Origin of the sequence: Halomonas saccharevitans, assembly GCF_900116405.1 — a bacterium.
In the GTDB taxonomy this organism is placed as follows: Bacteria; Pseudomonadota; Gammaproteobacteria; order Pseudomonadales; family Halomonadaceae; genus Halomonas; species Halomonas saccharevitans.
Genome location: NZ_FPAQ01000001.1, coordinates 188723 through 245339, shown reverse-complemented (window position 1 = coordinate 245339; position 56617 = coordinate 188723). Strand labels below are relative to the sequence as shown.

The 56617-nt window shown below is 69.3% G+C and carries 51 protein-coding genes (2 of these 51 cut by a window edge); 18 read left to right on the top strand and 33 right to left on the bottom strand.

From position 1 onward, the window contains the following. From BM388_RS01120 to BM388_RS18235, 7 genes are all read left to right on the top strand, one after another. Positions 1–13, top strand: the end of a protein-coding gene (locus tag BM388_RS01120) for an AAA family ATPase (RefSeq protein ID WP_089846344.1). 833 nt of this gene lie to the left of the window's left edge; 13 of the gene's 846 nt are visible here — the last part of the coding sequence; its start codon lies beyond the left edge, outside the window; it ends in the stop codon at positions 11–13. A gap of 3 nt (positions 14–16) precedes the next feature. Next, positions 17–1195 (top strand): vWA domain-containing protein, encoded by a 1179-nt coding sequence (locus BM388_RS01115; protein WP_089846311.1) that lies wholly within the window; start codon positions 17–19, stop codon positions 1193–1195. Between the two features lie 178 nt (positions 1196–1373). Then, the gene (locus tag BM388_RS01110; RefSeq protein WP_089846309.1) at positions 1374–2036 is read left to right on the top strand and encodes a hypothetical protein; all 663 of its coding nucleotides are present in this window, start codon (positions 1374–1376) and stop codon (positions 2034–2036) included. Then, complete coding sequence (locus tag BM388_RS01105; protein ID WP_089846307.1) at positions 2033–2788, top strand: DUF3307 domain-containing protein; 756 nt, start codon at positions 2033–2035, stop codon at positions 2786–2788. The genes BM388_RS01110 and BM388_RS01105 overlap by 4 nt, the downstream gene beginning before the upstream one ends. Positions 2789–2791: 3 nt before the next feature. Further along, a complete protein-coding gene (locus BM388_RS01100; protein ID WP_089846305.1) occupies positions 2792–3664 on the top strand; it encodes an N-acetylmuramoyl-L-alanine amidase in 873 nt (290 codons plus the stop codon). 163 nt (positions 3665–3827) lie between these two features. Then, positions 3828–5537: a proline--tRNA ligase gene (locus tag BM388_RS01095; RefSeq protein WP_089846303.1), complete on the top strand. Its 1710-nt coding sequence runs from the start codon at positions 3828–3830 to the stop codon at positions 5535–5537. Next, positions 5473–6207: a transglycosylase SLT domain-containing protein gene (locus BM388_RS18235; protein ID WP_425431898.1), complete on the top strand. Its 735-nt coding sequence runs from the start codon at positions 5473–5475 to the stop codon at positions 6205–6207. The genes BM388_RS01095 and BM388_RS18235 overlap by 65 nt, the downstream gene beginning before the upstream one ends. Before the next feature lie 133 nt (positions 6208–6340). Here the strand turns inward: BM388_RS18235 and ccoM are convergent, their stop codons facing one another. The 5 genes from ccoM to rfaH form a co-directional block, all read right to left on the bottom strand. Continuing rightward, positions 6341–6457: a cytochrome c oxidase subunit CcoM gene (ccoM, locus tag BM388_RS18140; protein ID WP_281245157.1), complete on the bottom strand. Its 117-nt coding sequence runs from the start codon at positions 6455–6457 to the stop codon at positions 6341–6343. Positions 6458–6624: 167 nt separating this feature from the next. Continuing rightward, entirely contained in the window at positions 6625–7983 is a 1359-nt protein-coding gene (locus BM388_RS01085) for a PqqD family protein (RefSeq protein WP_139233881.1), read from the bottom strand. Further along, positions 7980–8297: a hypothetical protein gene (locus tag BM388_RS01080; RefSeq protein ID WP_089846298.1), complete on the bottom strand. Its 318-nt coding sequence runs from the start codon at positions 8295–8297 to the stop codon at positions 7980–7982. The genes BM388_RS01085 and BM388_RS01080 overlap by 4 nt, the downstream gene beginning before the upstream one ends. A gap of 129 nt (positions 8298–8426) precedes the next feature. Next, positions 8427–8933, bottom strand: coding sequence for an FKBP-type peptidyl-prolyl cis-trans isomerase (locus BM388_RS01075; RefSeq protein WP_089846296.1), 507 nt, complete (start codon positions 8931–8933; stop codon positions 8427–8429). Positions 8934–8977: 44 nt separating this feature from the next. Further along, a complete protein-coding gene (gene rfaH / locus BM388_RS01070) occupies positions 8978–9520 on the bottom strand; it encodes a transcription/translation regulatory transformer protein RfaH (protein ID WP_089846293.1) in 543 nt (180 codons plus the stop codon). 209 nt (positions 9521–9729) lie between these two features. On the opposite strand from rfaH, the gene BM388_RS01065 reads away from it, so the two are divergent. Beyond that, the gene (locus BM388_RS01065) at positions 9730–11091 is read left to right on the top strand and encodes an AmpG family muropeptide MFS transporter (RefSeq protein WP_089846290.1); all 1362 of its coding nucleotides are present in this window, start codon (positions 9730–9732) and stop codon (positions 11089–11091) included. A 58-nt stretch (positions 11092–11149) separates the two neighbouring features. Here BM388_RS01065 and BM388_RS01060 read toward each other — a convergent pair whose 3' ends face one another. Next, positions 11150–12979 (bottom strand): SEC-C domain-containing protein, encoded by a 1830-nt coding sequence (locus BM388_RS01060; protein WP_089846288.1) that lies wholly within the window; start codon positions 12977–12979, stop codon positions 11150–11152. Between the two features lie 64 nt (positions 12980–13043). After that, on the bottom strand, positions 13044–14294 hold the full coding sequence (locus BM388_RS01055; protein ID WP_089846286.1) for an ABC1 kinase family protein: 1251 nt from the start codon (positions 14292–14294) through the stop codon (positions 13044–13046). A gap of 118 nt (positions 14295–14412) precedes the next feature. On the opposite strand from BM388_RS01055, the gene BM388_RS01050 reads away from it, so the two are divergent. From BM388_RS01050 to BM388_RS01040, 3 genes are all read left to right on the top strand, one after another. Further along, on the top strand, positions 14413–16350 hold the full coding sequence (locus tag BM388_RS01050; RefSeq protein ID WP_089846284.1) for a DNA topoisomerase III: 1938 nt from the start codon (positions 14413–14415) through the stop codon (positions 16348–16350). A gap of 104 nt (positions 16351–16454) precedes the next feature. Then, positions 16455–17390, top strand: a complete 936-nt coding sequence (locus BM388_RS01045) for a ketopantoate reductase family protein (protein WP_089846282.1) — start codon at positions 16455–16457, stop codon at positions 17388–17390. Between the two features lie 58 nt (positions 17391–17448). Next, positions 17449–18057, top strand: coding sequence for a hypothetical protein (locus BM388_RS01040; protein ID WP_089846281.1), 609 nt, complete (start codon positions 17449–17451; stop codon positions 18055–18057). A 109-nt stretch (positions 18058–18166) separates the two neighbouring features. Here BM388_RS01040 and ppc read toward each other — a convergent pair whose 3' ends face one another. From ppc to cysM, 5 genes are read right to left on the bottom strand one after another with little or no spacing between them, the layout of a single operon-like run. Beyond that, on the bottom strand, positions 18167–20815 hold the full coding sequence (gene ppc, locus BM388_RS01035) for a phosphoenolpyruvate carboxylase (protein WP_089846278.1): 2649 nt from the start codon (positions 20813–20815) through the stop codon (positions 18167–18169). Continuing rightward, entirely contained in the window at positions 20812–21684 is an 873-nt protein-coding gene (gene mazG, locus BM388_RS01030; RefSeq protein WP_089846276.1) for a nucleoside triphosphate pyrophosphohydrolase, read from the bottom strand. The genes ppc and mazG overlap by 4 nt, the downstream gene beginning before the upstream one ends. Next, positions 21681–23957 carry a GTP diphosphokinase gene (gene relA, locus BM388_RS01025; protein ID WP_089846274.1) on the bottom strand — a complete coding sequence of 759 codons (2277 nt, stop codon included), beginning with the start codon at positions 23955–23957 and terminating at the stop codon, positions 21681–21683. The genes mazG and relA overlap by 4 nt, the downstream gene beginning before the upstream one ends. After that, positions 23950–25386, bottom strand: coding sequence for a TRAM domain-containing protein (locus BM388_RS01020; RefSeq protein ID WP_089846272.1), 1437 nt, complete (start codon positions 25384–25386; stop codon positions 23950–23952). Before BM388_RS01020 ends, relA begins: the two co-directional genes overlap by 8 nt. Before the next feature lies 1 nt (position 25387). Further along, positions 25388–26284 carry a cysteine synthase CysM gene (gene cysM / locus BM388_RS01015; protein WP_089846269.1) on the bottom strand — a complete coding sequence of 299 codons (897 nt, stop codon included), beginning with the start codon at positions 26282–26284 and terminating at the stop codon, positions 25388–25390. Positions 26285–26401: 117 nt separating this feature from the next. Here cysM and BM388_RS01010 point away from each other — a divergent pair, with 117 nt between their 5' ends. After that, positions 26402–29131, top strand: coding sequence for an ATP-binding protein (locus tag BM388_RS01010; protein ID WP_089846267.1), 2730 nt, complete (start codon positions 26402–26404; stop codon positions 29129–29131). Here the strand turns inward: BM388_RS01010 and BM388_RS01005 are convergent. From BM388_RS01005 to rpoE, 11 genes are all read right to left on the bottom strand, one after another. Beyond that, positions 29071–29448: a holo-ACP synthase gene (locus tag BM388_RS01005; protein ID WP_089846265.1), complete on the bottom strand. Its 378-nt coding sequence runs from the start codon at positions 29446–29448 to the stop codon at positions 29071–29073. The genes BM388_RS01010 and BM388_RS01005 overlap by 61 nt on opposite strands. Further along, the gene (gene pdxJ, locus BM388_RS01000) at positions 29445–30263 is read right to left on the bottom strand and encodes a pyridoxine 5'-phosphate synthase (RefSeq protein WP_089846263.1); all 819 of its coding nucleotides are present in this window, start codon (positions 30261–30263) and stop codon (positions 29445–29447) included. The genes BM388_RS01005 and pdxJ overlap by 4 nt, the downstream gene beginning before the upstream one ends. 200 nt (positions 30264–30463) lie before the next feature. Next, positions 30464–31165, bottom strand: a complete 702-nt coding sequence (gene recO, locus BM388_RS00995; RefSeq protein ID WP_089846262.1) for a DNA repair protein RecO — start codon at positions 31163–31165, stop codon at positions 30464–30466. Positions 31166–31180: 15 nt separating this feature from the next. Then, positions 31181–32080, bottom strand: coding sequence for a GTPase Era (gene era / locus BM388_RS00990; RefSeq protein ID WP_089846260.1), 900 nt, complete (start codon positions 32078–32080; stop codon positions 31181–31183). Continuing rightward, positions 32077–32781, bottom strand: a complete 705-nt coding sequence (gene rnc / locus BM388_RS00985) for a ribonuclease III (protein ID WP_089846258.1) — start codon at positions 32779–32781, stop codon at positions 32077–32079. Before rnc ends, era begins: the two co-directional genes overlap by 4 nt. A 113-nt stretch (positions 32782–32894) precedes the next feature. Beyond that, entirely contained in the window at positions 32895–33698 is an 804-nt protein-coding gene (gene lepB / locus BM388_RS00980) for a signal peptidase I (protein WP_089846256.1), read from the bottom strand. Positions 33699–33712: 14 nt separating this feature from the next. Next, a complete protein-coding gene (gene lepA / locus BM388_RS00975; protein WP_089846254.1) occupies positions 33713–35530 on the bottom strand; it encodes a translation elongation factor 4 in 1818 nt (605 codons plus the stop codon). 242 nt (positions 35531–35772) lie between these two features. Beyond that, on the bottom strand, positions 35773–37203 hold the full coding sequence (locus BM388_RS00970) for a DegQ family serine endoprotease (RefSeq protein ID WP_089846252.1): 1431 nt from the start codon (positions 37201–37203) through the stop codon (positions 35773–35775). A 78-nt stretch (positions 37204–37281) separates the two neighbouring features. Further along, complete coding sequence (locus tag BM388_RS00965) at positions 37282–38304, bottom strand: MucB/RseB C-terminal domain-containing protein (protein ID WP_245781420.1); 1023 nt, start codon at positions 38302–38304, stop codon at positions 37282–37284. Between the two features lie 53 nt (positions 38305–38357). Further along, the gene (locus BM388_RS00960) at positions 38358–39074 is read right to left on the bottom strand and encodes a sigma-E factor negative regulatory protein (protein WP_089846248.1); all 717 of its coding nucleotides are present in this window, start codon (positions 39072–39074) and stop codon (positions 38358–38360) included. A gap of 200 nt (positions 39075–39274) precedes the next feature. Continuing rightward, positions 39275–39880 (bottom strand): RNA polymerase sigma factor RpoE, encoded by a 606-nt coding sequence (gene rpoE / locus BM388_RS00955; RefSeq protein WP_089846246.1) that lies wholly within the window; start codon positions 39878–39880, stop codon positions 39275–39277. A gap of 306 nt (positions 39881–40186) precedes the next feature. On the opposite strand from rpoE, the gene BM388_RS00950 reads away from it, so the two are divergent. Further along, positions 40187–41266 carry a 3-deoxy-7-phosphoheptulonate synthase gene (locus tag BM388_RS00950; RefSeq protein WP_089846245.1) on the top strand — a complete coding sequence of 360 codons (1080 nt, stop codon included), beginning with the start codon at positions 40187–40189 and terminating at the stop codon, positions 41264–41266. A gap of 131 nt (positions 41267–41397) precedes the next feature. Here BM388_RS00950 and BM388_RS00945 read toward each other — a convergent pair whose 3' ends face one another. Genes BM388_RS00945 through rhlB form a run of 3 tightly spaced genes read right to left on the bottom strand, consistent with a single transcriptional unit; the run spans position 41398 to position 45686 of the window. Beyond that, positions 41398–42261, bottom strand: a complete 864-nt coding sequence (locus tag BM388_RS00945; protein ID WP_089846244.1) for an Nmad3 family putative nucleotide modification protein — start codon at positions 42259–42261, stop codon at positions 41398–41400. Continuing rightward, complete coding sequence (dinG, locus tag BM388_RS00940) at positions 42258–44405, bottom strand: ATP-dependent DNA helicase DinG (protein WP_089846242.1); 2148 nt, start codon at positions 44403–44405, stop codon at positions 42258–42260. The genes BM388_RS00945 and dinG overlap by 4 nt, the downstream gene beginning before the upstream one ends. A gap of 6 nt (positions 44406–44411) precedes the next feature. Then, positions 44412–45686, bottom strand: coding sequence for an ATP-dependent RNA helicase RhlB (gene rhlB, locus BM388_RS00935; RefSeq protein WP_089846241.1), 1275 nt, complete (start codon positions 45684–45686; stop codon positions 44412–44414). A gap of 167 nt (positions 45687–45853) precedes the next feature. On the opposite strand from rhlB, the gene BM388_RS00930 reads away from it, so the two are divergent. Both BM388_RS00930 and xthA read left to right on the top strand, forming a co-directional pair. Continuing rightward, positions 45854–46090 (top strand): hypothetical protein, encoded by a 237-nt coding sequence (locus BM388_RS00930; protein WP_089846239.1) that lies wholly within the window; start codon positions 45854–45856, stop codon positions 46088–46090. A gap of 3 nt (positions 46091–46093) precedes the next feature. Continuing rightward, positions 46094–46921, top strand: coding sequence for an exodeoxyribonuclease III (gene xthA, locus BM388_RS00925; RefSeq protein WP_089846237.1), 828 nt, complete (start codon positions 46094–46096; stop codon positions 46919–46921). Here the strand turns inward: xthA and BM388_RS00920 are convergent. Genes BM388_RS00920 through BM388_RS00895 form a run of 6 tightly spaced genes read right to left on the bottom strand, consistent with a single transcriptional unit; the run spans position 46888 to position 51986 of the window. After that, a complete protein-coding gene (locus BM388_RS00920) occupies positions 46888–48042 on the bottom strand; it encodes a hypothetical protein (protein ID WP_089846235.1) in 1155 nt (384 codons plus the stop codon). The two genes, xthA and BM388_RS00920, sit on opposite strands and share 34 nt — an antisense overlap. 5 nt (positions 48043–48047) lie before the next feature. Further along, positions 48048–48851, bottom strand: coding sequence for an energy transducer TonB (locus BM388_RS00915; RefSeq protein WP_089846233.1), 804 nt, complete (start codon positions 48849–48851; stop codon positions 48048–48050). After that, positions 48848–49255, bottom strand: coding sequence for an ExbD/TolR family protein (locus BM388_RS00910; protein ID WP_089846231.1), 408 nt, complete (start codon positions 49253–49255; stop codon positions 48848–48850). The genes BM388_RS00915 and BM388_RS00910 overlap by 4 nt, the downstream gene beginning before the upstream one ends. Next, positions 49248–49805 carry a MotA/TolQ/ExbB proton channel family protein gene (locus BM388_RS00905; RefSeq protein ID WP_089846229.1) on the bottom strand — a complete coding sequence of 186 codons (558 nt, stop codon included), beginning with the start codon at positions 49803–49805 and terminating at the stop codon, positions 49248–49250. Before BM388_RS00905 ends, BM388_RS00910 begins: the two co-directional genes overlap by 8 nt. After that, positions 49786–51201 carry a MotA/TolQ/ExbB proton channel family protein gene (locus BM388_RS00900; protein WP_089846227.1) on the bottom strand — a complete coding sequence of 472 codons (1416 nt, stop codon included), beginning with the start codon at positions 51199–51201 and terminating at the stop codon, positions 49786–49788. The genes BM388_RS00905 and BM388_RS00900 overlap by 20 nt, the downstream gene beginning before the upstream one ends. Then, positions 51198–51986 carry a DUF3450 domain-containing protein gene (locus BM388_RS00895; protein ID WP_089846225.1) on the bottom strand — a complete coding sequence of 263 codons (789 nt, stop codon included), beginning with the start codon at positions 51984–51986 and terminating at the stop codon, positions 51198–51200. The genes BM388_RS00900 and BM388_RS00895 overlap by 4 nt, the downstream gene beginning before the upstream one ends. Positions 51987–52338: 352 nt before the next feature. On the opposite strand from BM388_RS00895, the gene fhuF reads away from it, so the two are divergent. From fhuF to BM388_RS00880, 3 genes are all read left to right on the top strand, one after another. After that, positions 52339–53106 (top strand): siderophore-iron reductase FhuF, encoded by a 768-nt coding sequence (gene fhuF, locus BM388_RS00890; protein ID WP_089846223.1) that lies wholly within the window; start codon positions 52339–52341, stop codon positions 53104–53106. Continuing rightward, positions 53103–54044 carry a helix-turn-helix transcriptional regulator gene (locus BM388_RS00885; protein ID WP_089846222.1) on the top strand — a complete coding sequence of 314 codons (942 nt, stop codon included), beginning with the start codon at positions 53103–53105 and terminating at the stop codon, positions 54042–54044. Before fhuF ends, BM388_RS00885 begins: the two co-directional genes overlap by 4 nt. 103 nt (positions 54045–54147) lie before the next feature. Then, entirely contained in the window at positions 54148–56235 is a 2088-nt protein-coding gene (locus BM388_RS00880) for a TonB-dependent siderophore receptor (RefSeq protein WP_089846220.1), read from the top strand. A gap of 230 nt (positions 56236–56465) precedes the next feature. On the opposite strand, the gene BM388_RS00875 is transcribed toward BM388_RS00880, so the two are convergent. Further along, positions 56466–56617 carry the 3' portion of a TonB-dependent siderophore receptor gene (locus BM388_RS00875; protein WP_089846218.1) on the bottom strand. Its footprint extends 2056 nt past the window's final position, so the window shows 152 of its 2208 coding nt (coding positions 2057–2208); its start codon lies beyond the right edge, outside the window; it ends in the stop codon at positions 56466–56468.

Genomic DNA, 56617 nt, shown 5'->3' with positions numbered 1-56617 from the left:
GAAAGGCCGCTAAGCCATGTTCATCGGCCTGTTCGAGACCCTCAAGCGCCACGAGGTGCCCGTCTCGCTGCGCGAGCTGCTCGACCTCCATGCGGTGGTCGAGCGCGGCGTGGTGTTCGCCGACATGGAGGCCTTCTACCAGGTGGCGCGCACCGTGATGGTCAAGGACGAGCGCCATTTCGACCGCTTCGATCGCGCCTTCGCCGCCTGGTTCGAGGGGCTCACGAGCCTCGATGCCGCCATCGAGGCGATGATTCCCGACGACTGGCTGCGCCGCGAGTTCGAGAAGCAGCTCTCCGATGAGGAGAAGGCCAGGATCGAGTCCCTGGGCGGACTCGAGACGCTGATCGAGACCTTCAAGCAGCGCCTCGAGGAGCAGCAGGCGCGCCACGCCGGCGGCAACAAATGGATCGGTACCGGCGGCACCAGCCCCTTCGGCGCCTACGGCTACAACCCCGAGGGCATCCGCATCGGCCAGGACGGCTCGCGGCATCGCCGCGCGGTGAAGGTGTGGGACGAGCGGCGCTTTCGCGACTACGACGACAGCCTCGAACTCGGCACGCGCAACATCAAGATGGCCCTGCGCCGGCTCAGGCGGTTCGCCCGCCAGGGGGCGGCACAGGAGTTCGACATCGATGCGACCATCCGCGAGACCGCCCGGGATGCCGGCCTGCTCAACGTGCGCATGCGCCCGGAGCGCCACAACGCGGTGAAGGTGCTGCTGCTGCTCGACGTGGGCGGCTCCATGGACGACCACGTACGGGCCTGCGAGGAGCTTTTCTCGGCGGCGCGCTCGGAGTTCAAGCACCTGGAGTCCTTCTACTTCCACAACTGCCCCTACGAGGGACTGTGGCGTGACAACCGGCGACGCGGCAGCGAGCGCATCCCGACGCTGGACGTGCTGCACACCTACGGCAGCGATTATCAGGTCGTGATCGTCGGCGACGCCGCCATGTCACCTTACGAGCTGACCCATCGCTACGGCAGCGTCGAGCACATGAATGACGAAGCAGGCGCCGTCTGGCTCCAGCGCCTGGTCGCTGCCTTCCCGCACCTGGTCTGGCTCAACCCGCTCCCGCCGCGCGCCTGGGAAGTGACCCACTCCACCCGGCTGATCCGCGAGCTGATCGAGGATCGCATGTACCCCATGACCCTGGCGGGGCTGGAGCGCGCCATGGGCGAGCTGGCTCGCTAGCCGTTCTGAAGTTCTCCTGGGAAGCCCTCCTGGGAAGCCCTTCTGGGAAGCTCTTCTAGACAAGCCCTGCCATAGCCCTTAATCGCTATAAAACCAATTTATAGCCTTTAAGGGCTATCACGTTGCACTATAGGCCTCCACGGCTATGCTGGCGGTAGAGCCCTGCGGAGAGTGCGCCATGCCAAGACGAATCGCCGTGCTCACCGGCGACGTGATCGAGTCCCGCAAGGTCGCCGACCGGCCGCGGCTCTACCGACGGCTGGAGGATACCCTGGCGACGCTCGCGGCCCGCCACGGCGGCCACGGCGAGCGCTTCCGCGGCGACGGCTTCCAGCTCGCCCTGCCCCGTGCAGCGACGGCCATGGAGGCCGCCGTGACCCTGCGGGCGGCGCTGATCGAGCACTCGGAACCCCACCAGCGCTGGGATGCGCGTATCGCCGTGGCGGTCGGACCGGCGGAGCCAGGGATGAACGAGGCCGACGGCGAGACCTTCATCGCCTCGGGGCGCGCCCTGGATGCGCTCTCGAGCACTCCCGGCCACCTGGCCCTGACCCTGCTCGACGAAGCCGAGGACGAGGGGCTCGGCCTGCTGCTGCGCTTCATCGACGACCTGCTCGATGGCTGGTCTCCCTATGCGGCCGAGGTCGTCGGACTGAGCCTGGGCCATGACACTCCCCAGCCGGTCTCCCAGCAGGCCCTCGCCGAACGCCTGGGCATCTCCCAGCCCAGCGTTCACAAGCGCCTGCGGGCCGCGCGCTGGGCGCTGCTCTCCGACAGCCTCGCCTACCTGCGCCGGCGGCTCGACGACCGGGAACCGTCGACATCAGGTCCGACGCCATGAGCCCCGAGGCCCTCTCGCTGCTCATGGCGCTGGTGCTGGCCCACCTGGTGGGCGACTTCCTGCTGCAGCCCAGGCGCTGGGTGGAGGAGCGCTACCGCCTGCACCAGCGCTCCCCACGCCTGCTGCTGCATGCCCTGCTGCACGGCCTGCTCGCAGGAGGCGTGCTGCTGGTGGCCGCCGGCGACGCGTCACGAGGGCCGGCCGCCGCGGTGCTCGGCGCGCTCGCGGTGGGCGCGAGCCACTGGCTGATCGACTTCGCCAAGTCCCGGCTGCCGGCCGGCGAGCTGCGCTGGTTCCTGCTCGACCAGGCCGGCCACCTGCTGGTGCTGGCGGGCCTCTGGCTGGCCTGGCTGGAGAGCCTTGCCCCGCTGCAGACGCTGGCCGCCTGGCTGGCCTCGCCGACGGTACTGGGGGTGGCCACCGCCTACCTGCTGGTGACGCGCCCGCTGTCGATCGCCATCGCGCTGATCATGCGACGCTGGAGCGCCGAGCTCGAGGACACCGGCACCCTGGCCAGCGCCGGCGCGCGCATCGGCGTGCTGGAACGGCTGCTGGTGCTGACCCTGGTGCTGCTGGACCAGCTCACCGCGGTGGGCTTCCTGCTGGCCGCCAAGTCGGTGCTGCGCTTCGGTGACCTGCGCGAGACCCGCGACCGCAAGCTCACCGAATACGTGCTGCTCGGCACCCTGCTCAGCGTCTCGACGACCCTGGTGCTGGGCATGCTGGTGCGCCTGCTGCCGCTGGGAGGCTGAGCCATGCGCTACCGTGTGATGCTGCCTCTGCTCATCCTGACGCTGATGCTGGGCGCCTGTGCCGGCCCCGGGACGCTGGAGCGCCGGGCGGGCTACGCGGTCGACCACAGCCAGGTCGCGCCCTCCCACAACAGCCGGGTCCGCCACCTGGTGCTGCACTACACCGACGGCGACGAGGCCGAGGCGCTGGCCACCCTGACGGGCCCCCGCGTCAGCAGCCACTACGTGCTGCCGCGCGGGCCCAGGGGTCGGGTCTACCAGCTGGTGGATGAATCACGGCGCGCCTGGCACGCCGGCGCCAGCCGCTGGAAGGGAGGCTCGGACCTCAACGCCAGCTCCATCGGCATCGAGATCGTCAACGCCGGGCCGGATCGCACCGCGGCCGAGGTCGAGCGCCTCCTGGCGACCGACCGGGCAGGTGCCATCGCCTGGGCGCCCTACCCCGAGGAGCAGCTCAGCACCCTAATCGCGCTGTCCCGGGACATCATCGACCGCCACGGCATCGAAGCCACCAACGTGGTGGCCCATTCCGACATCGCCCCCATGCGCAAGATCGATCCTGGTCCGGCCTTCCCCTGGCGGCGCCTGCATGAGGCCGGCATCGGGCCCTGGCCCGAGCCCTCCGCCGTGGCCCGCTGGCGGACCCGCTTCGAGGGCGAGTCGCCCTCGCTTGCCCGCCTGCAGGAGGGGCTTGCGGCCTGGGGCTATGGCCTTGCGATCACCGGCGAGGCCGACCCGCCCACCCGGGCGGTGCTGCGCGCCTTCCAGATGCGCTTTCGCCCCGCCGACTACCGCGGCCTTCCCGACGCCGAGACCGCAGCGATCCTCTGGGCGCTGCTGGAGCGCTACCGGCCCGAGGCCCTGCCGGGACGCTGAGCCCCGGCGGGCCGAGTCTCGTGACGGGCCCTCGCGACGGGCCCTGCCAGCGGGCTTTTGCCGCCAACCGGGGTTGGCCGTACAATGCGGGGTCATTGTCGCCGCTCCGTGCGGCCCCGTACCCGCTTCTGCACAAGCCCCCGCTCGAGGAAACCCCGGACCCATGCGCGCCAGTCAACTGTTGATCGCCACCCTCAAGGAAACGCCTGCCGACGCCGAGGTCATCAGCCACCAGCTGATGCTGCGCGCGGGCATGATCCGCCGCCTCACCTCTGGCCTCTATACCTGGCTGCCGATGGGGCTCAAGACCCTGCGCAAGGTCGAGCGCGTCGTGCGTGAGGAGATGGACCGTGCCGGCGCCCAGGAGCTGCTGATGCCCGCGGTGCAGCCGGCGGAGCTGTGGCAGGAGTCCGGCCGCTGGGAGCAGTACGGCCCGGAGCTGCTGCGCCTCAAGGATCGCCACGACCGCGACTACTGCGTCGGTCCGACCCACGAGGAAGTGATCACCGACCTGGTCCGCAAGGAGATCGCCAGCTACAAGCAGCTGCCGGCCAACTTCTACCAGGTGCAGACCAAGTTCCGCGACGAGATCCGGCCGCGCTTCGGGGTGATGCGCTCCCGCGAGTTCGTCATGAAGGACGCCTACTCCTTCCACGTCGATGAGGCCTCGCTCAAGGAAACCTACCAGGCGATGTACGACGCCTACGTGCGCATCTTCACCCGCCTGGGGCTCGACTTCCGCCCGGTGATCGCCGACAACGGCGCCATCGGCGGCACCGGCTCCCACGAGTTCCACGTGCTCGCCGACTCCGGCGAGGACGACATCGTCTTCTCCACCGGCTCGGACTACGCCGCCAACATGGAGAAGGCCGAAGCGCTGCCCCCCCAGGGCGAGCGCGCCGCCCCGAGCGAGGAACTGCGCCTGGTCGACACCCCCAATGCCAGGACCATCGCGGCGCTGGTCGAGCAGCACGGCCTACCCATCGAGAAGACCATCAAGACGCTGATGGTCCAGGGCGCAGAGGGCGGCCTGGTCGCCCTGCTGGTGCGCGGTGATCATGAGCTCAACGAGGTCAAGGCCGAGAACCTCGCCGAGGTGGCCGCCCCGCTGACCATGGCCACCGAGGAGGAGATTCGCGCCGCCGTGGGGGCCGGTCCGGGCTCGCTGGGTCCGGTGAACCTCGAGATGCCGATCATCATCGATCGCAGCGTGGCGCTGATGAGCGACTTCGGCGCCGGTGCCAACGTCGACGGCCAGCACTACTTCGGCATCAACTGGGAGCGCGACGTGGCGCTGCCCAAGGTGGCCGACCTGCGCAACGTGGTGGAGGGTGACCCCTCGCCGGACGGTCAGGGCGAGCTCGCCATCAAGCGCGGCATCGAGGTCGGCCACGTCTTCCAGCTCGGCCAGAAGTACTCCGAGGCGATGAACGCCACCGTGCTGGGCGACGAAGGTCGCGCCGTGCACCCCTGGATGGGCTGCTATGGTATCGGGGTGACCCGGGTCGTGGCCGCCGCCATCGAGCAGAACCACGACGATGCCGGGATCATCTGGCCCGACGCCATCGCGCCCTTCCACGTCGCCATGGTGCCGATGAACGCCCACAAGTCGCAGCGGGTGCGTGAGGAGTCCGAGCGACTCTACCAGGCCCTCACCGCCGCCGGCCTCGAGGTGCTGCTGGATGATCGCGACCTGCGCCCGGGCGTGCGCTTCGCCGACCATGAACTGATGGGCATTCCCCACCGCCTGGTCGTCGGCGATCGGGGGCTGGACAAGGAAGAACTCGAATACAAGGGACGCCGTGACAGTGACGCCACCATGGTACCGGCCGGGGAGATCATCGACTTCCTGCGCGCGAAGGTCGCGATCTAGGCGCTATCGGGCCGCCGCCCTGGCGGCGGCCTGCCTCCTGCCGGCCCTGACGGCCCTGGGTCAGGGCGACCGGGACTTCCTGGCCGCCCTGTCCACCGACGCCCAGGCCGCCGACCACCCAGTCCCCTTCGTGCGGGCCCTGCCGGCCACGCCGGCCAGCCTGCGCGACACCCTCGACGCCGTACGCGACTCGCCCGCCTCGCCTGCCGATATCTGGGCGGCGCGCCAGTGGCTGAACGCCATGGCGCCGCGGCTCACCCGCTACGTGCCGGATGAGGGCCGTCGCCGGGAACTGCTGGGCCGCGTCCACCACGAGGCGCGCCTGGCGGGCCTGTCGCCCTCGCTGGTGCTGGCGGTGATCCAGGTGGAGAGCGCCTTCCAGGCCCAGGCCGTCTCCTCGGCCGGCGCCGTCGGGCTGATGCAGATCATGCCGTTCTGGGTCCGCGAACTGGGCCTTCCCGCCGACGACCTCAAAGACCCGCACCGCAACCTGCGCTACGGCTGCACGATCCTGGCCCACTACCTGGCCGTCGAGCGCGGCGACCTGACCCGAGCGCTGGCGCGCTACAACGGTAGCCTCGGCAAGACCTGGTACCCGGAACGAGTGATGCGCGCCCTGGCCGACCGCTGGTCGGTGCAGGACGCCGGCCATGCCACTGCCCGGCGATAAGACGTCAGGCTACCAGCAGGCGAAGCGGCGACACCGAGATGAGAGACGTACAGACGAAAAAAAGCCGACCCATGTGGGTCGGCTACTGGGGGGAAAGCTCCCCCCTCCCCTGACGACTAGTGAAGCGGCTGGATCAGTGCTTGTTCTTGCGATGGTGATCGCGAACGATGAACGCGATCCAGCCCCCCATGAAAGCGATCATCATCGCGACGGTAACAAGTCCGAAAATTACGGCGTCATCCAAGTACATGGTGTGTCCTCCCGTCTCGATGTGTTGAATGCACTTTAGCGCGGCATCACGGGACGCAAACTGACCTGCATCAAGTTTTCCGCCGGCCCCGGAGTAGGGGCCGGCGGGAATTGACGCAGATCAGATTCGGGGGCACCGACAGCAAAATCGACGGTGAAACGCCGCGCTCAGCGCTCGACATCGGGCGCAATCAGCTCGGCCGCCGCCAGGTCGTCGAAGAGCCGCGCCACGTCCCGGGCAAGCCGTGCGGACTCGACCGTGGGGAAGCGCTCGGCCAGCAGCGCCACCACCTCAGACAGGCTCAGGGCGTCGAGCTCCAGCAGGCGCCAGATGCCGGCGGCCACGGCGCTCAAGCGATGCACTCCGCCCCGGGGATCGACCAGGAAGTGCTCCTCGCCCAGCGGGTACTCCGCCTCGACCGGCCGGCGACGCCAGGCCGCGCCCGGGACGCCGATGGCCGATGCGCGCTCTGTGGCCCCAGCGGGCGGGCACCGGCCGGCCTCATCCAGGGGCGAGTCGATCAGCCCCGCCTCACCCCGTTCAGCATCGGCCAGTCCCGCCACCACCCGCTCGACGGCCGCTTTTGGGTCGTCGTAGCATAGCAACCGGCACGGCAGGCCCCGCATCATCGGCAGCAGCCGCTCGACCAGTCGCCCGGGATCGTGCGCGTCACCGGCGAGGCTCTGGCCCAGCAGTCGTAACAAGCCGTCGCCAGGGGAGAGGCGCGTCAGGCTCGGGGCCGGCGTCCCGGGGACGCGGTCAAGCATCACGATGGCGCCGATGGGAAGCCGCTCGCCGTGGCCGGCGAGGCGGTCGTCGCTCAGGGCCAGATAGTGATAACGCTCATCCGAGACGCCGTCGTGGGCGGTGATGAACGCCGCCAGGTCGGCAGGGAGGTGCGACGGCAAGGGCAGGCGCAGTCGGGGGGCGATGCCCAGCGCCTCGCCCATTGGCTTTCCCATTGATTCTCCCGGCGCGCGGCCTTGGCCCCTGCTCCCGTCCTTGTCGCCTCCCTTGTCCCCCTCATCGTCGCTAAGCATCAGTACGTCGTCGGCGAAGACGCGATAGCCGGCGGCGGCGAAGACGCGATAGCCGGCGGCGGCGAAGGCGGCGCTGAGCAGGCTCTTGCCCGACCGATGGGTGGCGGGAAAGAGCACCAGCCGACCGCCGATCTCCACGGCGGCGCAGTGCAGGCCGCTCTGGTGGGGCCTCGACTCGAGCAGCCGGTCGATCAGGTCGGCGATCAGGCTGGCCGCCGCGGTGGCGGGGCCGGAGAGCCGACGGGGATGCGCGCGCCCCGGCACCGCCTGGGCATAGCCGTTGGCTTCCCGCCAGGCGGTGAGCGCCTCTTCCGAGGGTGCAGGGCACAAAGAGCGGGCGGCCTGCACGGCTTCGAGCGGCCAGCCGGGCATCGCCCCGAGCAGCGCCTTGGCAAGCTCGGGCGCCTGCTCGAGTCGCAGGGCCACCTCGAGCCCTGCTGGCTTGAGGATCTCGAGGCTCCGAGCGTTGGCATGCGGCGCGCTCACCAGCGGCTGGGGTAGCTGTGGCTGGGATAGCTGAAGCTATGGCTATGGCTATGACTGTGCTTCGAGTGCCGGTGACGTCGGTGATGCTTGTGATGGCGGTGACGGCGATGTTCTCGGTAGTCGTCCACGTAGCGACGCTCCCGGGTCTCCGGGTGGGTTTCATAGACGATCCGCCAGCGCCCGTCGTCCCAGTCGCCGGCCTGGGCCTGCCCCAGGGTGGAGAGGGTCGGGGCCGCGTAGGCGGCAACGCCGAACAGGCCGAGGGTGGCCAGCAGCTTGCGTCGGCGGGGGCAAGGGGCAGAGTGGTCGCTCATCGATGGGCTTCCCTGGGTGGCTGAACGAGGCGCCCAGCCTACCGCGAGTCGACCGCGACGCGGCCTGCCCCACGCGCGTTTCCCCAGTCGCTGCAAATTGCCGCCGGCGCTGTCGCCCGGCGACGACGCTCAGACCATCTTCTTGTCTTCCACTTCGCCGGGCTCGGTGCCGGGCGGCAGCGGATGGCCCTTGGCGAGCTCCGCGCGGGTGGCCTCGCGGACCTCGAGCACCTCCAGACGATAGCGCAGGCTGTGTCCCGCCAGGGGATGGTTGGTGTCGATCATCACGCCGTCGTCGCGCACCTCGAGAATGGTAACGATCTCGGGGCCGTCATCGCCGGGGGTCTGGAAGCGCATGCCCGGGGCGAGGTCGGGGGCGGGAAAGGCGTGCCGCCCGACCTCGCGCACCAGCGCTTCGTCGCGCAGCCCGTAGGCCTCGGCCGGCATCAGGGTGACGGAGAGCTCGGCACCGACTGACTGGCCCTCCAGATCACGCTCCAGGCCGGCCATGATGTTGCCGTGGCCGTGCAGGTACTCGAGCGGCTGCGACCGAGCCCGGGAATCGTCGAGGACGTTGCCGTCCCGGTCGCTGAGCACGTAATGCAGGGTCACGACGCGTTGCGGGGCGATGGTCATGGGGTCTCCTTGAGCAATGAAGGAATAGGCGACGAGGCTGACGGCTAGTCGCGGCGGCGCAGCTGGCCGACGGGCATCTCGAGGCGCTGCTGCTGGTGCAGCAGGTTGAGCAGCACGATAGCGCGCTCCTCGCCCTTGTGGCTTGCGAACACCGCCTGCAGGTCCTTGAAGGGCCCCTCGGTGATCTCCACCGCGTCGCCGGCGCGGAAGTAGACGTTGGCGGTCGCATCCTGCTCGTCGCTGCCATGTTCGAGCAGGGTCGTGATCAGCGAGTCGCCGACCGGCACCGGCTGCGCGAGGCCGAAGGTGACGATCTTCAGCACCCCGCGGGTGGAGCGAATGGGTCGCCAGTTACTGGCCAGGCGATCGAGCCGGATGAACAGGTAGTAGGGAAAGAGCGGTTCGCTGACCCACTCGAGCTTGCCGCGGCGCTTCTTCTGGACCTGCAGCACGGGATGGAATATCTCGTACCCCTGGTTGGTCAGGTGCTCGGCGGCGCGGAAGGATTCCCCGCCTTTGCACTGAATCACGTACCAGCGGGGGACGGCATCATCGGCCTTTTCGTGACGAATCTCTGAATCGCTCATATGGCTCCTGATCGGCTTCCTGCTGGCATCACTGCCGGTGCTCTGCAACAATCCCACCGCATGTCAGACCCGGGCATCGGCCCGCGGGCGACATGGGCCGAACGGCCGCTGGTCCGGCGACTGATGGCAATTTTATCATCGATGGCGGGGACCTGCGTGACCGCCCTCGAGTTACAACGCACGCCCCGGCGCAAGGAGTCCTCCCCGACATGTCGCCCCCCACCGCTCGCCGCAGCTGGCATGACGCCCTGGTGATCTATCTGCGCGCGCCGGTCATCACCATGCTGTTCCTGGGTTTCTCCGCCGGCCTGCCCTTCCTGCTGGTCTTCTCCACGCTCTCGGCCTGGCTGCGCAGTACCGGCGTCGAGGTGGCGGCCATCGGCTTCTTCGCCTGGATCGGCATGCTCTATTCGATCAAGTTCTTCTGGGCCCCGGTGGTGGACCGGCTCGCCCTGCCGCTGCTGACCCGCAACTTCGGTCAGCGTCGCGGCTGGATGCTGCTGGCCCAGGCGATGATCGCCGCGGGCCTGGTGGGGCTCTCCGGCGTCGACCCGGTCGATCACCTGCCGCTGGTCGCCGCCTTCGCGCTGCTGGTGGCCTTCGGCAGCGCGACCCAGGACATCGCCATCGACGCCTTTCGCATCGAATCGGCCCCGGACGACGTCCAGGCCGCCATGGCCTCGACCTACATCATCGGCTACCGCGGGGGGCTGCTGGCCGCCGGCGCCGGGGCGCTCTACGTGGCCTCGCTGATCTCCTGGGAGGCCGCCTACCTCTGCATGGCGGCGCTGGTCGGCGTCGGGGCGGTCACGGTGCTGCTGCGCCCGGAGCCCCAACGGACCTCGCTCGGCACCCAGCTGATCCACGAGCCGCGGGTGCGCGCCTTCCTGCGCGCCTCTCGCGGGCGGCCCAAGCCGCTGCGCCGCCTGGTCGCCTGGGTGATCGGCGCTATCGTCTGCCCCTTCACCGACTTCTTCACCCGCCATCGCCGGCGCGCGATCTGGCTGCTGGCGTTCGTGGCGGTGTTTCGGATCAGCGACCTGGCCATGGCCTCGATGGCAAACCCGCTCTACATCGACCTGGGGTTTTCGCTTTCGACCATCGCCAACGTCACCAACGTCTTCGGGATCGCCATGAGCATCGGCGGGGGGATTCTCGGCGGGCTGCTGGTGGCCCGCTACGGCATCGGGCCGATCCTGGTGCTGGGCGCGGCGGCGGCGGCGTTGACCAACCTGCTGTTCGTGGCCCTGTCGCTGGCGGGACAGAACGTGGCGATGCTGGTCATGGCCATCGTCGGCGACAACCTGGCCAACGGCCTGGCGAGTGCCGTCTTCATCGCCTTCCTGTCGAGCCTCACCTCGCGGGCCTATACGGCGACCCAGTACGCGCTTTTCTCGTCGCTGATGACCCTGCCCGGCAAGTTCCTGAGCGGCTTCGGCGGCCTGCTGGTCAACGCCGAGGGCTACGCCACCTTCTTCATGGTGTCATCCGTCCTCGGCCTGCCCGCTGTGCTGCTGGCGATCTGGATCAGCCGCGACCGGACGTTGATGGCCTCGCCGCGGGCGGCCTGAGCGCGGCTCGCTCGCCGGCATCCAAGCCTGCACTCCACGCCGGCGCGCGGCCGGCGGGTCACTCGCCCAGTCGGCCCTGCAGCCAGTCCAGCGCGCCCGGGGTGGTGCGCCACTGGTCGCGCATCAGGGTTCGATACTGCCAGGCCTCGGCCCGGGAACCGGGCGCGGCGACCCCATCACCGCCGCCGCCGACCGGGCGCGGGTTCTCGGCACACAGCATCGGGACCGCATGGGTATTGTGTCGGCGCACCTCGGCCAGCGCCGCGTCGGCCTCGTCCCGGCGCTCCAGGCGATAGAGCGCCAGCACGCGTCCCATCAGCAGGCCCAGCGGCGGCGCCTCGTCGTCCTCGCCCTCGAGTTCGCGCACACTCAGCTCCAGGGCCGCGCGATCGCGCCCCTCTCTCAACAGCTGGTCGAGCACCAGCTCGCGCAGTCCCAGGCTGTCCTGGGCGTCCAGGGTCAGCAGGCGCTCGGCCAACTCCCGTGAGCGGGCGCGGGCGCCACGCTCCATGCCGACCACCAGGGCCAGGCCCGAGCGCAGCAGCACGGCGTTATCGGCGCTGTCCCATACGAAGCCGCCCTCGCCCTCGGCCCGGACCTGTTCGAGCCAGCGCTCGAGCCGGGTCGCCAACGGCTCGAACAGGCTCGGCGCCATCCACGGCAGGCTGCCGAAGCGGCTGGCCAGCGCCAGCGCCAGGGCCTGAAGCACGGCCGGCGAATCCAGCCACTCGGGATGAGAGCAGAGGGCGGGGAGCCACTCGCCGGCACGGGACCAGGGATCCTCGTCGAAGCCCATGGGCGCATCGCTCTCGACCTGGGACTGGAAGACCTTCTGCCAGGCAGCGAACAGGGTGTCCTCGCGGGCGGTGGAGTGGTACTCGAGGCCACCCTCGGCGTCGCGGCGGATCTCCAGGCGCGGGGCGACGGGCAGCTCGGCGAGCAGCGCCTGCAGGGCCACCAGCGGCTCGGCCAGATCCTCCTCGGCGCTGAGCAGCTGGTCGGCCAGGGTCGCACCGGGGTTCTCGGCGAGATCGGCCAGGAACTGCAGCTGATCGGGCTCCAGGTCGCCCTGGCGAGCCAGGCGCCGGAACCAGAAACGCGAGCGCTCCGCGGCCTCCTGCTCGTGCCCCTCGTGGAGCAGTAGCATGGCCTCGATGTAGGCCAGCGTCGGCGAGTCGGGCAGCGCCTGCTGGGCGCGCACGAAGGCCGCCCGGGCGCTGTCCAGGTCGTCGTTGTCCAGGTGCATCAGGCAGAGGCGCTCCAGGGCCACGCCGCGCAGGAACAGCGGCCCGCGATCGAGCACCGCATCGAGCAGCGCCTCGCGCTTGCGATTGAAACCGCGCTCCTGATAGAGATCGATGAGGATCTCGAAGGCGGGCTCGGCCTGTTCGGGCAGCGTCAGCCAGTCGGCGCGCTCGAACAGCGACTCGAGAATCTGCTGGGCGCGCCCGCGCTGGCCCGACTCGGCGGCGATCAGCCCGGCCTCCAGCAGGGCCTGGGCCGGCGCCTGGCCGCTGGCCAGCGCCGCCTTCAAGGTATCGCCCTTCCAGTCGCGCAGCGAGAGCATCCACATCAGGTGGGTCGGTACGTGCCCGGGCAGGCTGACCGCCCCGCAGCAGTGCTTGGTCTTGCGCCCGGAGTCGCACCAGCAGGGCTCGTTGCGCCCCGGCCGGGCCAGCGGCTCGGCGGCGAAATCGAGCCGTGCCAGCGGCGTCTGTGACCACAGCTCAGGGGCCAGCGCCTGGGCCAGGGCTTGATCGCCGCCGACCAGCGCCGGTCCCTCCTTGCGGGCCCAGGCCATCAGCGTCGGATAGCGCTCATCCTCACGAATGGCGCCCAGTGCCCCCGAGGCAAAGCCCAGCAGCTGTTCCACCCATACTGCCAGCATCACACTCTCCGCAATCCACAAAATGGCACAGTCTACCAGCCTGCCGCCGGGCTGGGCAGGTGGCTCAAACCGTCGCGCTAGGCAGCAGCGCGCGGGTACGGGCGTGCATGTCGAGACGCGCGCCGAGGCGCACCAGGTTCCAGTAGTGGCCGTTGAGGGTGCGTGACAGCAGCAGGGTATCCGCCGGCGGCTGCAGACGGTCCATGGCCGCCCACACCTTCGGGGAGAGATCGCGCAGCCGGCGATGCACCCGCACGTCGCCGAAATCCTGCTCGCCGGGCTGGAAAAGCGGGGACACCGCCTCGGCCGACTCGCGGTAGAGCGACAGCGGGGCACCCTGCCCCTGGCGGCCACCGAGTTCGAGCAGTGCGGCGTCCATGGCCATGGCATCGCCCTCGAGGGTCGCCTCGAGCAGATGCATCATCGCCGTGAGGCGTGCCTCCGGCACCGGGATCACCGCGCCCAGATCGTAGATCACCAGGCGCCCCGCCTCGTCCGCGGCGAAATTGCCGGCGTGGGGGTCGGCGTGCAGCTCGCCATGGGTGAAGAGCTCCTCGGTCAGCCAGTCGGCAAGCGTCGTCGCCACCTGCTGGCGCCGCTCATGATCGGCCTGCTCGAGATCACGCAGCGGGGTGCCGGCCACGTAGCGCATGGCCAGCACCCGGGGGCCGGAGAACTCGGGCAGCGGCTCGGGGATCACCAGACGCTCGAGATGGGCGTAGCGCTCGCGATAGCGGGCCAGCGCCTCGGCCTCGGCCTCGGCATGATAGTCGAGCTCGCCGCGCAGGCTCACCGCCAGCTCCTCGAACAGCGCATCTAGGCGCGCCTGGGGCACCTTGAACCAGCGCCCCAGACGCATCAGGCGCCGCACCTGGGCCAGATCGCTCTCCAGCACCTCGGCGAGACCGGGATACTGCACCTTGAGCACCAGGGTCTCGCCGTCGTGAGTCACGGCACGATGCACCTGCCCCATGGAGGCGCTGGCGAAGGGGCGGTGCTCGATCTCGCGAAACGTCGCATCGAGATCGCCGTACTGCTCGACCAGGGTGCGCCGGATACCCTCCCAGGGCATCGGTTCGGCCTGACGCTGGAGGCGGGCGAGTTCCTCGGCGAGGTCCGGCGGCAGGAGGTCGTCCCACTGGGACATGATCTGAGCCAGCTTCATGGCCGGCCCCTTGAGCTCCGAGAGCCCCTCGAAGAGCGCCTCGCCCAGGGCCCGCCAGTCGGCCTGTCCGCCCAACCGGGTGCGGATCAGCGCCCCGCCGGTGCGGGCGCCGAGGCCCAGCAGGCGTCGAGTACGGCCACGTTCGCGCATCGCCTTATCTCCTCTCGAGAATTTGTACAACCATTGTACACCTAGCGATCAGCTTACACCTGGCGAGGCGCCGAGAATACTGGAAGAATGTCCATGTCATTTCCGCCGACGAGCCGCCATGCGCCTGATCATCGCCGAAAAACCGAGCCTGGGCCGGGCCATCGCCGACGCGCTGCCCGGCAGCCCACGCCGCCACGACGGGGCCGTCGTGGTCGGCGACACCACGGTCACCTGGTGTCTGGGGCATCTGCTGGAGCAGGCGCCGCCGGACGCCTACGACCCCGCCCTCAAGCAGTGGCGCCTCGACCACCTGCCGATCCTGCCGAGCCGCTGGAAGCTGATGCCCCGACCCAAGGCGCGCGGCCAGCTGGCGGTGATCCGCAAGCTGCTCAAGGACGCCCGCGAGGTGGTTCACGCCGGCGACCCGGACCGCGAGGGGCAGCTGCTGGTACAGGAGGTGATCGAGCACCTGGGCTGGAAGGGCCCGGTCTCGCGCCTGCTGGTCAGCGACCTCAACCGTCCGGCGGTCAAGCGGGCGCTGGGGCGGCTCGAGGACAATGCCCGCTACACGCCTCTCTATCGGGCGGCCCAGTCTCGAGCCCGGGCCGACTGGCTCTACGGCATCAACCTGACCCGCGCCTGGACGGTCAGCGGGCGACAGGCCGGCCACGACGGGGTGCTCTCGGTGGGCCGGGTGCAGACGCCGGTGCTGGGGCTCGTCGTGCGCCGCGACGCCGAGATCCGCGACTTCCGGCCCACGCCCTTCTTCGTGCTGTGGGCCGATCTCGCCGTCGCGCAGGGGCGGCTGAGGGCCTGGTGGCAGCCCGGCGAAGCCCATCCCCTGGACGATCAGGGGCGATTGCTGGCGCGGGAACCCGCCGCCTCCCTGGCCGAGCGCCTGCCCGGCGCCCAGGGCCGGCTGACCCAGCTGGAGAGCCGCGACAAGCGCCAGGCCGCGCCCCTGCCCTACTCGCTCTCGGCGCTGCAGGTGGACGCGGCGCGGCGCCACGGGCTCTCGGCCAAGGCGACCCTGGACGTCTGCCAGCGTCTCTACGAGCGCCATCAGCTGATCACCTACCCGCGCTCGGACTGTCGCTACCTGCCCGAGGAGCACTTCGCCGCCGCCCGGGCCACGCTCGAGGGCGCCTGTCGCGCCGATGACACCCTGCGTGGCTGGCTCGCCGGCGCGGATTTCTCGCGTCGCTCCAAGGCCTGGAACGACAAACAAGTCGGCGCGCACCACGCCCTGGCGCCCACCGGCAAGCCCGCCGACCTCGCGCGTCTCGAGAAGGCCGAGGCCGACGTCTTCCGGCTGATCGCCCGCAACGTGCTGGCCCAGTTCTACCCGCCGCTGGCCGTGCGCGAGGTCAAGGCGGACTTCCTGATCCTAGAGGAGCCCTTCCGCGCCAAGGGACAGGAGATCCTCGACCCCGGCTGGAAGCCGCTGTTCACCACTCGCGAGGAGGCGCCGCCCTTGCCGCCGCTCACCGAGGGCGAGGCCTGCCGGGTGGCGGAGGCCGGCGTGGAGGATCGCGAGACTCGCGCCCCCGAGCCCTTCACCGACGCCAGCCTGATCAAGGCGATGATGAATATCGCCCGCTACGTCGACGACCCGGCGGTGCGCCGCACCCTGCGCGAACACGACGGCCTGGGCACCGAGGCGACGCGTGCCGGCATCCTCGAGACCCTGGTGGAGCGCGGCTACCTGGTGCGCCAGGCCAAGGCGCTGCGCGCCAGCCGGCTGGGTAGCGCGCTGATCGCCTCACTGCCCGACGCGGCCGGGCGTCCCGAGCGCACCGCCCTGTGGGAGCAGCGGCTGAGCGCCATCGCCGAGCAGGGCGACGATCCGGCCCCCTTCCTGGCGGCGCTGATCGAGGACCTGCGCGGCCTGCTCGGCGCCGCGGACGCCGGCCGGATACGCACCGCGCTCGCCGGCGCCCAGGGCGAACAGGCGCCGACGCCCAAGCCTGGCGCCAAGAGTGCCAAGAGCGGCAAGAAACGCGGCGCCCCCCGCCGCCGCAGCGGTGCCGCGGCCAAACGCCCCCGGAAGACATGACGCACCGCGCCGCCGCCTAGTGTGCTGTAAAAGCGTGCTGCGAACGCTTGCCGCGGACACTTGCCGCCCACGATGCCGCGGCCACGAATTCGAGGAGAAGTGCCATGACCCTGACGCGACACTGGATCGTCGGCCCCGGCGCGCTGGGCCGACTGATCGCCCTGCGGCTGGCCGGCACGGCCGAGGTGACGCTGATCGCCCGCCGCACGCTGCCCGCCGAGCAGACGCTGATCACCCCGGAGCACGCGGCGCTCGTGCGCCGCGTCGACGTGGCCCACATCGAGGCCCTGCCATCGCCGCTCCCCGATGTGGTGCACCTCACCACCAAGGCGCACGGCGCCGAGGCGGCCCACGCCGCCCTGGCCGGCCACCTGCCCGAGGGGGTGCCGCTGGTACTGTGGCAGAACGGCTTCGCCTGCCAGCCGCGGCTCAGCGAGCGCCACGCGGGGCCGGCGCTGTGTGCCAGCACCACCGAGGGAGCGCACGTCCAGGACGATGCCCGGATGACCCATGCCGGGCACGGCCACACCTTCCTCGGCAGTCTCGATGGTCGCCACGGCGAGCTCGCCGCGCGCCTGGCCGAGACGCTCGCCTCGGCGGGCCTTCCCGCCGAGGCGGTCGACGACATCCGGGTGCGCCTGTGGCGCAAGCTCGCCGTCAACGCGGCCATCAATCCGCTGGTGGCCCGGTTCGGCATCCGCAACGGCGAGCTTCGCGACGCCGCCTTCCGCACCCGGGTCGAGGCCCTGCTCGCCGAGCTCGCGCCCATCCTCGCCGCCGAGGGCATCGCACCGCCCGATGGCGAGGCGATCGCGGGCTGGCGGCGCCTGGTGTGGCAGGTCATCGAGGCGACGGCCGCCAACCGCGCCTCCATGCTGCAGGACGTCCAGGCCGGGCGCCTCACCGAACACGAGGCGATCCTCGCGCCGCTGCTCTCTGCGGCCGAGCAGCACGGCCTGGCGGCGCCCGATCTGGCCAATCATCTGACCGCCCTGCGGGCGCGCGCCGACGCATTGGCGCAACCTGGAGGCGGTTGCTAGATTGAGAGGGTGATAATTCCGGGCCGGCATCCCCACTGCCGACTCAAGGTCGGAGATCATGCACCCGAATTCGCGCTTCCTCATCGCCCTGACCGCCCTGCTGGCGGTCATTGCCCTGCCCTGCCAGGCCGACCTCGAGCTTGAACTCGACGCCGACACGGAGATCGAGGCCGACATGCCCGCCTACGGCGGCATCGCCCAACCCCTGGTGCTGCTCGATAACGGCATGCTCGTCCAGGGCGACGACGTCGCTAGCCCCGATGGCGCCACTTCCGGCTTTCGCCTCACCGCCGGCTTCACCCCAAAGAACCTGCCGCGCCTCGATCTGGGCGCCGAGGTCAGCTATCAGCGCAGCGATAACGTGCCGATCACCGGAGAAGACGGTTCGCGGCTTCACGACACCACCAGCCTCGGCGGCAGCCTGCTGGCCGGTGTGCGCGTCGGCGCCCTCGGCCTCTATGCCAAGGCGGGTCTCGCGGAGTGGCAGGGCGACCCCATCGGCTCCGACGATCGCGCCGCGCAACGTCGCGGCACGGCGCGGACCCAGGGCTTCGGGGCTCGCCTGCAGTTTCGCCAGGTGGTCAGCCGCCTCGAATTCGAACAGATCGATGCCCCGGCCATGGTGCACCTCAACCTGATGACCGCCTCGATTCACCTTCCCTTCTGAGATTCTGAGTCCAAGAACCTCTGATTCCCACACTTAAACGATCTCGCCCCGACCAGTGATGGTCGGGGCGAGATCGTGTGCCTGACAGGATCTGGCTGGCGGAAAGGGCTCAGCCGGTATTGCGAAGCCCCGCCGCGATACCCGCCATGGTCACCATCAGGGCCCGCGCCAGGTCCGCGCTGATGGCGCCGTCGGCATCGCGGTTACGCTGCAGCAGCTCGGCCTGGAGGCCGTGTAACGGATCGATGTAGGGATTACGCACATCGATGGCCTGGCGAATCAGCGGCGTGCCCTCCAGCAGCTCCTGCTGGTCGAGCACCTGCAGCACCGCGTCCTGAAGGCGACCGAAGCGCGTCCGCAGCCGCTCCCCCAGCGCCTTGAGGGCCGGCTCGTCGACCAGGCGATGCTCGTAGTAGGCGGCGATATCCACGTCGGCCTTGGCCAGCAGCATCTCCAGCATGTCGAGATAGGTGCCGAAGAAGGGCCACTCCTGGCGCATCTCGCGCAGCAGCTCGAGGCCGCCCGGCGTCTCGAGGCGCTCGCTGAAGGCCTCGCCGCTGCCGAGCCACGCCGGCAGCATCAGGCGGGTCTGGGTCCAGGCGAAGATCCAGGGGATGGCGCGCAGGGTCTCCACCCCGCCGTCCTGGCGACGCTTGGTCGGCCGCGAGCCGAGCGGCAGGCGACCCAGCGCCCCCTCCGGGGTCACCGAGCGGAAGTAGGGCACGAAATCGGGATCCTCACGGACCACGCTCACGTAGGCGCCGTGGGCCACCTTGGCCAGGCGATCCATCTCCTCGCGCCACTCCGCGCGCGGCGACGGCGGCGGCAGCAGGCTCGCCTCGAGCACCGCGCAGGCATAGATCTCCATGGAGCGCAGGGCGATCTCGGGCTGGCCAAACTTGAAGCGGATCATCTCGCCCTGCTCGGTCACCCGCAGGCTGCCGTTCACCGAACCCGGTGGCTGGGAGAGGATGGCCGCATGGGCCGGGCCGCCGCCGCGCCCCACGGTGCCGCCGCGACCGTGGAACAGCGTCAGGTCGACGCCGTGGCGATCGCACACCTCCACCAGCGTCTCCTGGGCGCGGTACTGCGCCCAGGCGGCGGCCAACTGGCCGGCATCCTTGGCAGAGTCCGAGTAGCCGATCATCACCTCCTGGCTATCGCCGGCGAGCTCGCGGTAGCCCGGCAGCGCCAGCAGGTGGTCGATCACCTCGCCGGCATGATCGAGGTCATCGAGGGTCTCGAACAGCGGCGCGATGGGCAGGCTCACGGCGCCGCCCACCTCCTTCATCAGCAGCGCTACGGCCAGCACGTCGGAGGGCTCCCCGGCCATGGAGATGATGTAGGTGCCGAGCGCCTCGCGATGCTCGGAGGCGATCACGCGGAAGGTGTCGATGACCTCGCGGGACTCCGCCGAGCACTCCCAGCGCCGCGGGATCAGCGGGCGCCGGGAGGACAGCTCGGCGAGCAGGAATTCCTGGCGCTTCGCCTCGTCCCAGTCACGATAGTGGCCAAGGCCCAGGCCATCGGTGAGCTCCTCCATCACCTGGGCGTGGCGGCTGGCCTCCTGGCGCAGGTCGAGCTTGGTCAGGGTCACGCCGAACACGGCGACGCGGCGCAGGGTATCGAGCAGCGCGCCGTTGGCGATGGTGTCCAGGCCGACGTCACACAGCGACCGGTAGCAGGCCAGCAGCGGCGCGTAGAGCTGATCGCGGGTCTCGATGATCGGGGCCTCGTCGACGCTGCGCCCATCGAGCTGCGCCTTGGCCCAGTCCCGCGTCGCCTCGACGCGGGTCACCAGACGCTTGAGCAGCTCGCGGTAGGGCTCGGCCACCTCGCCCACCTCGGCGCGCAGCGCGCTGTTGGCCTTCCACATGGAGAGCTCGGCCTTGAGCTGCTCCAGGTCGCGCAGGTAGAGATCGGCGGCCATCCAGCGGCCCAGCAGCAGAACCTCCCGGGTCACCTTGGCGGTGACGTTGGGATTGCCGTCGCGGTCGCCGCCCATCCAGGAGGCGTAGCGGATCGGCGCGGCGTCCAGCGGCAGGCGCTCGCCGGCGGTCTCCAGCAGCAGGTTGTCGAGGTCGCGATGGAAATCGGGCACCGCCTGCCACAGCGAGTTCTCGATCACCGCGAAGCCCCACTTGGCCTCGTCCACCGGGGTCGGCCGCTCGTGACGGATCTCGTCGGTGTGCCAGGCCTGGCTGATCAGCTCCTCCAGGCGCCCCTGGGCGCGCACGCCGCGCTCCGGGTAGTCGCCGGAGGATTCGATGGCGGTCAGGCAGTCGTCGATGGCGTCGTACTTCTGAATCAGGGTCCGCCGGATGACCTCGGTGGGGTGGGCGGTGAGGACCAGCTCGACGCGCATGCCGGCGAGGCTCTCGACCAGCTTGCGCGGCGAGTGGCCGGCGCCCCGGGCACGCTCTAGCAGCTCGGAGAGCACCGGCTGGGTGCCGGGCCGGTAGTCCTCCACCCGGCGAAAGCGCGCCCGGTAGTGCTGCTCGGCGATGTTGGCCAGGTTGAGGAACTGGTTGAAGGCGCGGGTGACCGGCAGCAGGTCGCGGTCGGGCAGCTGGCGCAGGTATTCGATCAGCTCGCGCTGGCTGCCGTCCTCGCCCTGACGCCCGCCCTTGGCGAAGCCGCGGATGGTCTCGATGCGATCGACGAAGCCCGGCCCGAGATCATCGGCGATGGTGCGCCCGAGGCTATCGCCCAGGATACGAACGTTGTCACGCAGTGATTCATGCAGGTCATGGCTCATGGCTGACTCTCTCCTTGCGGCGATTCCTTGAGGGGGACGTCGTGTCGCTTGGCCGCCTGCCAGTGGCGCTCCATGGCCGCGAGGCCCGCCTCGGGCAGCGGCACGTCCTCGGCGGCCAGGGCCGCCTCCAGGTGGCGAAAGCGCCGCTCGAACTTGGCATTGGTGTGGCGCAGGCACTGCTCGGGATCGGCCTTGAGGGTGCGCGCCAGGTTGGTGACGGCGAACAGCAGGTCCCCCACCTCCTCGGCGGCATGCTGGCGATCCCCTTCGGCCAGGGCCTCCTCGACCTCGTCGAGCTCCTCGCGGATCTTCGCCAGCACGCCGCGTGCATCGGGCCAGTCGAAGCCGACCCGAGCCGCCCGCTTGGAGAGCTTGGCGGCGCGCGCGAGTGCCGGCAAAGTGCGCGGCACGTCATCGAGCACCGAGTGGGCCTCGGCGTCATGTGCTCGCTCGGCGCGCTCCTCGGCCTTCAGCGACTCCCAACGCGAGTGCACCTGCCGGGTCTGGACCTCGGCGGCGCTCACGCCCTCGCGACGCGAGGCGAGGGTGCCGTCGGGGAAGACGTGGGGATGACGGTGCAGCATCTTGGCGGTCAGGGTGTCGACCACGTCGTGGAAGTCGAAGCGCCCCTCCTCGGCCGCGAACTGGCTGTAGTAGACCACCTGGAAGAGCAGGTCGCCGAGTTCGCCGGGCAGCTCGTCAAAGGCGCGACGCTCGATGGCATCGGCAACCTCGTAGGCCTCCTCGAGGGTATGGGGGACGATGGAGTCCCAGTCCTGCTGGACGTCCCAGGGGCATCCCTGCTGGGGGTCGCGCAGCACGGCCATCAGCTCGAGCAGGTGGTTCAGATCGTGGCGGGTATCGCTCATGTGGCCTTCCTCTTGCCCTTGCCCTTCTTGCCACCGCCGCGCAGGCGGCGCACCTCGATCACGTTGGGCAGCTGCTGAATACGCGAGAAGAGCCGCCCCAGGGTCTCCAGGCCATCGACCTCGACGGTGATGGACATGCGGGCGATGCCGTCGTCGGTATCGGTGAGGGTGTTGACGGAGAGCACGTTGAGGCGGTCGTTGCTGAGCACGCCGGTGACGTCGCGCAAGAGCCCGGAGCGGTCCCAGGCCTGGATCTCGATGTCCACGGGGTACTGGGTGCGGGCGCGCTCCCCCCACTCCACCTCGATGATGCGTTGCGGCTCATCGAGACGCAACTGCAGGATATTGGGGCAGTCCTGGCGGTGCACGGTGACGCCGCGCCCCTGGGTGATGAAGCCGACGATGGCCTCGCCGGGCACCGGATGGCAGCAGTTGGCCATGCTGGTCTTGAGGTTACCCACGCCGAGCACGGTGATGTCGCCGCCAGAGCCCTTGCCGGCGGCCTTGCGCGGCTTGGCCAGCAGGCGGTCGAGCTGCTCCTGGTCGTCGCTCTCGCCGAACAGCTGCTGGGCCTGGTGCAGCACCTGACCGATGCGCAGGTCGCCGGCCCCCAGGGCGGCATGCATGTCCTCCGGAGTCGGATAGTTGACCTTGTTGGCCAGGCGGGTGAGGTCCATGTCCTCGATGTCGAGGCGCTTCATCTCGCGCTCGAACAGCGCCCGGCCCTCCTCGAGGTTGCGGTCGCGCGCCTGCAGCTTGAACCAGGCCTGGATCTTGGCCCGGGCCCGGGAGGTGCGCACGTAGCCCAGGTTGGGGTTGAGCCAGTCGCGGCTCGGCCCGCTCTTGCTGGCGGTGAGGATCTCCACCTGCTGGCCGGTCTTGAGTCGATAGGTGAGCGGCACGATGCGCCCGTCGACCTTGGCGCCGCGACAGCGATGGCCCACCTCGGTGTGTACCCGGTAGGCGAAGTCGATGGGCGTAGCGACCCGCGGCAGGTCGATGACGTGGCCGTCGGGGGTGAAGACGTAGATGCGATCAGGTGCCACGTCACTGGTCAGCCCCTCGCGCAGGTCGCCGAAGTCGCCGACATCCTCGTGCCACTCGAGCACCTGGCGCAGCCAGGCGATCTTCTCCTCGTAGCTGGCGCTGCGGGCGCTGGTATCGTGCCCCTTGTAGCGCCAGTGCGCGCAGACCCCGAGCTCGGCCTCCTCGTGCATGGCGAAGGTGCGGATCTGGATCTCCAGCACCTTGCTCTCCGGACCGAACACGGCGGTGTGCAGCGACTGGTAGCCGTTCTTCTTGGGGTTGGCGATGTAGTCGTCGAACTCGTTGGGCACGTGGTGCCAGCGCGAGTGGACGATACCCAGCACCGTGTAGCAGTCGCTCACCTCGGGTACCAGGATGCGCACCGCACGGATATCGTGGACCTGGGAGAAGTCGATGCGCTTGAGCTTCATCTTCCGCCAGATCGAATAGATGTGCTTGGCGCGGCCGTCGACCTGATAGCGACGGATGCCCTGGGCCGACATCAGCGACTTGAGGGTCTCCACCACCTCGCTGATGTAGCGGTCGCGATCCTGGCGCCGCTCGGCCAGCTGCCGGGCGATGGTCTTGTAGTCGTCCTCGTGCAGGTAGCGAAAGGAGAGATCCTCGAGCTCCCACTTGAGATGGCCGATACCCAGCCGGTGGGCCAGCGGCGCATAGATGTCGAACACCTCGCGGGCCACCTGCAGGCGCTTCTCGCGCGGGGCATCGCGCACCTGGCGCAGCGCACAGGTGCGCTCGGCGATCTTGATCAGGGCGACGCGCACATCGTCGATCAGGTTGACCAGCATCTTGCGCAGGTTGTCCTGCTGATCGTGCTGGGTCAGGCCCTGGCTGGGCGCCTGGAAGGTGCTGATGGCGGCCATCTGCAGCACGCCATCGATCAACCCGGCCACCTCGCTGCCGAAACGCTTCTCGACCTCCGCGAGGCCGATCAGCCGCTCGCGCACCGCCCGATAGAGCACCGCCGCCTCAAGGGCCGGCTGGTCGAGCTTGAGCTCGCCGAGGATATCGGCCATCTCGAGCCCCATGCGAAAGCTCGAACCGTTCAGTAGCCAGGTCTTGTGAGGGCGCCCGGAGGTCTGTTCCAGGTGCTGGGCGAGCCGGCAGGCCTGATCCATCTCCGCGACGTCACGCAGCTTCACGTCATCCTGCAGGCGCGTCAGCCACAGGTCGATGTCGACCGCCCCATCCTGGGTCAACGGCTGATCCTCACGCACTTTAACCATCGCTTGGCGCTCCTTGGGGGTCGCGAGTCGACCCTGTGAACTCGAACATCAGCATGGATTCCAGGTGGGAGGTGTGCACGAACATGTCGGCGACCGCCGCACGCACGATCCGATATCCCCCCTGCACGAGGTGCGCCGCATCCCGCGACAGGGTCGCCGGATCGCAGGAGACATACAGCAGATGGGGCACCGGGGTCGCCGTCAGCGCCTGACTCACCGCCTCGGCGCCCTCGCGCGGCGGATCCAGCACCACCAGCTCGGGTCGCGTCACCGCGAGCAGCTCGCGCACCGCCGCCGGGTCGTTGAGGTCGGCCTGGTGGGCATCGATATCCAGGCCGTTGGCGTGCGCGTTGTCGGCCAGGCGCTCGACCATCGTCGGGCTGCCCTCCGCCGTGGTGACCCGGGCGCCGGCCGCGGCCAGCGGCAGGCTGAAGTTGCCGACGCCGGCGAACAGATCGAGCGTCCGAGCCTTCTCGACGAGCGACGATAGCCAGGCGAGCGCGGCGCCGACCATCAGGCGATTGACCTCGGCATTGGCCTGGAGAAAGTCCCCGGGGGCGACGCGAAGCGGGATCTCGCCGGATGGCCCCGGCACTCGGCACTCGAGCGCCGGCACCGGCGTCAGCCACTCGAAGGCCGGGCCCTCGCGGCCTAGCCAGCGGGCGAGGTTCACCCCCTGGGCCGCGGCAAAGTCCTGCCAGCGGCGGGTGTCGCCCGCATGCTCGCGCAGCTGGCGTACCACCAGCACCACGCCGCGATCGCTCTCGAGCAACTCGAGGTGCCCCACCTGACGCGGCGCCTCGAGTGCCGAAAGCTGCCGATGCAGGGGCGCCAGCAGGGCCTCCAGGGCCGGCACCAGCACGCGGCAGGAGTCGATGTCGATCAGGCGATGCGTATGGCGCGCGCGAAAGCCGAGATGCACCCGGCCATTGGCATCGACCTTGACGCCCAGGCGGGCGCGACGGCGGTAGTCCTCTCCCGCCCCGGCCAGCAGCTCGGGGGCGTCCTCAAGCGAGATGCCCTGGCGCCCCAGCAGCTCCGTGAGGACCGCTTGCTTGTGGCGGCGCTGGGCCGGCAGGGCCAAGTGCTGAAGGTCGCAGCCGCCGCAACGCCCGAAGTGGGGACAGGGCGGCGCGACGCGCTCCGGCGAGGAAGTCACGAGCTCGCGGACATGCGCCTCGTCGAAGCGCTTGCGGGTGAGATGCACCGCGACTCTTACCCGCTCGCCCGGCAGCGCGCCGTCGACGAACACTGTCTTGCCCTCTGGAGAGCGGGCCACACCCCGCCCGTCGTGGGCCAGGCCCTGGATCTCCAGCAGATCGGGCTCCTGAGAGGCGGCGGGCGTGTGGCGGTCATCGGACTTTCGTCCCTGCAGCCCCGAGACGCCCGACGGGGCCCGTTTCGGTCGGCGCTTGCCCAGCATGGCCATATCAGCGCTCCGGGGCGAAAAGGCCGGTGGACAGGTAGCGGTCGCCGCGGTCGCAGACGATGAAGGCGATCACCGCGTTCTCCACCTCGTCGGCGATGCGCAACGCGCCGGCGAGCGCGCCGCCGGAGGAGACCCCGGCCAGGATGCCCTCTTCGCGGGCCAGGCGACGCATGTGCTGCTCGGCCTCCTGCTGGCCGATGTCCAGTACCCGGTCGACGCGACTGGCGTCGAAGATGCTCGGCAGGTACTGCGGCGGCCAACGGCGAATGCCGGCGATACTGGCCCCGTCCTCGGGCTGCAGGCCGACGATCTGCACCTCGGGATTGCGCTCCTTGAGGTAGCGCGACACACCCATGATGGTGCCGGTGGTGCCCATGGAGCAGACGAAGTGGGTGATGGTGCCGCCGGTCTGCTCCCACAGCTCCGGTCCGGTAGTGCGATAGTGGGCCAGCGGATTGTCGGGGTTGGCGAACTGGTTCAGCGGCTTACCTTCACCGCGGGCGACCATGGTCTCGGCCAGGTCGCGGGCCTCCTCCATGCCCCCTGTCTCGCTCACCTCGATCAGCTCGGCCCCGTAGGCGGCCATGGCCTGCTTGCGCTCGGCGGAGGCGCTCTCCGGCATGATCATCACCATGCGATAACCCATGATGGCGGCCGCCATCGCCAGGGCGATGCCGGTGTTGCCGGAGGTCGCCTCGACCAGGGTATCGCCGGGAACGATCTCGCCCCGGGCCTCGGCCTGCTGGATCATGGAGAGCGCCGGACGATCCTTGACCGACCCGGCCGGATTGTTGCCCTCCAGCTTGGCCAGCAGAGTGTTGCCGCGCCCGGCGGTGATGCGCTTGAGGCGGACCAGCGGCGTATGGCCGACAGTCTCCTCGAGAGTGGGGAAATGCATGTCACCTTCCTGATGAATCCGTCTTTTCGGCATTATATCCGTGCCACCCCATGCTGGACAGGCATCCACCCACGCTGTGGCATACTGGGCGCCGATCCACCGACTGACGAGCCCGCCATGTTCCTGAAGACGCGCCTGATGCTGTCGATCCTCGGCCTGCCGCTGATGCTGCTGACGCTGCTGGCCGGCGTGGCCGTGGTCCTCGAGGACCGCCAGGATCGGGCGGCGCTGCGCGAGACTCTGAGCCAGGGTACCAGGCTGCTCGCTCCGAGCCTTGGCGAGGCGCTGGCGGCGGGCGATGAGCGGGCGCTGTCACGTCTGGGCGAGCGCCTGATGGCCCTGCCTCATGTCGAGTCGCTGAGCGTTCAGGATGGCCACGGAGAGCTTCGCCTCACCCTCGGCCAACTCGGCAAACCGCCGACACCGCCGAGGGACGCGGCCCCGCAACTGCTCGAGCAGGGCCTTGTCTGGCGCTGGCAGACGCCCCTGCCGAGCCCGGGGACAGCCACGGCCTGGCTGACCCTGGACGTCGACACCACGCCCCTGCTGCTGTCTCGCTATCGCCTCATGGCCAGTGCCGGGCTGGTGCTGATGCTCGCCGGGCTGCTGCTGCTCCTGGTCGGCTTCGCCGTCACGCGGCGCGTGACCCAGCCCCTGGAAGATGCCGGGCGTGCCCTGGAGCGCCTCGCCTTCGGCATGGTGCCGGCGCGCCTGGCGCCGCCGGCCTCGCCGGAGCTCGGCTCGCTGACCCGGCGCGTCAACGATCTCGCCGACCACCTGGCCGCGTCCCGGGACGACCTGCAGGCGCAGATCGAGCAGGCCACCAATGAGCTCCAGGAGTCCATGGAGACCATCGAGGTCCAGAACATCGAGCTGGACATGGCCCACCGCCGCGCCGTGGAAGCCAACCGGGTCAAGTCGGAGTTCCTGGCCAACATGAGCCACGAGATCCGCACCCCCCTCAACGGCATCGTCGGCTTCTGCCGCCTGCTCGGGCGTTCGCGACTGGAGCCGCGACAGCGCGAGTGGCTGGACCACGTGCAGCGCGCCTGCGACAACCTGCTGATGCTGGTCAACGACGTGCTGGACTTCTCGAAGCTGGAGGCCGGACGGGTCGAACTGGAGACACTGCCGCTGGACATGGTCGCCCTGGTCGACGAGGTGCTTGGCCTGCAGGCGCCGCTCGCGCAGCACAAGCACCTGAGGCTGCTTGGCCTGGTCTTCGACGACGTGCCCGCCGACCTCAAGGGTGACCCGCTGCGCATCCGCCAGGTGATCACCAATCTGGTTAACAACGCCGTGAAGTTCACCGATCGGGGTGAAGTGATCGTGCGCGTCATGCTGGAAGAGGCCGAGACCGACCGGGTGCTCCTGCGCATCGGCGTCAGCGACACCGGCATGGGCCTCAGTGAGGAGGCCTGCCGCCGACTGTTCCAGGCCTTCCACCAGACCGATATCAGCCACTCTCGGGAATTTGGCGGCACCGGCCTGGGGCTTGCCATCAGCCGTCAGCTGGTCGAGCAGATGGGCGGCGAGGTGAGCGTGGAGAGTGTTCCTGGCGAGGGCTCGACCTTCTCCTTCACCCTGCCGCTTGAGGGCAACGCCGAGGCCGAACGCCTCCCCGAGCTTCGCCTGCAGGGCGATACCGTTGCACTCGACGAATCCCATCTACCCACTCGACGGGCCCTCGAGCACCTGATGCGTCGCTGGGATGCGCGGGTCGTCACGGCGACCCAAGCCGCCGCCGAACCCGGCGTCGCGCTGGCCGTGGTGGCGCTCGACGCCGAGGATCTCGAGGCCGCCTCGCTGGACGTTTGGCGGCGGCGACTGGAGCAACTGGCCTGCCCGGCCCTGCTGCTGGTCAACGCCGGCCTACCCGATCTCCCCGCCCTGCCCCTGCCGCATGGCGGCGAGATACTGACCAAGCCGGTCGCCCGCGCCACGCTGGTCCAGGCGATGCGCCGTCACCTGGCGCATACGCCTCAGGCCCTGCCAGCGCCAGGGTCTCCGCGAGCGCCCGCGAGCATGGCGCGGCTGCTGGTGGTCGACGACACCGAGTCCAATCGCCTGCTGATGCGCGAACTGCTGAGCGATGTCGGGGTCGCGGTGACCCTGGCGGCGAGCGGCTCCCAGGCGCTGACCCTGGCGCGCCAGCAGCGCTTCGATCTGGTGCTGATGGACATCCGCATGGCCGGCATGGATGGGCTGGAGACGACCCGGGCGCTGAGGAGGCTCGGCGGGGAGTGGCGGCGGGTACCGATCATCGCCGTCACCGCTCACGTGCAGAGCGAGCAGCGGCGAACGCTTCTGGAGAGTGGGCTCGACGACGTGCTGATCAAGCCGCTGGAGCCCCAGCGGCTCGTCCGGCTGCTCGAGGAGACCCTCGGCCTGACGATGCCATCGCGCCTGACTGCGGAGGCAACGACGATGCAGGACGACGGCCGGCAGAACGCGGGGCAGGAACTGGCCGTGGTCGACCTGGAGATCGGCACGCGACTCGCCGGCGGGCGCGAGGCGCTCGCCCGGGAGCTGCTCGAGAGACTGGCCGACTCGCTGCCGGAGAGCGAGCGGGCCATCCGCGATGCCGTCGAACGTCACGACGGCGAGGCCCTGCTGGATGCCCTGCACGCCTTGAACGGCGCCTGTCGCTACTGCGGCACTCCGCGCCTCGGGCTGCTGGCAGAGACCCTGGAGACGCGACTGAGATCACGCGGGCGGGAGTCCGTGGTGGCGCTACTGCCCGAGCTCTATGCCGCCATGGCCGAACTGCGCCGCTGGCAGGCGGATCAGCCCTCGAGCACGACGAAGGCCATGGCCAGTGCCTCCTCATCGGAGAGCGAGAGGTGAAGGGAGCGCACGCCGGCCGCCTCGGCCAGCGCCTGCGCCTTGCCGGAGAGCACCAGCGAGGGACGCCCCAGGGCATCGTTGACCACCTGGATCTCGGTCCAGCGCATGCCGTGGCGCAGCCCCGTGCCCAGCGCCTTGACGAAGGCCTCCTTGGCGGCGAAGCGCTTGGCCAGGAAGGCCGCCGGCAGCACGTGGCCGCGTAACCGCTCCCGTTCGAGCTCGCCGAGCAGACGCCGAGCGAAGCGCTCGCCGTGGCGCTCCATGGCCCGCTCGAAGCGCACCACCCGGGCGATATCGGTGCCGATGCCGACGATCATCGGCAGCAGCCTGCCTCGTCCTCGTGGCCATGGTCGTGATCATGGTCGTGATCGTGCTCATCGAGGGCCGCCAGCAGGCCGGCCTCCTGGCCGGCGATGGCCAGCCGCTTCATCTCGACCACGGCCTCCTTGAGCCCCACGAAGAGCGACCGGGCGATGATCGCATGGCCGATATTGAGCTCGTGGACACCGGGCAGCGCGGCCACGGCCTCGACGTTGTGGTAGTGCAGGCCGTGGCCGGCATTGACGGTGAGGCCAAGCTCGCAGGCCATCTCGGCGGCGGCGGCGAGCCGCGCATGCTCGCGACGCGCGGCCGCCCCCGTGGCCTCGGCGTAGGCGCCGGTATGCAGCTCGATCACTGGCGCCCCGACCCTGGCGGCGGCGGCGATCTGCTCGGGCTCCGGGTCGACGAACAGTGACACCTCGCAGCCCGCCGCCGCCAGGCGCCGACAGGCCTCGCCGATCGCCTCCTGGCTACCCGCCACGTCGAGCCCGCCCTCGGTGGTCAGCTCCTCGCGCTTTTCCGGCACCAGGCAGACGTGGGCGGGGCGCAGCTCCTCGGCCAGGCGCAGCATCTCCTCGGTCACGGCCATCTCGAGGTTCATGCGGGTATTGAGCACCTCGGCCAGCAGGCGCACATCGCGCTCCTGGATGTGGCGACGATCCTCGCGCAGGTGCACGGTGATGCCGTCGGCGCCGGCCTCCTCGGCGAGCAGGGCTGCCTGGACGGGATCGGGGTAGCGCGTCCCCCGGGCCTGGCGAAGAGTGGCGATGTGGTCGATGTTGACGCCGAGCAAGATACGCGGGGGATGCATGGGGACTCCAAGGGGTCGAAAAATCAGGAATTAAGCCACTCGCCTGAGCCGTGGGCTCGGGGCTGATCCGGCGGCAGCCCTGCGAGGAGACGCTATGAACCCATCCCTGAGCGCTACCGATGCCATCCGTGGCATAGGACCTCCTCTTCGGTCTACCCCCGGCGCCCCTCGCGGTCATGGCGAGACGTGCCAGAAAGTCATCAGTGTGAACCGGCCCGCCGACGCTGGGCAAGCTGGCGCATCAGCTCTCGGGAGCGCAGCGGGCGCGAGCCTAGCAGCGGTGCCAGGGCCCGCCGCGTGATCGCCTTGGCCGGCCCGGCGAGCCCCGGCTCGTCCCAGCCGCCCCTGGCCAGCAGCCGGAGGGTGCGCCCATCGATGCCGCGCTCGGCGACCACGAAGGCGCGCGAGCCATGGTCCAGATCATAGCGGCCCTGGGGATCGAGCTCGCCGCCCTCGGGGTCGGTGAAGCGCGGCAGGGCATCGAGCGCCTCGAGCACCGCCACCTCCAGCCGACGCAGCGAGGCGGCCCGCCCCTCCGGGCGCGGCAGCGCCTCCAGCATGGCGGTGTAGTAGGCGAAGGTCTCGGCGACGGGCAGCTCCACCGGCAACACCCGGGTCAGCAGCTCGTTGGCATAGAGCCCACAGAGCAGGCCTTCGCCTGCCAGCAGCGCCGCGCTGCCGCGCCCCTCCATCAGTCGCAGGCGTTTGAGCTCGCCCTCCCCGGCCCAGGTGACGTGCATCGGGGCGAAGGGCTGCAGCCGGGTGCGGGCGCGGCTGCCCGGGCGCTGCACGCCCTGGGCCACGGCCCGCACCCGGCCATGCTGCAGGGTCAGCAGATCGACCAGGGCACTGGTCTCGCGATAGGGACGCTTGTGCAGCAGGAAGGCCGGTTCGGGGGTCATCGCGGCGTCATGGCATCAGTCCAGGTCGTAGCCCAGGCTCTTCAGGGCCCGCTCGTCGTCGGACCAGCCACTCTTGACCTTGACCCAGAGGTTGAGCATCACCTTGGCGCCCAGCGCGCGCTCCATGTCCAGGCGCGCCTCGCGGCCGATGCTCTTGATCCGATCGCCTTTCTCGCCGATCAGGATCTTCTTCTGACCTGCCCGTTCGACGAGGATCAGGGCGCTGACGTGCACTACCCGCCCCTCGTCACGGAACTCCTCGATCTCGACGGTCATCTGGTAGGGCAGCTCGTCGCCGAGCTGGCGCATCACCTTCTCGCGCACCAGCTCGGCGGCCAGGAAGCGCTGGCTCTTGTCGGTGACCTGATCCTCGGGGAAGTAGTGCACGCTCTCGGGCAGGTGCTTGGCGACCTCGGCCTCGAGCTCGGGCACATTGGTGCCGTGCTTGGCGGAGATCGGCACGATAGCGGCGAAGTCGCGGCGCGCACCGACCTGCTCTAGCCACGGCAGCAGGCTTGCCTTGTCCTGCAGGCGGTCGACCTTGTTGACGGCCAGGATCACCGGCGCCTCGACATGCTCGAGGCGCTGCAGCACTACCTGGTCCTCATCGCTCCAGCGGGTGCGATCGATGATGAACACCACGCAGTCCACGTCGCGCAGGGCCTGCACGGCGGCCTGGTTCATGAAACGGTTGATCGCCTTGTTGCGATCCTTGGCCAGGATGTGGATGCCCGGGGTGTCGACGTAGATGAACTGCGTCTGATCCTCGGTCTTGATGCCCATCACCTGGTGGCGCGTGGTCTGGGGACGGCGCGAGGTGATGGAGATCTTCTGGCCGAGGATCCGGTTCATCAGCGTCGACTTGCCGACGTTGGGGCGGCCGACGATAGCCACGAAACCGCAGGTAGTGGTCATGATTGGCTCCCGGTGCCGTGGGTCTTGGTCGGTTCGAGCTGAGACAGGGCCTGTTCGGCGGCCAGCTGCTCGGCGTGACGACGGCTCGAGCCGACGCCTCGGGTGTGCTCGTCGAGCACCTCGACGTGACAATCGACGGTAAAGGTCTGGGCGTGCGCCTCGCCTTCCACCGAGGTCACCTCGTAACGTGGCAGGGCCACCTGACGGGACTGCAGGAACTCCTGCAGACGCGTCTTGGGATCCTTCTGGGTGTCCTCGAGGCTGATCGCTTCGAGGCGCTCGGCGTACCAGGAGAGCACGCGCGTGCGGGCCGTCTCCATGCCGGCGTCCAGATAGATCGCCCCGAGCACCGCCTCGACGGCATCGGCGAGGATCGAGTCGCGGCGGTGTCCTCCGCTCTTCATCTCGCCGGAGCCGAGCCTCAGGCATTCGCCGAAGGCCATCTCGCGGGCCAGTTCGGCCAGGGTCTTGCCCTTGACCAGGCGCGCGCGCAGCCGCGACAGCTGCCCTTCCCGCGCCTCGGGAAAGCGCCGGAAGAGCGCCTCCGCGATGACGAAGTTGACGATCGAGTCACCGAGAAATTCGAGGCGTTCGTTGTTCTGACCGCCGTAACTGCGGTGCGTCATGGCCAGCTCGAGCAGACCGGGATCGGCGAACGCATGACCGATGCGGCGGCTGAAGGCGTTGAGGGAGTTGCTCACGGAGCTCCTGAATACGTCGATATCAAAGGGTGTGTTCTCTCGCCGGGCCCGACGATCGGTCGGCCCCGGCAGGTGGGCCGGCTAACGCTCCACTCGCCACGGGATGCCAGTCGCTACTGGATGCGGCGCACGCTGGTAAAGCTCGGCAGGCCGCCATCCCAGTGCATCCAGACGGCGAAGGCCTTGCCGACGATGTTCTCCTCCGGCACGAAGCCCCAGTAGCGGCTGTCGTTGGAGTGATCGCGGTTATCGCCCATGGTGAAGTAGTGGCCTTCCGGCACCACCAGCTCGCGCACCTGGGGACCGGGGTCCCGAGGATTATTGTAGAGTCGGTGCTCGCGCTCGCCCAGCTGCTCGGCCAGCAGCAGCTCGGTGGGCGCCTTGACGGGCCCGGCCTCGAGCAGCCGCTTGGGCACCGCCTCGCCGTTGATGAAGAGCTGCTTGTCCTCATAGCGAATTCGATCGCCGGGCAGGCCCACGACGCGCTTGATGAAGTTCACCGACGGCTCGTCGGGAAAACGAAACACCATGACGTCGCCTCGTTCGGGGTCGTCGACCTCGACGAAGCGGGTATTGATCACCGGCAACCGCAGACCATAGGCGAACTTGTTGACCAGGATGAAATCGCCAATCTCGAGGGTCGGGCGCATGGAGCCGGAGGGAATCTGGAACGGCTCGACCAGAAAGCTCCTGAGCACCAGCACCACCAGCAGCACCGGGAAGAAGGAGCGGGCGTAGTCGACCGGCCAGGGCTCCTTGATCGCCCGCTCGCGCGCCCGTTCCCCGAGCCCCTCGGTGGTACCGGCCTCGACCGTGGCCAGTCGCTGCTGGCGGGCGGGGCGCCACCAGAGCAGATCGAGCAGCCAGATCACTCCGGTGACGGCCACGGCCACCACCAGCATCAAAGAGAAGTCCATGCGGTTATCCGTCCCTAGTCATTGACCCTGAGCACGGCAAGGAAGGCATCCTGAGGAATCTCCACTCGGCCGACCTGCTTCATGCGTTTCTTGCCCGCCTTCTGCTTCTCGAGCAGCTTCTTCTTGCGGCTCACGTCGCCCCCGTAGCACTTGGCGGTGACGTTCTTGCGCAGCGCCTTGACGGTGGAGCGCGCCACCACCTGCCCGCCGATGGCGGCCTGGATGGCTACGTCGAACATCTGGCGCGGAATCAGCTCCTTCATCTTCTCGACCAGCAGGCGGCCGCGGCTGTGGGCGTGATCGCGATGGATGATCACCGCCAGGGCATCGACGCGGTCGCCGTTGATCAGCACGTCAAGACGCACCAGCTGGGCCGCCTGGAAGCGCTCGAAGTTGTACTCCAGGGAGGCGTAGCCCTTGGAGATCGACTTCAGGCGATCGAAGAAGTCCATCACCACTTCACTCATGGGCAGCTCGTAGGTGAGCTGGATCTGGCTGCCGAGGAACTGCATGTCGAGCTGGGTGCCGCGGCGCTGCTCGCACTCGGTGATGACGTTGCCGACAAATTCCTGGGGCACCAGGATGCTGGCGCGCACGATGGGCTCGCGCATCTCCTCCACGTCGGCCATGTCGGGCAGCTTGGAGGGATTGGCGACGTAGACGATCTCGCCGTTTTTCATGGCGAGCTCGTAGACCACCGTGGGCGCGGTGGTGAGCAGGTCCAGGTCGTACTCGCGCTCCAGGCGCTCCTGGACGATTTCCATGTGCAGGGTGCCGAGGAAGCCGACCCGGAAGCCGAAGCCCAGGGCGTCGGAGTTCTCCGGCTCGTAGTCCAGCGAGGCGTCGTTGAGCGCCAGCTTCTCCAGGGCGTCGCGGAAGTCCTCGTAGTCGTCGGCGCTGACCGGGAACATGCCGGCGTAGACCTGGGGCTTGACCTTCTGGAAACCGGGCAGGCGCGCCACGTCCGGGGTCTTGGTGTGGGTGATGGTATCGCCCACCGGCGCGCCGTGGATGTCCTTGATGCCGGCGACCACGAAGCCGACCTCGCCGGCGCGCAGGATGCCGGTTTGCTTGCGCAGCGGCGTGAAGATGCCCACCTCGCCGACCGGCCAGTCACGACCGGTGGAGGTCATGCGAATCTTGTCGCCCTTCTTGAGGGTGCCGTCGAAGATCCGTACCAGCGAGACCACCCCCAGGTAGTTGTCGAACCAGGAGTCGATGATCAGCGCCTGCAGCGGCGCGCTGGGATCGCCCTTGGGGGGCGGAATGTCGCGCACCAGGCGCTCGAGCAGCGCGTCGATGCCCAGTCCGCTCTTGGCCGAGACCTGGCAGGCGTCGGTGGCGTCCAGCCCGATGATCTCCTCGATCTCGTGGCCCACTTTGTCCGGGTCGGCCTGGGGCAGGTCCATCTTGTTGAGCACCGGCAGCACCTCGAGGCCCTGCTCGATGGCGGTGTAGCAGTTGGCGACCGACTGGGCCTCGACGCCCTGGCCGGCGTCCACCACCAGCAGCGCCCCTTCGCAGGCGTAGAGCGAGCGGGAGACCTCGTAGGAAAAGTCCACGTGACCCGGGGTGTCGATGAAGTTCAGCTGATAGACGTTGCCGTCATCGGCATGGTAATCCAGCGTCACCGACTGGGCCTTGATGGTGATCCCGCGTTCACGCTCGAGGTCCATGGAGTCGAGCACCTGCTCCTTGAGCTCGCGCTCGGTCAGGCCTCCGCAGGTCTGGATCAGCCGGTCGGCCAGGGTCGACTTGCCGTGGTCGATGTGGGCGATGATCGAGAAGTTACGGATGTGCTTGAGGGGATCGGAGGTTGCGTCTTGGGACATCGAGTCGATTCTGCCTTGTGGGTGTCGGGCCACGGCCGACCCGACGGATCGCGAGGCGGTCGGCTGGCGGGCTCTGATGGAATGGCCGCCATTGTAGCGGGATGCGCCTGCCAGATACAGCGACCCGACGGCGGCGGCCGTCGGGTCGGGATCACACAGGGCCTTTTTCGAGGCCTCTCGCGCGCCCTGGCTGGGCTTGAGAGAACTGAGAGAGACCGGATAGAGGCCGGGAACAGCCCGGATCAGTCGCCGGAGAGCCGCATGGCGACGAACATCGAACGGCCATCGCGGAAGAGGCGCACCGGCACCGCGCGATCCTCGGGAAGATCGGCCACCAGGCTCGCGAGCTGATCGGGATCCTCGACGGCGCGATGGTCGATGCTGACCAGCACGTCGCCGACGCGCAGCCCCGCTGCGGCGGCAACGCCGTTCGGTTCGACCTCGGCCACCCGTACGCCGTGTTCGATGCCGAACTCCTCACGCGCGCCTTCCTGCAGCGGCTGCACGGCGATGCCGAGCCGGCCCGGGCCTTCATCCTGGGCGGCAGCGGGACCCTCGCGCAGCGCGTCGGGCCACTCACCAAGGGTCACGGTCTCCTCGCGGCGCTCGCCATCGCGCAGCAGGGTCAGCTCGACGTCGCTGCCCGGGAGCACCTGGCCGATCAGGCGCGGCAGGGTGCTGGACTGATCCACCTCGAGGCCGTTCACCGAGAGGATCACGTCGCCGGCCTCGAGCCCCCCGCGAGCGGCCGGGCCCTCGGGGTCCAGATCGGCGATCAGCGCGCCCTCGGCGGTCTCCATGCCGAAGGACTCGGCCAGATCGCGAGAGACCGGCTGAATCATCACCCCGAGCCAGCCGCGGCTGACCTGGCCGTCGTCGCGCAGCTGATCGGCCACGTCCATGGCGACGTTGATCGGAATCGCGAAGGAGAGCCCCATGTAGCCGCCGCTGCGGGTGAGGATCTGCGAGTTCACCCCGATCACCTCGCCGTCGAGGTTGAAGAGCGGGCCGCCGGAGTTGCCCGGGTTGATGGCCACATCGGTCTGAATGAAGGGCACGTAGGCGTCGCGGGGCAGCGTGCGGTCGATGGCGCTGATGATGCCGGCGGTCACTGAATGATCGAAGCCGAAGGGCGAGCCGATCGCCGCCACCCACTGACCCACGCGGAGTCCGTCGGAGTTGCCGAGCGCCAGGGTAGGCAGGTTGTCGGCATCGACCTTGAGCACGGCCACGTCGGTCTTGGCATCCGCGCCGACCAGCTCGGCCTGCAGCTCACGTCGATCGTTGAGGCGAACCACGATCTCGTCGGCCCCGTCGACGACGTGGGCGTTGGTCATGACGTAACCGTCCTCGTCGATGATGAACCCTGAGCCCAACGACTGGCGCTCCTCGCTGGGGCGCTGACCGTGTCCGGGCGGCATCTGGAACTGCTCACCAAAGCGATCGCCGAAGAAGTGACGGAAGATCTCGGGGATCTCCCGTCCCTCGAAGTCGTGGAAGGACGACCCACGCCCTTTCACCGTGCGCGTGGTGGAGATATTGACCACGCCGGGGGCGGCCTCCTCGACCAGCTCGGTGAAGTCCGGCAGGTCACGAGCCATGGCCGACTGCCAGGCCAGCAGTGCCGCGGCAAGCAGCATCCAGAGGGAAAGATGTCGCGTCATGCGTTTCATGAAGCACTCCTGGGTCGACGGGAAGGGATGACAAGCGCGTGCTATTTCTTACCGCGCTCGCGCCAAAAGGTTCAGAGCTCAGGGCGAGGCGGCGCCCGTCTCGGAGCGCCACGTCACCGAGTCGGCCACGCGAATCAGCACCCGCGGCGGCAGTTCGCCCATCACCACCACCTGGCGCGCCTGACCGCCCAGCTCACGACGGCGAACGGCGGCATGAGACACACCGAGTCGATGCAGGCCGGGCATCAGCTGGTCCTTGCCGGCCACGGGTTCCACGAACAGGCTGAGCGTCGCCAGGCCATCGCTGTAGACACGATGCCCGACGGTCTCGTCGTGGCGCGGGCTGCGGGTCTGCACCGGCTTGGCGATGAACCCCTCGGGCAGCCAGGCCGGACGCCAGGGGTCGTCCGGCGCGGGGCGCCGACGATCGAGGTCCACCGCCCCCTGATGGAGGCGGGGCCGGTTCAGCTGAGTGATCTGGAAGGTCTCCACCACGCGCCCCTGCTCATCGAGCAGGATCTGCTTAAGAGTCAGTCCCGTGGCGTTGTCGAGCCAGACGCGGTGGCCATAGCGAAGATCATCCAGGGGCTCGATGTCGAGGCGCACGGTATTTCGATTAGCGAGGCGCTCCTCGCCGCTCATACGCAGGCGATAGAGCCCCTCGAGGTGAGCCACGATGCCCGCCGGAGAAGCGGCCACCGCCGCATCGCCCTCGGCCCAGTGGAGGCGACCGATGCGCCCGCGCCGCTCGAAGACCACCGGTGGACCGTCCAGGAAGCGGGCCACCTCCCGCTCCACACCGTCAACCACATCGTGGGATAACGCCAGCGAGCGAACGCCGTCGCTGCCGATGCGAACGGCGCGCGCCTGAAAGGCGTAGCAGTGGTTGGCCCAGAGACTTCGTTCGAGCCAGGCCTCGGCACTCTCGGGAGTTGGTCGCGAGATCAGCACCTGACAGTCGAAGCGCTCGAACTCGCCACTGCCGGCATGATCGCTATCGCCAGGGGAGAAATCCGCCTGTTCAGCGGCGGGGTCATCGGTCTGAGCCGGCTCGGCCTGCGCGAGGCAAGCCTGCGGCAACGCCGCCAGCAGGCCGCTCAACAGGAAAACCGGGAGTCCTTTCGCGACCCCGTGGGTCGATCGACCCGAACGCATCAACGCTGGCCCAGCGACTCGCTGCCGGAAGCGCGCAGCAGCGGCATCCAGGTATCACCGCTGCCGTAGGCCGCGCCCTCGGCGTGACGATCCAGGTAAGATTGCAACAACTGAGCCTGCTGCTGATTGACGCGCGCGGACTGGCGCGGGGAGAGTACCAGCGGGGAATCGACGCCCGCGCCCACCGTCATCAGGCCCCGGCCATCGCCGGACGGCGTCTGGAAAAGCGGAAGGTCAGCAAGCGAGGGGCGACCACCGACTTGGGGTGCGGCCAGCTCAGACCCACCGAGGGCGGCCGGGCTCGCCTGCAGCTCTGGACTCGACATGGGCTGCGAAGGCATCTGGGCGGCCACGTCGGAGGGCACCTCGCGGCCGATGCCACCCTGATAGAACTGCACGCCGGTGATCACCATCAGCGACACGGCGGCGGCGATGCCGGCGCCGCGCATCAGCGACATGGAACGCCCCGTGCCGCCCTTGGCCTCGACCTGCGGCAACGGCTCGTCCTCGAGACGCGCCATGATGCCGGCGGAGAGATCGGTGGCGACATCGACCTCATGTTCCCGGCGCATCAGGCTGCGCATGAGATGGTAGCGCCGCCAGGTATCGGCCGCGTCGGGTGAATCATCCAGTGACTTCAGCACTCGACGCAGTTCAAGCTCATCCCCTTCGTTATCCATCAGGGCAGAAAGCGATTCCCGTGCGTTCTGACTCATTCTTCACACCTCACACTCGACAAGGCGACCCGCTCCGGGTCCTTTGACAGCCTGTATTTTCCGACATCGGCGCGTGTCGCCCTGGCCATGTCGGCATGTACGTTCCCGCGGGTGGCGGGCCGATCACCGCATATGACGTCGCAGACCGCGGACAGTTCAGCAAATCGACAAAAAACATGCAGTTTCCCGGCCCGAGCGACTTACTCGGTCACCGATTCCTGGTTACGCGCGGTGGTGACCAGCGGCCGGATATGCTGATCGACGGCCTCCCTGGCCCGGAAGATCCGCGAGCGCACGGTCCCCACGGGGCACTGCATGATGGCCGCGATGTCCTCATAGGAGAGCCCGTCGAGCTCTCGCAGGGTGATCGCCGTGCGCAGATCGTCGGGCAGCGCCTCGATCGCCTCGAAGATGGCCGACTCCAGCTGGTCACGCGCCATGGCCGCCTCGGGCGTCTCGGCATCGGCCAGCCGCCCGCTGTGGTCGACGATCTCCGCATCGACGATATCGAGATCGCTGCCCGGCGGACGGCGCCCCTTGGACACCAGGTAGTTCTTGGCGGTATTGATGGCGATGCGGTACATCCAGGTATAGAAGGCGCTCTCGGCGCGAAACTTGCCCAGCGCCCGATAGGCCTTGATGAAGGCCTCCTGTGCCACGTCCTGTACCTCCGCATGATCGTGCACGTAGCGACTGATCAGGCCGATGATCTTGTGCTGGTACTTCTTCACCAGTAGATCGAAGGCACGGCTATCCCCCTTCTGGGCTCGCTCGACGAGCTGCTGATCGGTTTCCCGGGTGCCCATTCAGGCCCTCCCTGAACGGAAAGGCGTGGATGACGACCCGAACTCGGGTCGCGAAAGCTGTGGTGTCGCTAACATAGTGTCAACCTGGGGCATGTCGCCGCTGAAGGATCAGGGTCGTGAGTCTCGAAGGGTACAAGTGTTCCTGTTTCTTGAACGTCCATCAAGCCGATCGACTCGCCGCATCGCCGGCAAGACCACTGCGACCGGTCCGACGGGCACCGTCGACGATTGAATTTGCCGGCCGCGCACGCGATAGTAGAAGCCAAATAATTTCGCCATCAGCGCAGACACGACACAGGAAGCACCATGTCAGAACAGCAGGTCAACAACCTCAACGTTCTCGCCCAGGACGTCTTGATCACTCCCGAGGCCCTCAAGCGGGAGATTCCGCTGACCGAGGCCGCGGAACGCACGGTGATCGAGGGACGCGAGACCATCCAGGCCATCCTCGACGGCCGCGACCCGCGCCTGCTGATGGTGGTGGGCCCTTGCTCCATCCACGACGTTGACGCCGCGCTGGACTACGCGCGCCAGCTTCGACGCCTGGCCGACGAGGTCAAGGACAGCCTCTACATTGTGATGCGCGTCTACTTCGAGAAGCCGCGCACCACGGTAGGCTGGAAGGGCCTGATCAACGATCCCCACCTCAACGGTTCCTTCGAGATCGAGGAGGGCCTGCACATCGCCCGCCGCCTGCTCGTCGGCCTCGCCGAGATGGGCCTGCCGCTGGCCACCGAGGCACTGGATCCGATCTCACCCCAGTACCTGCAGGACTGCATCAGCTGGTCGGCCGTCGGCGCCCGCACCACCGAGTCCCAGACGCACCGCGAGATGGCCTCCGGCCTCTCCGGCCCGGTGGGCTTCAAGAACGGCACCGACGGCAGCCTCGATGTCGCGGTCAACGCCCTGCAGTCGGTGTCGCACCCGCACAACTTCCTGGGCATCGACCAGGCCGGGCAGGTGGCGATCATCCGCACCCGCGGCAACGCTTACGGACACGTGGTGCTGCGCGGCGGCAACGGCAAGCCCAACTACGACAGCGTCAGCGTGGCGCTCGCCGAGCAGGAGCTGAAGCAGGCCGACCTCAAGCCCAACATCATGATCGACTGCTCGCACGCCAACTCCAACAAGGACGCGGCCCTTCAGCCGCTGGTGCTGGAGAACGTCACCAACCAGATCCTCGAGGGCAACCACTCGATCATCGGGTTGATGGTGGAATCCAACCTCGGCTGGGGCAACCAGAAGATGACCAAGGATCCCAGCGAGCTGAAATACGGCGTGTCGATCACCGATGCCTGCATCGACTGGGACACCACCGTCGAGGCGTTCAAGCGCATGAACGAGAAGCTTGCCCCGGTGCTGGCCAAGCGCCATCAGGCCGCCTGAGCCGTTCCCCGCGCGATGCGCGATCACAAGACGAGACGGGCCCGCCATATGGCGGGCTCGTCTCGTTAGCGCAGCTGGCTAGGTGTCTATCGGAAGACAGGCCCGCCTGTTGGATAGACCTGCTCCATGCGCTAGGCCTGACTCGCCGCGCGGCTGCGGATCAGCTCAGCCGCCCAGGGCAGCGCCTCGGGATAGGCCGCGGCGTCCAGCACGAACTCCTGGCCCCGAGCCACGGCCTTGAGCTCGGTGTACTCCGCCTGCTGTCGCCAGCGGTCGAGGTCGGCGTGATAGGAGAGCGGCGGACGGCCGTGGTGCGGATACCACCAGGACGGGAGCCGCCAGTCGGTGACGTTCGCCGCATCCGGTGCGGTGAGCCGCAGGGTCGGCGCGTCATGGGAGAAGACGCCGGCACCCGACAGGGTCTCGGCGAGACCATCGATGGTCAGATGTCGACGGGCGAGATAGAGCACATTGTTGCTCTCCCGGCGCTGGCAGTGCGGATGATCGCTCGCCCAGGCCATCTCGGCCGGCAGCGGGCCGTCCAGGGGCAGCATGCGCTCCACCTGCATCCAGCCCCAGAGCACGTGACGGGGCCGCGCGTCCCGCACGAAGCCCCAGCCGTCGCGACCTCGCGCGACCTGCCGGAAGAGCCCGAAGAACAGAAACAGATCCCCCGGTCCGACACCCTGGTTACGGAGGTGGCCCTGCGCCTGGCCCATCTGACCAAACAGCGGCCGCCAGCTCGGCCGGCGCGGCAGGCTCTCTTCCAGCAGATCGGGATCGAGGTGCGCCCGGTGTCGGGCGGTAAGCCGGCCCCGGGTCAGGTCACTGACCAGGGGTGCCAGCGGTTCGCCGTCCTGGGTGAGCTCGCCATAGGTCGTGAGGGAGTGTACATCGGGGATGGGCAGCACGATCAGCCGCCCGTCGGGCAGGATCGGGCTCGGCACGCCACCGGCGGCGCTGTCGAAGCCCTTGCGACTGAGGATCAGCCTCATGTCGCGCCCTGCACCACCCCGTCGATCTCGCGCACGAAGGGCGGCAGGGCATCGAGCAGCGCGCGGCCGTAGCGGCGGGTCAACACCCGTCGATCGAGCAGCGTGATGCGACCCTGGTCGGCCTCCTTGCGGATCAGCCGACCGCAGGCCTGCACCAGCTTGATCGAGGCGTCGGGCACGCTGATGCGCATGAAGGGATTGCCGCCGCGGCTCTCGATCCACTCGGCCAGCGTCGCGCCCACCGGGTCGTCCGGCACCGAGAAGGGCAGCCGGGTGATCACCACGTGGGTCAGGTAGTCGCCGGGCAGGTCGATGCCTTCGGCGAAGCTCGCCAGGCCGAAGATGATGCTGCCCTCCCCCGCATCCACCCGCGCCCGATGCCGAGTGATCAGCTCGCGTTTGGGCAGGCGGTCCTGCGCCAGCACGCGCTCACGCCGCTCCCTGGAGAGCGCCTTCTCCACGCCGCGCAGCTGCGCTCGCGAGGAAAAGAGCATCAGCACCGCCTCCTGCTCGCCGAGGGCCTCGACGAAATCGACGATGGCCCGCTCGTGGCCCTCGCGGTCGGCGGGATCGACCGCCTCGCGGGGCACGCTGAGCACCGCCCGGGAGTAGTCGAAGGGGCTCGGCAGGCGCTGGTAGCGGTAACGATTGGCGAGCCCCGCCCGCTCCTGGAGCCGTTCGAAGCGCCCGAGCGCGGTGAGGGTGGCCGAGGTGATCACGGCACCATAGGTGCTGCCCCAGAGGTTGCGCGCCAGGGTGTGCGCGGCGGAGACCGGGCTCGCCGAGAAGCTCAGCTCCGGCTCGCCGTTGAAACGCTCCAGGGTCAGCCAGCGCGCCCGAGGCGGCTCGCCATCGGGATCGAGCTCGGCGAAGGCCAGCCAGAGGGCATGAGCCTCCAGGGCGCGACCGTGCAGCAGCGCCACCAGCGGCAGCCAGGCCTCGGCCTGCTCCCGGGGCAGGCCAGTGTGCTTGTCCGGGTCGAGGCTCTCGCGCAGGATGTCCGCCATGGACTCCAGGGTCCGCGCGAGTTCGGCGAAAAGCGTTACCAGGCCGTCGGCGTGCTCGCGCAGCGCCTCGGGCACCCGCCCCATCTCGAAGCGATGGTGCCGGCTCTCTTCGCCCTCACCCAGCCCCTGGGGCCGCCCGGCGAGCTGGTGACCCATCGCGAACGCCTCACCGAGGCGCGGCTCCAGCACGTTGATCGCCTCCGGCAGCCCGGACAGCAGGCGAGCCAGGGTCGGCTGCACGGCTAGCGCCTGGTTGAGCTCGGTCAGCGAGCTCTTCAGGGTGCGCAGCCAGCGCAGCGCCCCGCCGACGGCGACGCGATGGGTGAAGTGCTGCAACGCCTTGTCGGGCAGGTGATGGCCCTCGTCGAAGACGTGGATGCAGTCGCCGGGGTCGGGCAGCACCACGCCCCCGCCCAGCGCCAGGTCGGCCAGCACCAGATCGTGATTGGCGACGATGATGTCGGCGCTGTCCAGATGACGGCGGGAGCGGAAGAAAGCGCAGGAGGCGAAGTGGCCGCAGCGGCGATTGGTGCACTGGCGATGATCCACGGTCAGGCGGCGCCAGTGGCCGTCGTCGATGGCCTCGGGCCAGCTGTCGCGATCGCCCTCCCAGCGCCCGTTGCCGTATGCGTCGCCGAGCTCCTTGACCAGCGCCTGGAAGTCGTCGCCGCCGCTGGCGAGCGACTGCTCGAAGAGCGACAGCGTCGGGTTCTCCTCGCCGCCATCGAGCGCCTGGTCGAGGCGCGCCACGCAGACGTAGCGGCCGCGTCCCTTGGCCAGGGCGTAGTCGAAGGAAAGCCCGCTATGAGTCTTCAGCGAGGGCAGGTCCTGATGGAGCACCTGCTCCTGCAGGGCCACGGTGGCGGTGGCGATCACCAGGCGCTTGCCGCGGGCCTTGGCCACCGGCAGGGCGGCCAGCAGGTAGGCCAGCGTCTTGCCGGTACCGGTGCCGGCCTCGAGCACGCAGACATGTTCATCGCTTAAGCGTCGGCCGGCGTCGTCCGCCTCGATGCCCGCCAGGGTGCGGGCGATCTCGGCGATCATCAGCCGCTGCCCGTAGCGCGGGGTGAGCCCGAGGCCCTCGAGCACGCGCCGATAGGCCTCTTGGATCTCGCCCTTCAGGGCCTCGTCAAGCATGGGACGTCAGAGCAGCCCTTCCGGCGGATGTTCGCACGGCAGCTTGTCGTTGATGTAGCGCTCGATCTCCGGCAGGGAGAAGGCGTCTTCCTCGCCGACGAAGCTGATCGACACGCCCTTGGCGCCGGCGCGGCCGGTGCGGCCGATGCGGTGGACGTAGTCCTCCGGATCTTCCGGCAGGGTGTAGTTGATCACGTGGCTGACATCCTCGATGTGGATGCCGCGTCCCGCCACGTCGGTGGCCACCAGCACCTGAATCTTGCCCTCGCGGAACTTCTCGAGGGTCTCGATGCGCTGGTTCTGGGGCACATCGCCGGAGAGCATGGCGGCGTTGATGCCGGCCTTCTCGAGCAGGTCGTCGAGCTTGCGCACCAGATCCCGGCGGTTGCCGAAGACCATCACGCGCTCGAAGCTCTCCTGCTTGAGTAGGTTGACCAGCAGGCGTTGCTTGTCCTCGTCGCCGACCAGATAGACGCGCTGATCGATGTCGGCAGCGTTGTCGACGGTGACGGCGATATCGACGTGGGCCGGCTTGTGGGTCCACTGGCTGGCCAGGTTGAGAATGTCCTGGCTGAAGGTCGCCGAGAACAGGAAGGTCTGGCGCTGCTCGGTGTTCGGCGTGTGGCGGATGATGCGCTTGACGTCGGGAATGAAACCCATCGACAGCATCCGATCGGCCTCATCGAGTACCAGCACTTCCACCTGGGTCAGGTCGACGTCGCGCTTCTCATGGAAGTCCAACAGCCGGCCCGGGGTGGCGACGAGGATATCGAGCTTATCGCCCAGCGCCTCGCGCTGCTTCTGGTAGTCCATGCCGCCGACGACGCTGGCCACCTTGAGGTCGGTGAAGCGCGCCAGTGCCTTGGCGTCCTTCTCGATCTGCAGCGCCAGCTCGCGGGTTGGAGCCACGATCAGTGCTCGCGGCGCCCCTGGCTTCTGGGCGTTGGGCGCCTCCTCCTCGAGGAAGTAGGCCAGGATCGAGATCAAAAAGGCCGCGGTCTTGCCGGTGCCGGTCTGGGCCTTGCCCACCACGTCGCCACCCAGCAGGGTCTGGGCCAGCGCCTCGGCCTGGATCGGCGTGCAGTATTCGAACCCCAGGGCATGAATCGCCCGCATCAGCGGCAGCGGCAGATCGAAGTCATGGAAGCGCCACTTGCCCGCGACAGCGGGAACCTGGAACTGGCGCAGATCCCAGTTCGACTGACGACGCCGCGGCTTGCGCCGACGACGCTTGGGCTTGCGGTTCTGGGCCGGTGCTGTGGTCTGTTCCGACTCGCTCATAGGCTGTGCTGTCTTGTCCGTATGGGTGGATGGGGTGCGTGACGCAAACGGCCATTGTAACAGCCTCCGGCGACGAGGGCGCCCCCGGACGCCTGCCGGCGGTTGATTGCTGTCAGCCGGCGGGCCTCGACTGCTAGAATAGCGCCCTTACATGCAGGAGTTGCACCATGACACGCCAAAAGAAGACCCGGTCGCTGGCCGATAAGGTGAAGATCCGCACCGGCAAGCGCAAGGATTTCAAGAAGTGGCGGCACGAGAATCCCGATCAGGTGACCTCGTCGACCCGCTATACCCAGAAGAAGCGCCAGCAGCGCAAGCTGCAGGCGGCGCGCAAGCAGGCCCGCCAGGAAGCGGGGCCGTCCATCGCGATCCACCCCGACACGACCGAGCACAAGGACGACTGACCGATGCGCCTGGTGTCATTCAACATCAACGGCATTCGTGCCCGCCTGCACCAGCTCGAGGCCCTGATCGAGGCCCATCGCCCGGCGGTGATCGGCCTGCAGGAGACCAAGGTCCAGGACAGCGAGTTTCCCATGGCCGCCGTGGAGGCGATGGGCTATCGCGTCGAGTTCCACGGCCAGAAGGGCCACTACGGCGTGGCCCTGATGATCGACACGGCCCAGTGCGGCGAGCCCGAGGCGATCTTCAAGGGCTTCCCCGACGACGGGGACGACGCCCAGCGCCGCATGATCGGCGCGCGCTTCACACCGAATGGCGGCACGCCGATCACGGTCTGGAACGGCTACTTCCCCCAGGGCGAGAACGTCGAGCATCCGGTGAAGTTTCCCCACAAGCGGGCCTTCTATGCCCAGCTGCAGCGCCTGCTGGAGACCCAGCATCGTGCCGATGAGCACCTGGCGGTGATGGGTGATTTCAACATCTCCCCCGAGGACATCGACATCGGCATCGGCGAGGCCAACCGCAAGCGCTGGCTGCGCGAGGGCAAGACCAGCTTCCAGCCCGTGGAGCGCGAGTGGCTGGCCGGCATCAAGGCCTGGGGCCTGACCGACAGCTACCGCCTCCGCTACCCGGACGTCGACGATCGCTTCAGCTGGTTCGACTACCGCTCCCGCGCCTTCGAGCGCGACCCCCGGCGCGGGCTGCGCATCGACCATATCCTGGTCACGCCCCCGCTCGCCGAACGCGTCGCGGACGCCGGCATCGACTATGAACTGCGCGCCATGGAGAAGCCCTCGGATCACGCCCCGGTCTGGACCGAGCTCTCGCTCTGATCGGCGATCGCCGAGGCGTCCTCGCCCGCCGCGTCGGGCAGCGTGGCGAGCCACGCCTCGGCCTCCTCGGCGCCCAGAGCGCGGGCCCGCCTCAGGGCGCGGCCCGCCAGCGCCTTCTCTCCCCAGCCGCGGGCCAGCTGGCCCAGGCGCAGCCAGTCGGTTGCCCGCTCGCTCTCGCGAGCGACCGCCTCCCAGGCCGAGAGCGCCCGGCCATGATCGCGCGCCGCCTCCCAGGCCGTGGCCAGCAGCCGCCGGTGACGGGCATCGATCGCCAACACGCCATCCTCTAGCCCTCGCTCCAGGTGCTCGGCCGCCCGCGCCGGCGTCCCGCCGGCCAAGTGCAGCCGGGCCAGGCGCAGTAGATCCTCCTTTCCCGTCAGATGCCCCCGCTGCCAGCCGACCTCCCAGAGCGCCGCGGCGAGCCCCGGATCGCCGAGGCGCTGAGCCAGCGCCGCGGCGCGTCGCCACTGCGTCGGATCGGCCTCGCGCTCCAAATGCTCGCGCAGCAGCGCCAATGCCAAGGACTCGTGTCCCGCCTGCCGATAGATCGAGAGCGCCAATGCCCGGCGATCGGCCGACCAGGCGCCCGACGCAGCATCCAGCGCCTCGAGCCGCGCAGCGGCCGCCTCCCAGCGCTCGAGCTCCGCCAGCCAAGCGATCAACCGCCAACGCTCGTCCATCGCCGGCGGGGCCGTCTCATCCAACCAGCGAGTCAGACGCTCCACGGCCAGGGCCGTGCGCCCCGCGGCCCGATACTGCAGCGCTGCCTCGCGACGCCGTGCCTGGCGCCAGGCCGCCGGGGCCGGATCGCTTCCCGCCGCGGCATCCAGCCACGCGGCGGCTCGTCCGTGCTCGCCCTGACGCGCCGCGGCACCGGCCGCCAGCTGCAGATAGAGGGCCCGCGCCCAGCGATCGGCGACGTTGCCCGCCGCCAAACGCTCGGCCTGCCGGCGCGCCTTGTCCTGTACCTCGACCAGCACCTCCGCGGGCGCTTCCGCGAGCCGGGCCTCGAGGCTCTGGAGATCGCGGATGAAGCTCCCGGGCAGGGCCGGCTGGGCCTGAACACCCGAGGAAACCAGCAGCAGGACGACTGACAGGATAGATAACAGGCATCGTGACATCGGGCTCACCTCAGCTGAAACTCGAGTCGTTGGCGGGCGCGACGCAGGCGACCGTCGGCCGCGAAGCGCCAGTCGGCCACGGCACGCGTGGCCGCCTCGTCGAAGACCCGCCGCGGCCGGGCCTCGACCACCCGGACCGAGCCGACCTTCACCCGGCCGTCGGGGCGAATCAGAAACTCCACCACCACGTGGCCTTCCAGGCTGCGGCGCTGAGCGCGGCGCGGATAGCTCGGCGGCACGCGCCGGGTGGGCGTCGCCTGCCCCACGTCCTGCACCGCCTGGCTGGCCTGGCCGGCGGCGCTCGGTGTCCCCTGCCCCGAAGCGGCGGGCGACTGCGTCGCCGCGGCGTCGGTAGCCGTCGCCGACGGGCTCGCCGGCTCGGTAGAGGGTGACGGTTCCGGCTGCGGTTCGGGCTCGGGTTGCGGTTCAGGCTCTGGCTGAGGCTCGGGCGTCGGCGCCGCCTCGGTCAGCTCGGGCAGCGCGGTGTCCAGCTCGGCGACCGCCTCGGGCTGCACCGGCGGAGGATCGACCGGCGTCGGCTCCGGCAGTGACAGGGTGCTGTCGGGCAGCGGCGCCGGCGGCGGCGGACTGGGAGGTGCCGGCTGCGGCGCGGGCGGTGCGCTGGGCGCGGGGGCCGTCGTCTCGGCCGGCTGCGCCGGCTGGTCGACCGCCGCGGCCATGCTCATCGTCATGGCCCTCTCGCGCACCTCGACGTCCGCCTCGGGCGGCGCCACCAGCAGCGCCAGCCCCCAGAACAGCAGCAGCGCCAGGGACACTCCGGCCAGCGACGCCAGGGGCCAGCGAATCACGCCCCCTCCCGGGCAGCGGCCACGGCGATCTGCTCGACGCCCGCCTCGCGCAGACGATCCATCACCTCGACCAACAGGCCGGTGGTGGAGGCGCGGTCGGCCTGGATCACCACCCCGCCCTGCTCGCTCACCAGCGGCGCCACGGCCTCGCCGACGCGGTGCGCGTCAACCGGCGCACCATCGACCCACACCGCGCCCTCCGCGGTCAGGGCCACCATCACCTGGGCCTCGGGGCGCGGCGTCGCGTCGCTGGACTGGGGGCGCTCGATCTCCACGCCGCTTTCCTTGACGAAGCTGGTGGTGACGATGAAAAAGATCAGCATGATGAAGACGACGTCCAGCATGGGGGTCAGGTTGACCTCGCTGGTCTCGCCGCTGTCGGCACTCAGGCGACGCCTACGCATCGGGCTCCTCCACGGCGCGGGCCATGCGGTCGTGCAGCCGCTGGTCCTCGCGCCGAATGATGTGTTCGAGACGGGTGGTGAACAGCAACCCAACCACCGCCACCGCCATGCCGGCCAGTGTCGGCAGCGTGGCCCGGGCGACGCCGTCGGCCATGGCACGGGCCTGGCTGGTCTCGCTGGCGGCCAAGCCCTCGAAGACGGTGATCATGCCGGTGACCGTGCCCAGCAGGCCGAGCAGCGGACAGAGCGTCACCAGTAGCCTGAGCCACGGCAGCGGGCGACGCAGCCGGGCGAGCAGCGCCTGGGTCCATACTTCGCGCAGCGTCCGCGCGCTCCAGCTTGTGTGGTCCTCGCGGCGCACCCAGCGCGCCACCAGGGCTTGGCGCTCGCGCCGCCAGACGAAGCGGAAGTAGCACCAGCGCTCCAGCGCCAGGGAGAAGAGCAGCATGGCCACCGCGCCGATGGCCACCAGCACCGGTCCACCAGCCTGGCCCAGCCAGGCGAGCGGCGCGGTGGCGCCCGCCAGGAGTTCAGGCCAAGGCAGCGGCATGACGTGACTCGCGATGCTGGGCAGAAGAAGCCGGCAGGGCCTCGAGATGCTCGGCCAGCGCCGCGCTGGCGTGCCCCTCGATCACCCCGGAGAGCCAGCGGCTGCGGCTGGCGAGCGTGGTATGGGCGAGCATCAGCGGCACCGCGGTGATCAGGCCCAGCACCGTGGTGACCAGCGCCTGGCTGATGCCGCCGGCCATCAGCTGCGGGTCGCCGGTGCCGAACACCGTGATCGACTGGAAGGTGCCGATCATGCCGGTCACGGTGCCGAGCAGCCCCAGCAGCGGTGCCACCGCCGCCAGCAGCTTGACCAGCGCCTGGCCCCGCTCGAGCCGCGGCAACTCGGCGAGCAGGGCCTCGTCGAGGCGCGCCTCCAGCGCCTCGGGTACGAGCCCCTGGCGCAGCGTCTGGACCTTGGCCAGCACCCGGCCCAGGGGGTTGTCGTCGCGCAGGTTCGCGCCGTCCCGGAGCTGACGCCGCAGGCGCGCGCTCACCCGCATCAGGTACCCGTACTGGCCCAAGGCGATCAAGAGGCCCAGCCCGCCCAGGGCGACCACCACGTAGCCCACGGCGCCGCCCTGGTGGAAGCGCGCCAGCAGGTCGGGGCGCTGGGCCAGCGCCTCGAGCAGTTCGCCGCCGGTGGGGTCGAGGGTGACCCGATCGCTTTCGCCCCGCGCGAAGGCCGCCAGGGTTTCGCTGGCGTCGTCGGGGGTCGCGGCCAGCGCCGCAGGGGGCAGGTCCGGCGAGTCGCGACGCAGCCAACGCCCGCCCTCGATCATGGCGAGATCCCCCAGCCGAAGCACCTCCCGGGGGGCGACGCGCCCGTCGACCGAGGCGACCGGCACCGTCAGCCGCTCGATACGCCCGGTCTCCCGGGTGAGGGCCATCAGGGCATCGGCCAGCGACTCGAGTCGCGGAAGGTCGGGCAGCGTGTCCGCCTCGCCGCGCGCGGGCAGCTCGGCCCCGTTGAGGGTGAGCCAGCTCTGGCCAAGGGCGTCGCGCAGCTCGCCGACGTGGCGTTCCAGCACCGGCTCGACGTCGGAGAGTTCGCCGCCCTGTGCCTGCTGTCGCTCCGCCAGCGCCTCGCGGCGAGCCTGCTGCTCGTCGCGCTGCGCCTCGAGGTCCTGGCGCCGTTCGGCGGCCGCCTCGCGGCGCTCGCGGGCCGCCTCGACGGCATCGCGCAGGGCGTCGCGATCGTCGACCAGCTCGGCCAGCCGCGCCCTGTCCCGCGCGAGCTCGGCCTGGCGCGCCTCGGCGAAGGAAGCCGGAGCGTCCTGCCGGAGCTGGGGAGCAGACGGGGCATCGGCCTGAGGGTCGGTCTGGGCCTGGAGCAGCGCCGCCGGCAGCAGCAGGGCGCCGCAGAGCAGCAGGCGGCTCACGTAGCGTGACAGCGTCATGAGGCTTCTCCCCCACTCTCGTGGCTCGTCTTCGGTTGGGAGATGGGCTGGGAGACCGGCAGCGTCAGCAGCTCGGGAGCCCGCTGCTCCCGGGCGATACGGATGCCGTTCTCGAGCGCCTGGCGCGACGCCTTCTCGAGCGGCTGCCAGGCCTGCTCGTCGGCCTTCCACACGCCGCCCTCGCGACCATTCGGCGTCAGGTAGTAGAAGCCGATCCGCCCCAACCTCAGGAAGTCCACCTCTCGTTCGCCGTCCAGCAGGCCGCGCCAGGCGTCCAGCTCGCGGCCGTAGGCGAGCTCCCCACGCCAGGCGGCCAGCACACGATCCAGCCGTTCGGCGGGCGACAGCGCCGGATCGGAGAGTGCGCGCTCCAGGCTCGCGATTCGGGCGCGGCGCTCGTCCTGAAGGAACGGCAGGTCGGCCTCGATCCAGTGATCGAGGCGCTCGACCATTCCTCGCAGCAGGGGCGGCAGCCCCTCGCGGGTCGTCGCGGAGCCTTCCAGGGCGCGCTCGCGGCGCGCCAGCGTCTCCTCCTGGCGCTCCACCACGCGCGCAAGCTCGGCGTTGTAGGCCTCGACCCGCTGCGCCTCGGCCCTCGCCTTTCGCAGCTCGCCGATCAGGCGGCGAGTCTCGTCATCGGCGTCGTCGATGCGCGTCTGCAGCTTGGCCTGGTGGCGCTGCGCCTCGACCGATCGGTCGACCAGCGATTCCTGCGCCTGACCCTGAGCCAGGCCGCCAGCGCACAGACCGACGACCGCGACCAGCGCGGCGGGGAAGCGAAACATCCTCACGATGACTCTCCGGTTAAAGGTCTCGAACGGGGCGAGACAGTGACACAAATGGGAATGCTTATCAATGCACAATACTGCCATGCCCGCGCTTGCCGACGGTTTTTGAAAGCGTAAGACGTAAAGGTGCGATCAGAGCGCCCTGCCCGTACTGGCCGCGTCAGACCGCCCACCAGCATCGCCCATCGGGGGCGTGGGCGCACTGACCGCGAGCAATAACGCGGCGTCCGACAGGCCGAGGAGGAACACGTGAAGAAACCACGACGAGGACACGACGCGTGCCCTCGATATTTTGATAACGATTCGTATTTGCTTTAGTGTTCGTCGGGACACCACGATGGAGAGCCCCATGGCTCACGCGCTCACGACGCTCTATATCGGCCCTCTGGAGGGCCTGACGCCGCCACGGGTCGCGCCGACACCCGGCCCCGACGCTCTGCCCGCCCGCACCCTGCTCGAGCCGGCCTACCTCGCCGAGCTGTTCGAGCGCTTCGGCCGCACCTACGGCCACGGCGACCGCCGGGCGGTGGCTTCGCTCTGGTCCAAGTGGCACTTCAGCGCGCTGGCCGCCCATGGCCTGGCGGCCAACCTGCTGCTCGAACGCGACCTGCCGCTGGGGCTTCATGAGCTGCACCTGGTGCAGTCCGACGAGGGGCAGACCGCCGGGCTGATGCTGCCCCATGCCGGCAAGCCCCTGGCCGAGCTAGATCCCGGCGCGCGCTTCGCCACGCTGCTCGACGCTCACCTGACGCCGCTGATCGAGGCGCTGGCCGGGGCCACCGGCGCCTCACCCAAGGTGTTCTGGAGCAACGCCGGCAACTACTTCGAGTACTTCGCCGGTGCCCTGGCCGATCACCCCATGGCCGAGCCCGACGTGGGCGAGCCCGCCCAGGCGCTGATGGAGCGCCGCTCCCTGCCCGACGGCCGCCGCAACCCGCTCTTTCGCCCGGTGCGCTACGTCACGCCCGCCGACCCGGGCAAGCCCGCCCGGGTGCGCCGGCTATGCTGCATCCGCTACCTGATCGACGAGCTGGGCTATTGCGCCAATTGCCCGCTGGAGTGCCGGCGCGGCAAAACGGCGGCCAGGGGCACGGAGATGGCCAGGGCAAGCGCATGAAGGCGACAAGAACCCCGGTGCGCGCGCACACGCCCCGGGACCTGCACGCCTATGGCCGGCACTACGGCCTCGACTATCGGGTGCCGGGCCTCGCGCCAAGCGCCGAGGTGCCGGTGATGACCGGGACGGTGCGGGAGTTCTCGCCGCGTCCGGGGATGCAGCTGGTCGCTTCCGACGTGGAGGTGATCCACCGCTACGAATCGCGTTCCCGCACCCCCTCGCCGCTGTCGATCGTGGTCATGCTGGAAGGCCATGCCGAGGTCAGCCTCGATCACCACAGCCTGACGCTGACCCCGGGCATGGCGCTGAGCCTTCGCCTCGAGCCCCATCGGGGCCTCGCCGCCTCCCAGCCGGCGGGCCAGCGCCTGCGGGCCCTGACCCTCGGCCTCGACGAGACCTACCTGACCCGGCTCGGGGTGCGCCCGTCAGGCTCCTCCGCCTGTCCGCTCCGGGCCTGGCGGCTTCCCGAGCCGCTTCGAGATGGGCTCGAGCAGGCCCTCGCCATGCCGCAAATGAGGGAGGCCCAGCGCCTGCTGATCGAGGGACTAAGCCTGCAGCTGCTGGCCCACGGCGGCGGCTTCGGCGATCCCATGCCGACCTGCGCACCGCGCCAGGCCACCCGGGAACGCGAGCGCCTGGCGCGGGTCCGGGACACCCTTCACCGAAACCCCGCCGCCGAGCATCGCCTGGCCGACCTGGCCGAGCTCGCCGCCATGAGTCCCGCTAGCCTGCGCCGCAAGTTCCAGGCCGCCTACGGGCGCTCGGTGTTCGACTACCGGCGCGAGTGCCGGCTGGCGCTGGCCCACGGCTATCTCGCACGGGGCTTCAGCGTCCAGCAGGCCGCCCACTTCTCCGGCTACCGCCACGCCAGCAACTTCGCCACCGCCTTTCGTCGCCGGTTCGGCTACCCGCCGAGTTCCCTGCCCCCGGCGACCTGATCGCCTCGAATAGCCCCGTGAGCATTCGGCATACCCCGCCTAGCGCACAAAAGTGAATACTTCTCATTCCCTAAAGTCACACGCTCTCAGCAAGGATTTCCCTATGCCGACTCCCCGTCCGCTGGCGCTGGCGGTGTCGCTCGCCGCCGTTAGCATCGCCCTGGCGGCCCACGCCAAAGACGCCGAGCAACTCTCTACCCTGACCGTCACCGCCCAGGCCGCCACCAAGACTGAGACGCCGTTCAACGAGACGCCGCAGTCGATCTCGGTGATCGAGAACGAGGAGTGGGAGGCGCGCGGCGCCGAGTCGGTGCAGCGGGCCCTGAATTACACGCCGGGGGTCTACGCCAACCAGGTCGGCGCCTCCAGCCGCTACGACTACATCGTGCTGCGCGGCTTCTCCGACGGTAGCCTGAGCAACACCTTCCTCGACGGCCTCAAGCTGATGGGAGACGCCAACTCCTACAGCTCGCTGGTCATCGATCCCTACTTTCTCGAGAGCATCGAGGTGGTCAAGGGCCCGGCCTCGGTACTCTACGGCCGCGCCTCCCCGGGCGGCCTGGTGGCGTTGACCAGCAAGAGCCCCGAGTTCGAGCGTTCGGGGCAGGTCCGCCTCGGCGTCGGCAACAACGCCCAGCGCAGCGCCGCCTTCGACCTCACCGGCCCGCTGGACGACGAGCGCCGGCTCGCCTATCGCTTGACCGGACTGGCCGAAAGCGCCGACACCCAGTTCGACCATGTGGAAGAGGAGCGCTATGCCATCGCGCCCCAGCTGACCTGGGACATAACCGACGCCACCAGCCTGACCCTGCACGCCTACCTGCAGAAGGATCCGGAGGGCGGCTACCACTCCGGCGTGCCCTATGAGGGCGCCGTGGAGAGCCGCAACGGCCGCCGGATCGACAACACCTTCTTCGACGGCGAGGAAGACTACGACAAGTTCGAACGCACCCAGCGCCTGTTCGGCTATGACCTGGAGCACCGCTTCAACGACGCCTGGACGGGCCGCCAGAAGTTGCTCTACCTCAACACCGACGTGACCATGAACCAGGTCTACGGCTACGGCTGGACCAGCGACACCGAGCTCAACCGCTACTACGCCGGCGGCGAGGAGTCTATGGAGGCCTGGACCCTCGACAACCAGCTCGAGGCGCGGCTGAGCAGCGGGCCCGTGGACCACACCCTGCTGGTCGGTGCCCACTACCAGCACCGCGAGACCGACGTGAAGTGGAGCTCGGGGAGCTTCCCGCCCCTCGACGCCTTCCACCCCGAGTATGGCGCCGACCCGAGCGGCGACATCGTGACCACCAACGACGAACGCCACGAGCTGAGCCAGACCGGTGTCTACCTGCAGGACCAGATGGCCCTCGATCATTGGCGCCTCACCCTCGGCGGGCGCTACGACCGCGTCTCGATCACCAATGAGCAGAAGCTGGCCGACCGCGAGGATACCCTCGACGAGACCTACTTCAGCGGCCGCGCCGGCCTGCTCTACCTGTTCGACAACGGCTTGGCGCCCTACGTCAGCTACAACACCGCCTTCACCCCGACCAGCTTCGTCGATATCGATGGCGACGTGCTCGAGCCGATGGAAGGCAAGCAGGTCGAGGCCGGCCTGAAATACCAGCCCAACGGCTCCCAGGACCAGTACAGCGTGTCGCTGTTCCATATCGAGCAGGACAACGTCGCCACCAAGGAGCAGCCCACCGACCCCTACCGCTCCATCGGCGAGATCGAGTCCCAAGGCGTCGAGCTGGAGGCGCACACCCAGCTGACCGACAGCCTGCGCTTCAAGGCCGGCTACAGCTACACCGACATCACCTACGCCAAGAGCGACGTCGACAGCGAGGAGGGCAGCCACGCTATCTACGCGCCCCGCCACATCGCCTCCGTGTGGGGCTCATACGCGGCGCAGAACGGCGTCCTCGAGGGCCTCGGCGCCGGCCTCGGCGTGCGCTACCACGCCGACATCCAGGCCGACCGGGCCAACACCGAGCAGGTGCCGGACTACACCCTGGTCGATGCTGCCCTCAGCTACGACCTCGGCCAGCTGGGGATGGACGGCGTCAGCGCCCGGCTCAATGTCAACAACCTGCTCGACAAGGACTACGTAGCCTCCTGCAACTCGCTGCAGTTCTGCTACTTCGGCGCCGAGCGCAGCGTAAAGGCCAGCGTCAGCTACGATTTCTGACCCTCGCGCCTCACTTCAGTCGACGTTGACCGGCAACCCTCGGGCTGCCGGTCTTTTTTCGTGCCCGGCAGTCATCGGCGATGCCCTGACATACGGAAAGCCCCGCCCCTCCTCGAGGACCTGGGCGGGTGCGAGGGAACCGACAACACCGATCCCTCCCTCGGAAACGACAAGGGCCCACCCCGTCGCCGGGGTGGGCCCTGGATGGCTTGGTCGAACGAGGCGATGCCTCAGTAGGTCCAGGTCAAGTTGGCCATGACGTGGCGCGGCGCGCCATAGAAGCCCTGATCCCACTTCAGGCTGGTCAGGTACTTTTCGTCGGTGACGTTGTTGACGTTCAGCGAGCCGGTCAGGCTGTCGCTGAAGTCGTAGCTCGCCATCA

Bases quoted from the DNA above. Each gene is read 5' to 3' on its own strand.
- xthA (WP_089846237.1), top strand. From the start codon at position 46,094: ATGCGCCTGGTGTCATTCAACATCAACGGCATTCGTGCCCGCCTGCAC.
- BM388_RS01110 (WP_089846309.1), top strand. From the start codon at position 1,374: ATGCCAAGACGAATCGCCGTGCTCACCGGCGACGTGATCGAGTCCCGC.
- BM388_RS01065 (WP_089846290.1), top strand. From the start codon at position 9,730: ATGTCGCCCCCCACCGCTCGCCGCAGCTGGCATGACGCCCTGGTGATC.
- fhuF (WP_089846223.1), top strand. From the start codon at position 52,339: ATGGCTCACGCGCTCACGACGCTCTATATCGGCCCTCTGGAGGGCCTG.
- BM388_RS00905 (WP_089846229.1), bottom strand. From the start codon at position 49,805: ATGCCGCTGCCTTGGCCTGAACTCCTGGCGGGCGCCACCGCGCCGCTC.
- BM388_RS00900 (WP_089846227.1), bottom strand. From the start codon at position 51,201: ATGACGCTGTCACGCTACGTGAGCCGCCTGCTGCTCTGCGGCGCCCTG.
- BM388_RS01040 (WP_089846281.1), top strand. From the start codon at position 17,449: ATGCACCCGAATTCGCGCTTCCTCATCGCCCTGACCGCCCTGCTGGCG.
- BM388_RS00970 (WP_089846252.1), bottom strand. From the start codon at position 37,203: ATGAAACGCATGACGCGACATCTTTCCCTCTGGATGCTGCTTGCCGCG.
- ccoM (WP_281245157.1), bottom strand. From the start codon at position 6,457: ATGTACTTGGATGACGCCGTAATTTTCGGACTTGTTACCGTCGCGATG.
- rfaH (WP_089846293.1), bottom strand. From the start codon at position 9,520: ATGAGCGATTCAGAGATTCGTCACGAAAAGGCCGATGATGCCGTCCCC.
- dinG (WP_089846242.1), bottom strand. From the start codon at position 44,405: ATGCTTGACGAGGCCCTGAAGGGCGAGATCCAAGAGGCCTATCGGCGC.
- BM388_RS00920 (WP_089846235.1), bottom strand. From the start codon at position 48,042: ATGTCACGATGCCTGTTATCTATCCTGTCAGTCGTCCTGCTGCTGGTT.
- BM388_RS01105 (WP_089846307.1), top strand. From the start codon at position 2,033: ATGAGCCCCGAGGCCCTCTCGCTGCTCATGGCGCTGGTGCTGGCCCAC.
- lepA (WP_089846254.1), bottom strand. From the start codon at position 35,530: ATGTCCCAAGACGCAACCTCCGATCCCCTCAAGCACATCCGTAACTTC.
- BM388_RS01095 (WP_089846303.1), top strand. From the start codon at position 3,828: ATGCGCGCCAGTCAACTGTTGATCGCCACCCTCAAGGAAACGCCTGCC.
- BM388_RS00880 (WP_089846220.1), top strand. From the start codon at position 54,148: ATGCCGACTCCCCGTCCGCTGGCGCTGGCGGTGTCGCTCGCCGCCGTT.
- BM388_RS00945 (WP_089846244.1), bottom strand. From the start codon at position 42,261: ATGAGGCTGATCCTCAGTCGCAAGGGCTTCGACAGCGCCGCCGGTGGC.
- BM388_RS01050 (WP_089846284.1), top strand. From the start codon at position 14,413: ATGCGCCTGATCATCGCCGAAAAACCGAGCCTGGGCCGGGCCATCGCC.
- rhlB (WP_089846241.1), bottom strand. From the start codon at position 45,686: ATGAGCGAGTCGGAACAGACCACAGCACCGGCCCAGAACCGCAAGCCC.
- rpoE (WP_089846246.1), bottom strand. From the start codon at position 39,880: ATGGGCACCCGGGAAACCGATCAGCAGCTCGTCGAGCGAGCCCAGAAG.
- BM388_RS00950 (WP_089846245.1), top strand. From the start codon at position 40,187: ATGTCAGAACAGCAGGTCAACAACCTCAACGTTCTCGCCCAGGACGTC.
- BM388_RS00885 (WP_089846222.1), top strand. From the start codon at position 53,103: ATGAAGGCGACAAGAACCCCGGTGCGCGCGCACACGCCCCGGGACCTG.
- BM388_RS01010 (WP_089846267.1), top strand. From the start codon at position 26,402: ATGTTCCTGAAGACGCGCCTGATGCTGTCGATCCTCGGCCTGCCGCTG.
- BM388_RS00895 (WP_089846225.1), bottom strand. From the start codon at position 51,986: ATGTTTCGCTTCCCCGCCGCGCTGGTCGCGGTCGTCGGTCTGTGCGCT.
- BM388_RS01075 (WP_089846296.1), bottom strand. From the start codon at position 8,933: ATGACCATCGCCCCGCAACGCGTCGTGACCCTGCATTACGTGCTCAGC.
- pdxJ (WP_089846263.1), bottom strand. From the start codon at position 30,263: ATGCATCCCCCGCGTATCTTGCTCGGCGTCAACATCGACCACATCGCC.
- BM388_RS00930 (WP_089846239.1), top strand. From the start codon at position 45,854: ATGACACGCCAAAAGAAGACCCGGTCGCTGGCCGATAAGGTGAAGATC.
- ppc (WP_089846278.1), bottom strand. From the start codon at position 20,815: ATGAGCCATGACCTGCATGAATCACTGCGTGACAACGTTCGTATCCTG.
- BM388_RS01060 (WP_089846288.1), bottom strand. From the start codon at position 12,979: ATGCTGGCAGTATGGGTGGAACAGCTGCTGGGCTTTGCCTCGGGGGCA.
- BM388_RS01045 (WP_089846282.1), top strand. From the start codon at position 16,455: ATGACCCTGACGCGACACTGGATCGTCGGCCCCGGCGCGCTGGGCCGA.
- cysM (WP_089846269.1), bottom strand. From the start codon at position 26,284: ATGCATTTCCCCACTCTCGAGGAGACTGTCGGCCATACGCCGCTGGTC.
- BM388_RS01020 (WP_089846272.1), bottom strand. From the start codon at position 25,386: ATGGCCATGCTGGGCAAGCGCCGACCGAAACGGGCCCCGTCGGGCGTC.
- BM388_RS01080 (WP_089846298.1), bottom strand. From the start codon at position 8,297: ATGAGCGACCACTCTGCCCCTTGCCCCCGCCGACGCAAGCTGCTGGCC.
- BM388_RS01100 (WP_089846305.1), top strand. From the start codon at position 2,792: ATGCGCTACCGTGTGATGCTGCCTCTGCTCATCCTGACGCTGATGCTG.
- BM388_RS01005 (WP_089846265.1), bottom strand. From the start codon at position 29,448: ATGATCGTCGGCATCGGCACCGATATCGCCCGGGTGGTGCGCTTCGAG.
- BM388_RS00910 (WP_089846231.1), bottom strand. From the start codon at position 49,255: ATGCGTAGGCGTCGCCTGAGTGCCGACAGCGGCGAGACCAGCGAGGTC.
- era (WP_089846260.1), bottom strand. From the start codon at position 32,080: ATGACCACTACCTGCGGTTTCGTGGCTATCGTCGGCCGCCCCAACGTC.
- relA (WP_089846274.1), bottom strand. From the start codon at position 23,957: ATGGTTAAAGTGCGTGAGGATCAGCCGTTGACCCAGGATGGGGCGGTC.
- mazG (WP_089846276.1), bottom strand. From the start codon at position 21,684: ATGAGCGATACCCGCCACGATCTGAACCACCTGCTCGAGCTGATGGCC.
- BM388_RS00960 (WP_089846248.1), bottom strand. From the start codon at position 39,074: ATGAGTCAGAACGCACGGGAATCGCTTTCTGCCCTGATGGATAACGAA.
- BM388_RS01055 (WP_089846286.1), bottom strand. From the start codon at position 14,294: ATGCGCGAACGTGGCCGTACTCGACGCCTGCTGGGCCTCGGCGCCCGC.
- recO (WP_089846262.1), bottom strand. From the start codon at position 31,165: ATGACCCCCGAACCGGCCTTCCTGCTGCACAAGCGTCCCTATCGCGAG.
- BM388_RS01115 (WP_089846311.1), top strand. From the start codon at position 17: ATGTTCATCGGCCTGTTCGAGACCCTCAAGCGCCACGAGGTGCCCGTC.
- lepB (WP_089846256.1), bottom strand. From the start codon at position 33,698: ATGGACTTCTCTTTGATGCTGGTGGTGGCCGTGGCCGTCACCGGAGTG.